This window comes from Mesorhizobium sp. CNPSo 4688, from assembly GCF_057784295.1.
The window spans coordinates 223,102-275,748 of record NZ_JBWLUY010000010.1; the positions used below are offsets into that span (position 1 = coordinate 223,102).

Sequence of the window (52,647 nt, forward strand, 5' to 3'; positions counted from 1 at the left end):
ATGTGGCGCTGCCATTCGGCGTCGTCGGCGCCGTAGGGGTCCATATCGCGGCTGGCCTGCATCAGCTCGCGGAAGCCGCAGCCGATCCCGGCGTGTCGGGGATCGATTTCCCAGAAATCATAGAAGGCGCGGTTGATCACCTCCGTGCGCATGTCCGCATCGAGGACAAGCACGCCGATCGGCATCTGATCGACCATCGTGCGCAGATTGGCGAAGGTCTCGGCAGTCCTGGCGTTGGCGCTTTCGATCGCGGCGTCGCGAAGCATCAGCTCGGTGATGTCGTAATAGGTCAGGAGCCGCTTGCCGCCGGACAGCGCCGTCACCGAGAACATCATGGTGCGGCCATTGGCATGGGTGAACTCGCGTGGCGCAACCGAGCCGGCGCGGATCTCCTCGATACGGGTGGCGAGGTAATGCTGCCACTGCTGTTCGTCGAGATCGCCATAGATGCCGTTGCGGCGGTTGAGCTCCATCAGGAGGCTGAACGGCGCGCCGACAGTGACGGCGCCGTCGGGAATCCTCGAGAGGTCGCGATAGGCCTTGTTGACGATCAGCGTGTCGAGTTTGGCGTCGAGCAGCACGACGCCCATATGCATGGCATCCATCGTCCGCTCGAGATCGGCAAGATGCTGCGTGCTCTCGTCTGCGGCCGGCGGCACCTGCCGAAGGTCGTCCAGCGCACCGGCCAGCGCCGTGACGTTGCGGCCAATGCCGCGATAGCCGGTAAACTCGCCCTCGCTGTCGAAACGGGGCGAGCCGGTGATCGAAACCCAGCGGCAGCCGGGGCGGCCGCCCTTCAATTCATAGACGAAGTCGCGAAATGGCCGATGCGCCTGCAGATCCTCCAGATGTGCGGCGGCGTGTCGATTGCCATGCACCATCTGCTTGAGGAAATCGAAGCGGAAGCGACCAAGAATGGTGGCGGGATCGATGCCAGTGGCGGCCTGGTAATTTTCCGAAAGCCAGGAAAAGCGCAGTTCCGCGTCGGTTTCCCAGACCCAGTCAGCACCGGCCTCGACCAGTTCGCGCAGCGCTTCGGGTGAAGCCCCGGCGGACGCGTTCTCGCCACACAAAGCAATCTCGACCAGCCGGCGCAGCGCTTCGGGCGAATCCTCGCCAGGAGTGTCCTCGCCACGCAAAGCGGCCTCGAACAGCTCGCGCAGCGCTTCGGGCGAAGCCCCGGCGGAATCGTCCTCGCCATGCAAACCGGCCTCGACCGGCTCATGCGGCGCTTCGGGTGAACCCCCGACGGACGTATCCTCGCCGTTCACAGCCCCCTCTCGGGAACCGCGCCCGCCGCGTGTTCCAACAGTCCCGTCAGCCATTCCGTTCCCACCCCGAAAGCCAAGGCCGAACCCCTCAGCGGTTCGCCGGCGAAATGTGCCCGAGAAGCATTAATGATCCGCTAACCATAACGCATCCAAACTCCAACCAGAGCCCACATTGCCCTGCGGTATTCCGCCGGTTGTCGGCGGAACCCCGGCCGGGCTATAAGTTGGCAGGGGTATTGCGGATGACTGGTTGGATCGTGCCTTGTTTCCTGGGCGTGGCGCTGCTTGCCAGCAGCGGCTGCGCGCGCAGCTATGACGGCACGGTTGTGATCCCGAGGCCGCTCGATATCAGGCGGGTCTGGGATCGCGATCCGTCGCTGACCGAGGCCAGCAAGATGCAGGCGGCAGCTGGCGTGTTTCCGACGCCGCCGCCGCAGGAGCCGTACCGGCCGGCGGCGCGCCGACAGACGACATCGGCTCCGCCGAGACGGCACGTCAGGTCCAGCCCGCCCGCGATGACTTCCGAACCGGCCAACCCGCTCACCTGCAAGAATGTCAGCCAACCCGGCAAACGCTACAAGATGGTCTGCGAATAGCCTGATGCATGTCGCCCAAGAGCGGCCCGCGATTTTGGGATCAAGACATGGATAAAACAGGGTATTTCGGCGCCGCGCGGCTCAGTCCGCCGGGAAGAAAGCCGGCCCGACCATCCTGACCGGCCGCGAGCCGGCCAAAGCTTCGACCGACTGCTGCTGGGCAGCGCCCGCGGCCTCCGGGGTAGAGCCGTCGGTCCGGGGGATTTGCGCAACGGTCACGAGATCCGGCTTTGCCGACGGCAGGGGAATGATGGCGTTGCTCATATTGGCCGGGGTCACCGTGCGCGCTCTCAGCTCGGCGACACGCCTGGAGTAGCGCTTGACGTCACAGGCTTTGAAAGTCGTGTCGTCGCGGTATTTGAAGGCCGCCGGCAGGTCCTTGTAGGGTTTGCGCGTATCGAGCGCGACCATCTCTTCGGTTTCAAGGCTTGGGTCGCCCAGCGTGTACAGGTCGACGCCGGCATCGTCGCAGATGTAGCGGCACTGATCGACCATCTCCTTGACATCGTCGCCTTGCACGAACTGCGACTTCGGCGCCGGGAAGAAATAGCCGTCGGACAGGCGAACACAAAACAGCATCGAATTGCTGCCGGTCATGGTGCCCGCCGGCCGCTGTTTCTGTTGCCTGGCGGCCGGCGCGCAGCCGAGCGCGACGAGCCTGGCCTGCAGCCCGCACGTATCCCGGCCCGAAATCGCAGCGCCGGCGATCTGGCGTTGCACCTGGGTGCGGCTTTTGGCGAGGTCGGCGCAAGCGTTGAAGAAGCCGCCCATCGCACTTTGCGCCGTGCAGCGGCGTTGCCTCTCCAGGCCCTGGATCGCCGCAAGCTGGCGGCGCAGCTGCGCAAGCTCGGGGCTGATCCCGCCGCCGCGGCCGGACGACGCCATCTGGCCCCTGAGTGCGGTGCAAGCATCGGCGAGGGCAGCCGAGCTTCCGAGGACCGTCGCCGTCATCACCAGAGCAAAGATCACGACTGGCCACAAACGCATCATCGGCCTCTGGTCCTTGTACCCTGTGGAGCCGATAGCCGCTCCAGCCGATTGAGCCTCAGTATATGAGGCAAGTCTAATTCAGAAGAAACCAGCAACAGCCAGGTATTTACACCAATTGTATTATGCCGCCTCTTGTAAATTCGCTATTACACTTTTGTTTCAAGATTGAGACGAAGCGAGGCGTCGCCGATGGCTGGGCGTCGCCATGATCAATCCCGCTTTATCGGCCCTTGCGGTTGAAACCTTTCTCCGCTGTCTCGCGTTGTATCGGGCAAAGGAGACCGAAGATGTCTATTCACTTCACTGTCTCTGGCCTGACCAGGAACCTGTTCCACTCGCTGGGGCTGGACCATGAGCGGGCGCCGAGAGCGCTCGACCCCGAACAGAGCCTGCTTTTGGAATGCTATCTGGCCGGGCAGATTCCCGAATCCGCCTGGGCCGACTACGTCTTCGAGACACCCGACCTGCAACGGCATGTCGACATAAGGCGCCAGCACAACTGATCAGAGCAATTCCAGGAAAAGTGTGAGAGCGGTTTTTCGTCCGGAATTGCGTCAAAACAACGAGAGAGCGGGTCGCCGTTTCTGTGAAACGGTGAAACGCTCTACCGCTCGCTATTGCTTGGGCGAGGCGAACTGCATGGTGAAGACATTGCCAGCTACGCCTTGTGCAAGCTTGGGCGAAAAGCTCAACGGAAGACATTTCTGTATAGCCGTGGTCGCGGCGTCGACAAACGCTTTCTTGGCATTGGCGTCGCCATCGACCTTGATCGCCGTGGGTCGCGGCGGACCAATCAGTGTGCCGTCGCGCTTGAAGCTGAAGCTCAAGGTGACGCTGGCATTTCCAGCATCGGCCGGCGGCGTCCAGCACGCCTGGATCGCATCGCCGACGTCGCTCATGGTGTCGAGCGGCGCGGCATTGGACGGGTAGCCTCCGGCCAACACAACACCGGCAATCGCAAACAATGTCGCCACGCCCTTCATCGCAAAGCTCCTCGTACCTCGGCCGCCAAGGATGATGGTAGGGTCGACGCCAGCAATGGCAATATGCCTGATGTCAGACTTTATGGCAGAGCGCGGAGGCGCGCCTGATAGTGCATCGGCGAAAAGCAAAAAGGCCGGCATTGCGCCGACCTTTCCTTCCACTTCGGCGCCAGTACATCCGTGGTCGCGGGGTGGATTGCCCTCAATAGACAGGGCTTTGGTTAACGAATCCTCAGCTTTGCGCGCCGGCCTGTGATTTCACATAGGCGATATAGCCTCTGACATCGCCGGCCGGCTCGGCATAGGCTTTGCCGAGTTTCTTCTCGATCGCCGCCATGTACTCCTTCGCCCATTTGGGCAGCGGGTAGTCGATGACGGCCAGGAACTCGAGCGTCGATGCCAGGCGGATATCGGCGATCGACGGGTGCTTGCCGCCGATGAACGGCTTGCCGTCCCTGAAGAAGGAGTGGAACACCTCCAGCGGCTCGGCAATCGCCGCCATCGCAGCCTTCTGCGCTTCGGATTTCTTGTCCGGATGGGCGTCGCTGTGGCCGACTTCGCCGGCATACTGCGGGAAGTTGAGTGCCGGATAGGTGGCGCGCGCCACATAGGGGTAGAGCGTGCCGATGAGGTAGAACATGGCGCTGTCGACCATCGCCCGCTTGGCCGGCGCCTTCGGATAGAATTTCTCCAGCCCGTGCTTGTTGGCGAGATACTGCATGATGGCGCAGCTTTCCCACAGCACGCCTCTGGGGAGACCCTTGTCCTCGATCATCGGTGTCAGATGCGCCGGATTGCGCGCCATATATTCGGGCGAACGCGTGTGGCCCCAGGCGTCGGTCTCGGCGGGGTCGAACCCGGCCGCACGCGCAAACACCCGAACGGTCATGTTATTGACGCTCGGCTTCAGCATGCTGATCTTCAGTGCCGGCTTTTTAGCCTTGGCCGTCTTCGGCGCAGACTTCTTGGCTGCCGGCTTCGCCGCGGCTTTCGCAGCCGGCTTTGCTGATGCCTTCGCCGCAGGCTTGGCAGCCGCTTTTGCTGCCGGCTTGGCGGCGGTTTTCGGCGCGGCCTTGGCCGCAGATTTCCCAGCGCTCTTTGCAGTCTTTGCCATCGTGGTTCTCCCCTTTTTGTTGGCCGTCAGTATGGATTCTTCGGCGTCCGGTCGTCCGACAAGGTCGCGCGTGACCATTCGACCAGCGTCTGGATCGCATCGGCAAGATGCACTTCGGCTATTGCGTAGTCGCCGCGCGCAACGCGCAGCTTGTGCGCCTGCATCAAGACGTCGGCATGGGTGAAGCCCGCCGGCGGCTCGAAGCGGTAGGACGCGAGCTCGATCAACAGGCCGAGCGGATCCTCGAAATAGATCGAGTCCATGAAGCCGCGATCCTTGACGCCGCTGTGCTTGATGGCGCGCTCGTCGAGCCGGGCGACCGCCTGCAGGAAGGTGACGCGCGACACGGCAAAGGCGATGTGGTGGACGCAGCCCGGCTCTGTCGGCGTGCGCCGCTGGACCGGCGTGCGGCTTTCATCGGTGAAGATGGTGATCAGCCTTCCGTCGCCCGGATCGAAATAGAGATGGCTTTCGCTGGCCTTGTCGAGATTGGGCTGCTCGAAGATGAACGGCATGCCGAGCACGCCCTCCCAGAAATCGATCGACGTCTGGCGGCCAGCGCCGACCAGCGTGATGTGATGGACGCCCTGCGACTGCAGTTTCTGCATCGGTCTCCTCCCCGCCTGCCCCTCGCCTTATGGGGCGAGCTTGGATCTAGCCAAATCATACCATCGCCGCACGCCATGCGCGCGGCGGATGTGCATGCCTGGCGGCTTTCCCGATCCGTTCCCCGGCGTTCTGCGCGCCATAACGGCGTCCTACAATGATGCTAGTGCAATTGGCAGCGACGCGCCAGAAGCGACGCCGCTGCGTGGCAGTGAAAAAGAGCCGGGGGTAAGGTTGCAAAACCTTGGCTAAGCGACGGCTCTGAGCTCGGCTTCCGCCAGTGTGCCGAGACCCGCGCATTCGGCGCACGCCATGGTCTGCCCCGGACAGCCGGCTCGATGCGTGCCTTGCGGGCAGCAGTGCCCTTTCGACTCACACCATTTCAAGCAATCGAAAACCTTCCCGCTGCCGTGGCAGTGCGGGCACGTCATTCTCACCGAGGTCATACCTGCTCTACCCGACCCAAATCCGCGTTGCCGCAGATGCTATCCCGCACCGCAAGTAACAGAGATTGCTACGCTTTCAAGCGTCGCGGCCTGACTTAAATTGGGTGCATCGGGGCATACGGACTAGCCGGGTTTCGCTGATGCCGCCGACCCTCGCCGCGGCCTTCGACGAAACGCGGAACCAGAAAAAAATGCGGGCTCTGTTGTGCCCATTACACCCCGCAGCCTTGAGACCGGGCAATCCCCGGAACGGTATCGACCGGCGCTTCGCTGTCATCGGGATGACGACCTGACCAGCAAGCGACGTAGCAGCGCCGAAAAAAGCTGCTGGCGGAGCGCGTAGGGACAATACGCGTCCCCTCTTGCGGGAGGGGAAGGGAAAGTGAGTACGCGGGACTTCGGTCCTCTCCCTCGTCGGAGCGTGAAGGAGGCCAAGGGCCATACCTCAAGGCGGAAAGGGCGCAGCTGTGCAGAAAGGGAAAATGGTGTCGGATTGTAGGGCCTACCGTTCCGCCGCTGTCTGGATTGAGCAATCGCTGGCGTGCTTGGCCGAGGCCGTCGAGCGCATGCCAGAAGAGCGATTTCTTGGCGAGGCACCAGGCCGCATGACGAGCCGCGCTCGCCGGCCGTCGACATGGTGGCATCTGTGCTCGAGCGCGAGTGGTGGCGCAGGTTTCCGGAAGGCCGGGACGAATGAGACGCCGGCCTGGTTCAGCCGGCGCGACGTCCTTGGTTGTTGGGGGGATCGATCTTCTGGTCTGCGGCATCGACCAGACACCGCATTTTGCGGCGGAGCGCGATGTTTTCGGCCAGCATCTCTTCTGTGCGCTGAAGTGCGAGTTCGGCGGAGTGGATCTGCTCCTCGGCATCTGCAATCGTCTCAAAGTTCGGGATCACGGGACAACCTCGCTGCGCTGGTTTGAGCTACAGGCAGGTGAAACATATCCCGGCTGTGTAAGTTCCGTCACGGTTGGCTACAGCCTGTCACACGTCGTCGCGGAGACGGAATCACATGCGGAGCGTTTGTGTGCTTCCGGCGGGTCGAACAACATCTGCGAGCATTTCCGCCGCTGCCTGAACTCTGTCAGCCGCATCGTCGACCTTTTCGAAACGCTTGATCATTCGATCGTGGAGCAACGTCAACCGGGCGGCATGGTAAATCACGCTGCGCTTGTGTCCGTCCGAGTTGAGCGGTTCAAACAAATTGGGCATGGTGACGGCTCCTCAATAGCGCGCTGTCGGGGTAGAGCTTATTCCCGATGCGCTGTCGTGCGCCGCATACTTTCGGTTCGCGGCCCCTTCAAAAGTGGAATGGTCGCTCAGCACTTTTGTTCCAAGGCGCAATGTCGCGCCAGCGTCGTGGGGCGGCTGATGATCTCGCCACCGCTACATTTGCGAGCCGTGTGCCCGATTATCGTTGGATTCCGGTCTGACGGGACCGCGATACCGCCGCGGCGGCGCAGCTCCTACAAGCTCGCGGATTGGTGGCTGCTGCTCGACGGGGCGCACGTCCACGTCGATCGATCTTCGCATCAGCCAGGCCGGCAGCAGTTCCCGAAGTACCGATTTGAGGTAATCCATCACAGAGCGCCGTGCCTAATGTCGCTCGGCCGCAGTCGCATCGAGCAATTCCGCCATCGCCGCCTCGACCTTGTCGGCCGCAGCCTCGGTCATATCCATATGAAAAATCATACGGTGCGTCAGCATCGCCAGCCTAGCTTCGCGAAACAAGCTGCCGGTCCTTGCGGTCACAATGTGGAAGTTCGCGAGCATCGTACCACCTCAATTGGGCGGGCGATTGAGCGTGACCAGGCGTCGCTTTGGATCATCCTTGAGGCGCAGCTGATCGGATCCGATTGGACTACAGAGCGTCGCGAGGCTGAGACAAACGCCGGCATCGTCGTCCAAAGCCTGATTTGCTTGATCAAGCGAACGCTCCGCACGCTTCACGCGCAGCCGGGCCTTCGCCGCTTCAAAGTCATAGATTTCGACCATCGTTCCGAATCCTTCCGGTTCGAGGTCCCTTCGATAAACCAACACCCGTCGACTGCTTTGGTTCCCGCGGGCGAACGCGACGGTGACGGCCAGCTGCTAGTCGGGGATGCTGCATGACCGGGCAGATGGACCCGAAGCTCGAGCAGGTGATGCCGCGCCTCCAGCACCTATTCGCGGGCACGATCGGTGTCAGCATCCTGGAGGGCAGTAAGCCGATGTTCACGGTCGTTCCCGGCGGCAAGCAGCCGGACGACGCCGCATGATGCCGTTCCTCGCCTTCACCATCGCCGCTGGCGTCGTCCTGGCGCTGGCATGGCCGTTTTAGACGCACTGTCTGCGCAGCGGCGCCTACTCCTGCGGAACTTCGACGGTAATCTTGATCGCGGCATAGTAAGCCGCAGCATTGGCGATGTCTTCCTGGCTCAGGTTCTTGGTGACCGCCGACATCATTTGACTCCTGCGCTCTCCGGCCTTGTAAGCCATCAGCGCGTGGACGAGATATTCGTACTTCTGCCCGGCGATATTGGGCGTGTAAGTCATTTTGCCTAGGCCATCCTTGCCGTGGCACGCTTGGCATTGCACCATGACTTTCCGGCCGGCGGTGATGTCGCCTGCTGCCTGCGCAAATGACGAGGTGACCACGAGGGCAGCCAAGCCAAGGATCAAACCACGTATACTATTGATCATCGAAGTCCTCCCATCGGTTGACGAACATGTTCAATCTGAATGGTCTTTTGCCATTTCAGTCGCCGCTCGGGCATCGTTGCTCCCAGTTCGCGGCATCTATAAGGGCTTGTCGAGTAGCGACTCTGTACCCTTCGGCCGTCGGAACTTCCTCACCAGCTCGACCGTACTGGCTTCGACCGTGACACGGCCGAGCACTTGGACAGTGACACGGCCCAGATCCTCGTCGACAAAGACGACATCGCCCTCGAATCTCATCCTGTCGCCTGGCTTCGCCTTTGGATCGACGATCGAATAGGATTGTTGGCCGTAAGGATGTACAGGATCACGCGATCCTCGATGCGTTTGCCTACCGTGGCGAAGATCGCCACCTTGTCACCGATGTTGATATCCCGCGCCATGCATAGATTCTGGTGCGGCCAACTGGTTCGTCAAGAGGTTGCTAATATGCGCGATGCCGAGCTTACCGAGCGTCCCGGCAAAGGCTGGACGCCATGGGCGAAGGGTCCAGGCGACTACGACATTGAAAAGGTCTGGTGGGCGGCGCGCGTTCTGCATTTTCCCAAGCTGAACGTCCTCGACATGGTTCGACGGCTCGGAAGTCGTCGGCATCTGGCATTGGGGATATCGCCAAGAGAAATGGACGATGAAGCTTAAGCCGGCCGACTGGCAACCGTTGCCGGAGGTCTATAGGCTGGCGCGCGAAGCGGAGAAACAAGCCGCTGTCGATCTATTCCGGGCAAGGTCGAATGCGCGCTTCCTGCAGGCCACAGACAGGCGCCAGGACGCGCGGGACGCTTCGCCGGTGTAGGAGAGCGGCCGGCAAGAACGCGCGCTGGGCACCGCGCTCAAACTTGCCTGGGGCGGCCATGACGCCTACTGTGTCGCCAGAAACCGGGTTCATCCGGGGAATGTCGGTCTCCATAAGTTTCTGAACGGGCCTCGCTTTCGGTCGGCGGCCAGTCACCAGCATGACATCCGTGCTAAGTGCCCCCAATTCGGAGGGAAAGATGCGACTATTTTTGGTGTTGATTTTGATGGCGCTGAGCGGCTGCGTATCCAATGCTTCCCCGGATAGTGATGGTATACCACGCCGCGCGTCCTGGGCTGGCTTCCGTTAGCCCGCTTAATTCACGCCGTGTACCTTTAACCCCTGAGCGGCGATCGCCATCCCAATGCCGACGCCTAGGCCGACAGCTAGGCCCATCACCTTGGCCAGGTGCCAATGACCCACCTTGGAAATTGAAGCCGCCGGAACATCTGAGCGTCTCGACCGTTCGTTTGCGTCGGGTCACTCAACCCCCAGGCATCGTCTGGACCCGCCGCTGCCGTGAATGGAGCGGCGGGTCTTTCCGTAAGCTCATCTGGCTGGCGCCGGCGGGCTTTTTTCTTTGAGCCGGGAACCTAGGGCAAGCAGCGATGTTGGCATGGGGCAGTGGAATGAAATGGCTTTCTCCTCCGCTGTAGATCGGACCTGCGTGGACGATCGGAGCCCGCTGCCGTCTACCCCCTCAAGGTTCGGCAGCGGGCTTTCTTTCAATTGACTGGAACGTCTTCCGCAGAGATTGTTTTGTCAAACTCGGCGCTGCTCCCTCGCACGCTCGCGTCGCGGCCTGACTTAAATTGGGTGCATCGGGCATACGGACTAGCCGGGTTTCGCTGATGCCGCCGACCCCCGCGGTCAAACGCGATCCGCAGGACTGCTTGCCTGAAATTGTCGAGGGGAGAAACGGCCGAGCCGTTACTTGGTACGCCCAAGGGGAATCGAACCCCTGTTCCCGCCGTGAGAGGGCGGTGTCCTGACCGCTAGACGATGGGCGCGTTCAAGAACCGGCGATATAGGCTGACGGTTTGGAAAAAGCAACTGGGCTTCGAGCGGCCGGACCGCTTCTGTGGAGTGTAGGTTTGCGGACCTAGCCTTTCGGCTCGATCAGGTCCCACAGATTGCCGTAGAGATCGGCGAAAACCGCCACCGTGCCGTAAGGCTCGAAGCGCGGCGCTTCGCGGAAGCCGACGCCCTTTTCCAGCATCGCTCTGTGGTCGCGGGCAAAATCGTCGGTTTCGAGGAACAGGAAGACGCGACCGCCGGTCTGGTTGCCGATGCTCTTCTCTTGCGCCTCGCCGTCAGCTTCAGCCAGAAGCAGCCTGGCGCCCTGCCCGTTCGCCGGCGCCACCGTCACCCAGCGCTTGCCACCGCCAAGATCGACGTCTTCGGTCAGCAGAAAGCCCAGCCGTTCGACATACCAGGCGATCGCCTCATCGTAACTGCCGACAACGAGCGTGACGGTCGCGACCCGGCGATGCTTGGCAAACCCGGTCATGCCTGCAGGCTCATTTGTTGCGGATTGCAAAGCGGCCGATGATGCGGCGCTCGCCGATGTCGTAGACGAAGATGGTGCGGCTGCCGTCGGCAAGCTCGGCGTCGATCGAGATGCGATTGCCCGACAGCGCCTGGCTGATCACCTTGGCTCCCACCGGCAGAACGATGTCGGCCGCGAGCGGCTCGCCGGGCGGCACTGGAATATCGTTGGCGAGCGGCGGGGTTGTGGACGGCGCTTTGCGCGATTTGTAGACAATGGCCGCGATCACCACCATAAGGGCCAGCAAAAGCAGGCCGAGATTGATGGCCATGAAGCGGATGAGCCTGCCGCGCACCTTTTCGATCTCGGGATCGAGCGGCTTTTCTTCTTCGTCGGCAACGGGCCGGGCCATGGCAGAACTTCCGGAACTTTTTTCGATGAGCGCTCATAGCGAAGAGACCAGACAATTCATAGAGGCGGCGCCAACCGTGCTCGAAGCCGGCGCGGAAGCGGCCGGCCAGCGCCTCGACCAGTGGCTGGCGGCGAGCCTCGGCCCTGATATGTCGCGCAGCCGCGTGCAGATGCTGATTAAACAGGGAGCCGTCACGATCGACGGCAAACCGGTCGACGAGACCAAGCGCAAGATGAGCGCTGGCGAGCGCGTCTCGGTCGTCATGCCCGAACCCGAACCGGCCGAGCCGCAAGGCGAGGCCATCGCGCTCGACGTGCTTTATGAGGACGACGAGCTGATCGTCATCAACAAGCCGGCCGGCCTCGTCGTCCATCCCGGCGCCGGCAACTGGACCGGCACGCTGGTCAACGCCCTGATCCATCATTGCGGCGACAGTCTCTCAGGCATTGGCGGTGTCAGGCGCCCGGGCATCGTCCATCGCCTTGACAAGGAGACCAGCGGCGTCATGGTGGTGGCCAAGACCGACCGCGCCCACAAGGCGCTGTCGGAGGCTTTTGCCGACCATGGCCGCACCGGCGACCTCGAACGCGCTTATCTGGCGTTGGTCTGGGGCATCCCGCCCCGGCCGGCCGGAACGGTCGACGCGCCGCTCGGCCGCGCCGCCGACCGCGTGCGTCGCGCCGTGGTGCCGGAAGGCCGCGACGACGCCCGCCACGCCATCACCCATTTCACCGTGCAGGAGCGTTTCGGCGAGGACCAGCAGGAATTCGCCACCGCCAGCCTGGTCGAATGCCGGCTGGAAACCGGCCGCACCCACCAGATACGCGTCCACATGGCTCATATCGGCCATCCCGTCATTGGCGACCCCGATTACGGCCAGGCCTTCCGCACCAAGGCCAACCGGCTGCCCGAGCCGCTGAAAAGCCAGGTCAAGGCATTTTCCCGGCAGGCTTTGCATGCCTGGCTCCTTGCATTTCGTCACCCGACTACCCATCTATCGATGAGGTTCGAGGCGCCGATACCGGGGGACATGGAGGAACTCGTCGGCGGTTTTCGCAAACTCTGAACCCGCCATCTAAAACCTGAGCGGCATTGTTCACTTTGGCGTGACACACTGTTTCGTGTTGAACAAATGCCTGTCTTTTCTGGTTTTGTTCCTATATAAATCGGTTGTCGCGGGCGAGCCTTTTGGTGCTCGCGTCACATGCCCGCCGCGTTTCGGGGGCATCACTCCAATAGAGAGGGGGCGCTATCATGGCCCAGTCATTACCCAGTATCGTTTCCGGCGAAGGCGGCCTCAGCCGTTACCTGGAAGAAATCCGCCGCTTTCCCATGCTTCAGCCGCAGGAAGAGTACATGCTCGCCAAGCGTTACGCCGAGCATGAAGACACGTCCGCTGCGCACAAGCTCGTCACCAGCCACCTTCGGCTCGTCGCCAAGATCGCCATGGGCTATCGCGGCTACGGCCTGCCGATCGGCGAAGTGATCTCGGAAGGCAATGTCGGCCTGATGCAGGCCGTCAAGAAATTCGAACCCGAGCGTGGCTTCCGCCTCGCGACCTACGCCATGTGGTGGATCAAGGCCTCGATCCAGGAGTACATCCTGCGTTCGTGGAGCCTGGTCAAGATGGGCACGACCGCCAATCAGAAACGCCTGTTCTTCAACCTGCGCAAGGTGAAGGGCAAGATCCAGGCGCTGGACGATGGCGACCTTAAGCCCGAACAGATCACCGAGATCGCCACCAGGCTGAACGTCTCCGAAGCCGAAGTCGTGTCGATGAACCGCCGCCTGTCGGGCGACGCCTCGCTCAACGCGCCGATCCGCGCCAGCGAAGGCGAATCCGGCGAATGGCAGGACTGGCTGGTCGATGACCACGAAAGCCAGGAAGACATGCTGATCGAGCAGGACGAACTGGAAAACCGGCGTGGCATGCTGTCGGGCGCTCTTGCTGTGCTCAACGATCGCGAACGGCGCATCTTCGAGGCGCGTCGCCTCGCCGAAGAGCCGCTGACCTTGGAAGAGCTGTCGGCCGAGTTCGACATCAGCCGCGAGCGCGTGCGCCAGATCGAGGTGCGCGCCTTCGAGAAGGTGCAGGACGCGGTCAAGGCCGCGGCCAAGCGCCAGATGCAGGCCCTGCGCACGATTGAGGCGCAGCCCGCGGCTTAAGACCGGGTCCGGTTACGAAAAACATCAAGGCGGCGTCGGGAAACCGGCGCCGCCTTTTTTGTGTCCGCTGGCGATTGGCGAAACCGGCGCGACAGCCCTTTCTCCCCGTCACTATACGGGGAGAAATGTCCGGCAGGACAATGAGGGGCAGCGCAGAGATTGCGGGTTTGCCGGCGCCGCAACCGGCGGCGTGATCATCACAAAAACGTCGGCGCTGCCCCTCACCCGGCTGCCGCCACCTTCTCCCCGTATAGTTACGGGGAGAAGGGACTAACCGTGCTATCAAAGCCCATCCAGCGGAAATTTCAGATATCGCTTTCCATTGGCTTCCGGCTCCGGCAGCCGTCCGCCGTTCATGTTGATCTGCAGCGCATGCAGGATCAGCCGCGGCATCGGCAATGTCTTGTCGCGCCCCTCGCGCAAGGCGACGAACTCGGCCTCGGTGTGCGCCGCAACCAGGTGGATATTCTTCTCCCTCTGCTCCGCCACCGTGCTTTCCCAACGCGGCTCGCGGCCGCCCTCCTGGTAGTCGTGGCCGACGAACACACGCGTGTCGTCGGGCAGCGCCAAAATACCCTGGATCGAGCGCCACAGCCGCGCCGCGCTGCCACCGGGAAAGTCTGCCCTTGCCGAGCCGCTATCCGGCATGAACAGCGTGTCGTGGATGAAGGCGGCATCGCCGACGACATAGGTGATCGAGGCGAGCGTATGTCCCGGCGAGAGCAGCACCTTGACCGGAAGGCTGCCGATCAGAAACGTTTCGCCTTCCCCAAACAGCCGGTCCCACTGCGACCCGTCGGCGGGAAAATCGGGCCAGTTGTAGATCGCCTTCCACAGTTTCTGGACCTCGACGACCCTGTCGCCGATCGCCGTTGGCGCGCCGGTCCTGTTCCGGAGATGATGTGCCGCCGAGAAATGATCGGCATGCGGATGGGTATCCAGGATCCATTCGAGTTCCAGTCCGTTTGCCCGGATGAAATCCAGCAAGGCATCGGCGCTTTTCGTCGCCGTCGCGCCGGACCTTTCGTCGAAGTCGAGGATCGGATCGATAATGGCGCAGCGCTTCGTCGCCGGATCGGCGACGACATACTGTATGGCTCCGGTTGGCTTGTCGTAGAAGCCGCTGACCAGCGGCTTGGCCAAAGCTGCGTCCAATTTCCGGCCCCCTGCCCCTCGCTCCGGCAGGAATGATTTTCCCTGCCGGAATGAACCAGAAGCATGGTCATCCAGCAAGGCGCACCCGTCAAGCACACCCTGCCAGAAACAAGACAAAAATCGAAACGACCGGGTCGCGAAAACCTAGGCGGACGGCTGTTTGGTCTTCCTGAGATAGGGCAGGATCGTGTCAAAAGCGCCGAAGCGCTTGATCGCATCCTCGTTGGAGACGGCAGCCGTGATGATGACGTCCTCGCCCTGTTTCCAGTTCGCCGGCGTCGCCACCTGGTGCTTGGCGGTCAGCTGCATGGAATCGACGGCGCGCAGGATCTCGTCGAAGTTGCGGCCGGTGGTCATCGGATAGGTCAGCACCAGCTTGATCTTCTTGTCCGGCCCGATGACGTAGACCGAGCGCACCGTGGCGTTGTCGGCCGGCGTGCGGCCTTCCGACGTCTCGCCGGCCCCCGCCGGCAGCATCTCGTAGAGCTTGGCCACCTTGAGGTCCTTGTCGCCGATCAGCGGGTAGTTCACCGTCTGGCCGGTCGCCGTCTTGATGTCGGCCTGCCACTTGTCATGGCTCGCAACAGGGTCGACAGAGATGCCGATGACCTTGACGTTGCGCTTTTTGAACTCGCCCGCCAGACCCGCCATCGTGCCGAGCTCGGTCGTGCACACCGGGGTGAAGTTCTTCGGGTGGCTGAAAAGGATCGCCCAGCCGTCGCCGATCCAGTCATGGAAACTGATCGTCCCTTGTGTGGTTTCGGCGGTGAAGTCGGGCGCGATGTCGTTGATACGAAGGCTCATGGCACATTTCCCCTGCAACAGATTTCGTTAGGAGCGGCACCAAGGCGGCGTCCACGCTCCGGCATTGCCGCATCTTAGCGCATAAATTGCGGCTGCGAGATAATAGGAAACTCTTGTCGGCGGCGGAACGAGCACTTTCGTGCTACGGAACCCAACGTTAGGCCCGACAATCTTTCGTTTCCGCGAGAAAAGCCTGCGCTCAGGCCTTGTTGACCGCCAGCGACGTGGCCAGGTCTTCCATGCGCTGGGCGAGCGCGCCGAGCGCGTTTGTCAGCACGGTGTCGTTCTTGTCGGCCTTGGTCAGCGCTTCGTCGCGCGTCTTGCGCAGCGTTTGCACTTCGGTCTCCATGCCCTTGACGCGCTTCTGCAGCTCAGACAGCTCGTCCATCACCATGATCCCGGCCATCACCGTCAGCCGCTGGTCGCCGATCTCGCCGAACGAATCCTTGAGATGCGAGACATAACGGTCGAAGCGTTCGGCCAGGTCGATCAGATGCTCTTCCTGGCCCTCGTCGCAAGCCATGCGGTACTGCTTGCCGTCGATGGAAACCGTGACCTGTGCCATGGCCTGCAGCTCCTATCTGTCCAGCACCGCGCGGATGGTTTCCATGGCGGTCACCAGGCGGCGCGACACTTCCTTGTTGGCATCTTCCAGCCTTTCGGCGCGGGCTTCGGAATTGTCGAGTTCCTGCGCCAGCCGGGAACGGTCGGCGTTCATGCGCTGCACTTCAGCCTCGGCTTCGGAGTAGTCGCGCTCGTGCTCGAGCTTGGCCGCGACGGCGTTTTCCAGCCCCTCGATGGCCTTGCCCAGCCTGTGGATGACTTCCTTGAGTGTGGTTTCCCCGGTCATGGCCTTCGTCCTGTGCCCTGCCCATCACCGAATCGCTCGCGTTCAGAACGCGTTATCCCGGAAACATTAGGCACCGGGTGAAGGCAACGTCAACAAAGCTCTCGCGACTGTCCCCTGCTAACGCTAACGTGGGCCTGCCGCCGGCATCACAAGACCGGCAAATGTGCTGCCGATTTGTTGACTAAAAGCCCGCGCCTGCTATGTGTCGCGCACCCTTTCCAGGGCTCTGCCAAGCCCGCAAATCCCCACCCCGGAGGTACCATGACGTCGCGTGAACAACATGACCGGATGGCCAATGCGATCCGTTTTCTCGCCATGGACGCTGTCGAAAAGGCCCAGTCCGGCCATCCAGGCTTGCCCATGGGCTGCGCCGACATCGCCACCGTGCTGTTCACGAAGTTCCTGAAATACGATCCGAAGAACCCCCATTGGCCCGACCGCGACCGCTTCATCCTGTCGGCCGGCCACGGTTCGATGCTGCTCTATTCGCTGCTGCACCTGACCGGCTACGAGGACATGACGATCGACCAGATCAAGCATTTCCGCCAGCTCGGCTCGAAGACCGCCGGCCATCCCGAATACGGCCACGCTACCGGCATCGAGACGACGACCGGCCCGCTCGGCCAGGGTCTCGCCAACTCGGTCGGCTTCGCGCTCGGTGAGCGCATCATGAACGCCGCCTTCGGCAACGACCTCGTCGACCACTACACCTATGTGCTGGCTGGTGACGGCTGCCTGATGGAAGGTGTCTCCCAGGAAGCCATCGCGCTTGCCGGCCACCTCAAGCTGAACAAGCTGATCGTCTTCTGGGACAACAACAACATCTCGATCGACGGCCCCGTCTCGCTTGCCGACAACACCGACCAGGTCGCCCGCTTCCAGGCCTCCGGCTGGAACGCCAGCCACATTGACGGCACCGATCCGGAGGCGATCGCCTACGCCATTGAAGCCGCCCGCCATTCCGACAAGCCGACGATGATCGCTTGCAAGACGACCATCGGCTTCGGCGCCCCGACCAAGGCCGGCACCAACAAGGCGCATGGCTCGCCGCTCGGCGCCGACGAAATTGCCGGCGCGCGCAAATTCTTCAACTGGGACTCGCCGCCGTTCGAGATTCCGGCCGACATCCTCGACGCCTGGCGTACCGCAGGCAAAGCCGGCGCCAAGCCGCGCACCGACTGGGAGGGCCGTCTGGCCAAGGCCAAGCCCGAGCTGAAGGCCGAGTTCGAGCGCCGCCTCGCCGGCAAGCTGCCGTCGAACTTCGATGCCGTCATCGCCGACTACAAGAAGAAGCTGTCGGCCGACAAGCCGAAGGTCGCCACCCGCAAATCCTCTGAGATGGCACTGGAAGTCATCAACGGCGCCGTGCCCGAAACCATCGGCGGCTCCGCCGACCTGACCGGCTCCAACAACACCAAGACCAGCCAGACCAAGAACATTACGCCGGACGATTACGGCCAGCGCTATGTCCACTACGGCATCCGCGAACATGGCATGGCCGCCGCGCTCAACGGCCTGACGCTGCATGGCGGCCTCATCGCCTATGGGGGCACCTTCATGTGCTTCTCCGACTACGCCCGCCCGTCGATGCGGCTGGCGTCACTGATGGGCATCCGCTCGATCTTCGTCATGACCCATGATTCCATTGGTCTCGGCGAAGACGGCCCGACCCACCAGCCGGTCGAGCATCTGGCGGCGCTGCGCGCCATCCCGAACCACAATGTCTTCCGTCCGGCCGACGCGGTGGAAACCGCCGAATGCTGGCAGATCGCCATTGAGACGGAAAAGACGCCGTCGACCCTGGCGCTGACCCGCCAGAACCTGCCGACGGTGCGCACCGAATACTCGGCCAAGAACCTGAGCAGCCAGGGCGCCTATGAACTGGCCGCGGCCAGTGGTGACGCCGCGGTGACGATCTTCGCCACCGGCTCCGAGGTCGAGGTCGCTCTCGGCGCCCGCGACCTGCTTGAAAAGCACGGCCATCCGACCCGCGTCGTCTCGGTGCCTTGCTTCGAACTGTTCGACCAGCAGAGCGACGCCTACCGCAAGAAGACCATCGGTAACGCGCCGATCAAGATGGCCATCGAGGCCGGCATCCGCCAGGGCTGGGATCACCTGATCGGCTCCGACGGCATCTTCGTCGGCATGCACGGCTTCGGCGCCTCCGGCACCATCGAGCAGCTCTACCCGCATTTCGGCATCACCGCCGAAGCCGCGGCCAAGGCAGCGGAAGCCCGCCTGCATAGTAAGTAAGATCAAGGTCCGTCTCGCGAACCGCTCAAGGCGGTTTCGCGGGACTGGACCAACCTAATCGATTTAAATTCGGCCTTCTGCGGCTGGATTCTTGTGCCATCCGCAGCTATGAAGCTGCGGACCCATCTGCCGCCTTTCGAGCTCCCAGGGAGAGTAAAATGACCGTCAGAGTTGCCATCAACGGATTTGGCCGCATTGGCCGCAACATCCTGCGCGCCATCCATGAATCCGGCCGCAAGGATATCGACGTCGTCGCCGTCAACGATCTCGGCCCGGTCGAGACCAACGCCCATCTGCTGCGCTATGACAGCGTCCATGGTCGCTTCCCGCACGAAGTGAGCGTCGATGGCGACCAGATCACCGTCGGCAAGGAAAAATTCAAGGTCACCGCAATCAAGGACCCGGCGCAGTTGCCGTGGAAGGAGCTCGGCGTCGACATCGCACTCGAATGCACCGGCATCTTCACCGCCCGCGACAAGGCCGCAGCACACCTGACCGCCGGCGCCAAGCGCGTCGTCGTCTCGGCGCCGGCCGAAGGTGCTGACCTCACCGTGGTCTACGGCATCAATCACGACAAGCTGACCAAGGACCATATCGTCATCTCGAACGCGTCCTGCACCACCAATTGCCTCGCGCCGCTGGCCGCTGTGCTGCACGAGGCCGTCGGCATCGAAAAGGGCATGATGACGACGATCCACTCCTACACCGGCGACCAGCCGACGCTGGACACCATGCACAAGGACCTTTACCGCGCCCGCGCCGCCGCGCTGTCGCAGATCCCGACCTCGACCGGCGCCGCCAAGGCGATCGGCCTCGTGTTGCCCGACCTCAAGGGCAAGCTCGACGGCATCTCGATCCGCGTGCCGACGCCGAACGTCTCGGTCGTCGACTTCAAGTTCATTGCCAAGCGCGCCACCACCGTGCAGGAAATCAACGAAGCGGTGATCGCTGCTTCCAACGGCAAGCTCAAGGGCATTTTGGGCGTCACCCATCACCCGAATGTGTCGATCGACTTCAACCACGATCCGCGCTCCTCGATCATGGCGCTCGACCAGACCAAGGTCATGGACGGCAACTTCGTTTCGGTGCTGTCCTGGTACGACAATGAGTGGGGCTTCTCCAACCGCATGGCCGACACCTCCGTCGCCTTTGGCAAGACCATCGCCTGATCGCAGGCATCGTCTCACGCTTTGAAACGCCCGGCTTTGTCCGGGCGTTTTTCGTCGGGGCGCGTGCCAGGCCAGCCCGACCGGCCAAAATGCACGAAAATCAGCGGCATAGGGCAAAAAACCACCCTCCCGCCTTGCACTGGCCATGCCTTCGCCCCACTCTCCCGTAAATCGGGAGAAAGAGGAATTCGAGGGGCAAGTCACGGATGGAGCATGCGATCTATCTCGTCACGCTGGTCGGCACAGCGCTCGTCGTCGCCGCCGCGTTTTCGAGCCTGATCGCCTTCCGCTTCGGCGCTCCCCTGCTGCTGCTCTTCCTCTGCATCGGTCTCGCCACCGGCACCGACGGTCTTGGCATCGAATTCGACAATGCGCGCGTGGCTTATTTTGCCGGCTCACTGGCGCTGGCGGTCATCCTGTTCGATTCCGGTTTCGGCACGCCGCTCAATGCGCTGCGCCAGGCGGCCGGGCCGGCGCTGTCGCTGGCGACCTTCGGCGTGCTTTTGACCACGGGCCTGTTCGGCGCCGCCGCCTATTACCTGCTCGACCTCAGCTGGCTGGAATCCTTCCTGCTCGGGGCTGCCGTCGCCTCGACCGACGCGGCCGCTGTGTTCTTCCTGCTGCGCGCCGGCGAGATCAACCTGCGCGAGCGCGTGCGCGCCACGCTCGAAGTCGAATCCGGCACCAACGACCCGATCGCCATCTTCCTGACCATCACGCTGGTCGAGGTCATCGCCGCCCACGCCAATCCCGAGACCCATGTGCTGGTCACCAATCTGGTCCTTGGCTTCGTGCTCAATATGGGCCTCGGCGCCATTGTCGGCGTGCTTGGCGGCCTTGCCATCGTACGCCTCGTCGATCGGCTCAATCTCGACCACGGCCTGCTGCCGATCTTCGTGCTGACCTTGTCGCTGATGGTGTTCGCCGCCGCCGGCGCCATTGGCGGCTCGGGCTTTCTGGCCGTCTATATCGCCGGTCTGATTGCCGGCAATTCCGACATCCGCGCCGTCACCATCCTGAAGCGCTTCCAGGACGGCATGTCGTGGCTGGCGCAGATCATCATGTTCCTGATCCTCGGCCTGTTCGCGACGCCCTCCCAATTCCCGGCCATCATGCTGCCGGCGATCGCGCTTGGCCTGTTCCTGATGTTTGTCGCGCGCCCGGTCGCCGTCTGGCTCTGCCTGATCCCGTTCCGCCTGCCGCGTCCCGAGGTCGCCTTCGTATCCTGGGTCGGCCTGCGCGGCGCCGTCTCCATCCTGCTTGCCATCACCCCGCTGCTCGGCGGGCTGGAGAACGGCCGCGTCATCTTCAACACCGCCTTCATCATCGTGCTGGTCTCGCTGGTGGTGCAGGGCTGGACGGTCGGGCCACTGGCGCGCCGCCTCGGCCTGATCGTGCCGGCGAGGCTCGGGCCTCTCGACAAGGTCGAACTCGAACTGCCGGGCTCGGCCCATCACGAGCTTCTCGCCTATCGCGTCGCGCCCGGCAGCCCGGTGGCGCGCGGCGAGCGCATCCCGCGCTGGGCCAGGCCCTCGCTGGTGCTTCGCGACGGCCGCTCGATGCGCTTCCAGGACATGGGCCGGCTCGCTGCCGGCGACCAGGTCTATATCTTCGTGCCTGACCGCTATCCGCGCCTGCTCGACAAGCTGTTCGCCAGCCGCGCCGTGGTCGACCCCGAGGATGCCGATTTCTTCGGCGCCTTCGCTGTCGATCCGGCACGCTCCGCCGCCGAGTTGGAAGCCGCCTACACGCCGGGCCTGACCGAAGCCGAGCAGAAGCTCACCGTCGGCGCGCTGGTGACGGCAAGGCTCGGCGGCCACGCCGAATATGCCGACCGGGTGCTGATCGGGCCGATCGAGCTGATCGTCCGCGACGTCGACGACAAGGGCAAGATCACAGGCCTCGGCCTGTCCTTCGAGCCGACCGCGCCGGTGGCGCGGGTCCCGGTGTTCCTCAGCGCCGGCGAGATCGGTGACCGTGTCTCCGCCTTCGTCCGCAACTGGCGCAAGCCGACGGAAACGCAGCTGGCCGAGGTACGAGCCGATGAGAAGCCCGCCGCCCCGGAGCCGACGGTGGAAAAGGCAACGACCGAGAGCTGACAAGGCGATCGTCTACGCTCCCTTCGATCCAGCCCTCAAATTTTCGCTTCCATCCCGGCTCAAGCCTTGCATCGTCATTGATGCGAGGTATGGTCCCGGCGATTTTCACGGAAAGGAACCAGCATGGCCGCCTTCAAGACACTCGACGATATCGGCAATATCAGCGGCAAGCGCGTGCTGGTGCGGGTCGACCTCAACGTGCCCGTCGCCGACGGCAAGGTCACCGACGCCACCCGCATCGAACGCATCGCGCCGACCATCGCCGAACTGTCCGGCAAGGGCGCCAAGGTCATCCTGCTCGCCCATTTCGGCCGGCCGAAGGACGGTCCCTCGCCCGAATTCTCGCTGGAGCCGATCGCCAAGGCCACAGCCGAGGTGCTCGGCCGTCCCGTTGGCTTTGCCTCGGATTGCGTTGGCGACACGGCGGGAAGTGCAGTCGCCGCCATGAACAAGGGCGACGTGCTGCTCTTGGAAAACACTCGCTTCTACAAGACCGAGGAAAAGAACGACCCGGCCTTCACCGAAAGGCTTGCCGCCAATGGCGACATTTTCGTCAACGACGCCTTTTCGGCCGCGCATCGGGCGCACTCCTCGACCGAAGGCCTGGCGCGGCTGTTGCCTGCCTATGCCGGCCGCACCATGCAGGCCGAACTCGAGGCACTGGAGAAAGGTCTGGGCAATCCGGTCCGCCCTGTCGTTGCCATTGTCGGCGGCGCCAAGGTGTCGACCAAGATCGACCTGTTGATGAACCTGGTGAAGAAAGTCGACGCGCTGGTGATCGGCGGCGGCATGGCCAACACCTTCCTTGCCGCGCGCGGCACCGCTGTCGGGAAGTCGCTGTGCGAGCACGACCTTGCCCCGACCGCCAAGCAGATCATGATCGAGGCCGCCGAAGCCGGCTGCGCCATCATCCTGCCGGTCGACGGCGTCGTCGCCAAGGAATTCAAGGCGGGCGCGGCCTGCGAGACCGTCGCCATCTCGGACGTGCCGGCCGACGGCATGATCCTCGATGTCGGCGAAAAGACCGTGAAGGCGATCGGCGAATGGATCGATCGCGCCGCGACGCTGGTCTGGAACGGCCCGCTCGGCGCCTTCGAGATCGAGCCTTTCGACCATGCCACGGTGGCAGCGGCCAGGCACGCGGCAGCCCGCACCAACGCCGGCAAGCTGGTCTCGGTCGCCGGTGGCGGCGATACGGTGGCCGCACTCAACCATGCCGGCGTCGCCGACGACTTCACCTATGTCTCGACCGCCGGCGGCGCTTTCCTGGAATGGATGGAAGGCAAGCCGCTGCCCGGCGTCGACGTGCTGAAAAAGCAAGCCTGACCGGAACGACGGCGCCAAATGACGCGCCGGAAACTTTCAATCGATTCGAGCTTTCCGATGCCATTCCTTTGGCGGTAGACTTCCGTTAAGCGCGGAAGAAACCCTTCAGGAGAAGCAAAAATGAGCGAACGTCTCGAAGATATTGCCGCCGCGATCGTGGCCGGCGGCAAGGGCCTGCTGGCCGCCGATGAAAGCTCCGGCACCATCAAGAAGCGCTTCGACGTCATCGGCGTCGAATCGACCGCCGACAGCCGCCGCGACTACCGCGAGATGATGTTCCGCGCCAAGGACGCGATGACCAAATACATCTCCGGCGTCATTCTCTATGACGAGACCATTCGCCAGAAGGCCGCCGACGGCACGCCGCTGGTCGACATCATCAAGGCAGCGGGCGCCATTCCCGGCATCAAGGTCGATGCCGGCGCCAAGCCGCTGGCGGGCTTTCCCGGCGATACCATCACCGAAGGCCTCGACGGCCTGCGCGAACGCCTTGCCGATTATTACAAGCTCGGCGCTCGCTTCGCCAAATGGCGCGCGGTGATCGACATCGACACCGGCAAGGGCGTGCCCTCGGCCAACTCCATCGCCTCCAATGCCCATGCGCTGGCCCGCTATGCCGCGCTGTGCCAGGAAGCCGGCATCGTGCCGATCGTCGAACCGGAAGTGCTGATGGACGGCGCCCACGACATCGACACCTGCTACGCGGTCTCGAAGGCCACGCTGATCAAGCTCTATGACGAGCTTCATGCGGCGCGCGTGGTGCTGGAAGGCTCGATCCTGAAGCCCAACATGGTCATTGCCGGCAAGAAATCCGGCAAGACGAACAGCCCCGAGGAGATCGCAGAGAAGACGATCAAGCTTTTCCGCGAGACGGTGCCGTCAGCAGTGCCGGGCATCGCCTTCCTCTCGGGCGGACAGTCCGACGAGGAGGCGACGGCCAATCTCAACGCCATCAACGCCATCGGCCCGCATCCTTGGAAGCTGACCTTCTCCTACGGCCGTGCCCTGCAGGCCGCCCCGCAAAAGGCCTGGAGCGGCAAGGCATCGAACGTAGCCGCCGGCCAGGCCGCCTTCACCCATCGCGCCCACATGAACCATCTGGCGGCGCTGGGAAAATGGCAGGCGAGCCTCGAACAGGCTGCCTGAGCGCAGTCCTCCCGTTGTCATACAAACCCGGGCCGATGCGCCCGGGTTTTTGTTTGTGGCGTGCGGGCTTGGGATGGAGCTTGTCCATCCTTATCTCCCCTTCGGCAAAAGCTGACGGCGATGTCGGTTCCTGCCCATCCCGAACGTCCTTGGGATGACAGACAGGGAGAAGTTCATGCCTAGCAACAAGGTGGTTTCGCGCGAAGACTGGTTCGAGGCGCACAAGGCGCATCTGGCGCGCGAGAAGGAACTGACGCGGTTTCGCGAGCGCATCGCAGCCGAGCGGCGTGAATTGCCCTGGCTGAGGATCCGGAAAGATTACGTCTTCGAGACCGAGCAAGGTCCGAAGAACCTGGCCGGGCTGTTCGCCGACCGCAGCCAGCTCATCGTCTATCACTTCATGATGACGCCAGGGTCGGATCATCGCTGCGAAGGCTGCTCCTTCCTTGCCGACCATATAGACGGCGCCAACCAGCATTTGAGGCATCACGACGTGTCTCTGGTCGTGGTTGCGCGCGCGCCACTGGCGGAGCTGTTGCCTTACAAGCAGCGCATGGGTTGGAAATTCGACTGGGTGTCGTCCTACGCCTCGGATTTCAACTTCGACATGCAGGTCTCGTTCACCGACAAGCAGATCGCCGCCGGCGACACCACCTACAATTTCGAGACCCGTCCACGGACATCGAAGGATCTTCCCGGCACCAGTGTTTTCTGCAAGGACGAGAACGGCGACATCTTCCTCACCTTTACGTCGCGCGCCCGTGGCGGCGAGGCTCAGATCGGCACTTACGATTATCTCGACATGACGCCGAAGGGCCGCGACGAAAATGGCCCCTATCAAAACCTGATGGACTGGGTGCGGCTGCATGACGAATATCAGGACAGGCACGCGGACAAGCCGAACTGCTGCGACGATTGAAGGCGTTCACCTCGGCCCGAACATGCGCTAAGCCTGCCGCCAATCTATAACGGTATCGCCATGCGCTTCCCGGCCCTTCTCACCTGGCTCGCCTACCCCGTCTATGTCTGGCAGGGGCTCGGCGTGCGCCGCCGCACCACCCGCATGTTGCCGGCACAAGGGCCGGTGATGCATGAGATATCGGGCAAGGCACCGGCAATCTCGCTGCTGGTGCTGGGCGATTCCTCGGCCGCCTCGGTCGGCATCGGCAATTCCGAGGACGGGCTTGCCGCGCAGCTTGCGGTGATGATCGCGCAACGCACCGGCAACGCCGTGCGCTGGCGCGCCGCCGGCTTCAACTCGGCAACCTCGGGCCAGATCCGCGACCATGTGCTGCCCAATCTGTCGGCCGATCCGTGGACGCATATCGTGCTCGCCATCGGCACCAACGACACCAAGAATTTCCACTCGGTGCCGCGCTTCAAGAAAGAGTTCGGCGGCCTGCTCTACGCACTTCGGGCCAAATGGCCGGAGGCGCGTGTCGTCTGGTCGCCGGTGCTGGAGTTTACCCGTGCGCCGGCGATGCCGCCGCTGCTTGGCAAAATCCTTGAGATCCGCGCCACCGCAATGAACCGCATGGGCGAGCGCCTTTGTTTCGAGCGCGGCGCCGTACCCGCGCCGCGCCTGCCGATCACCAATCCCGAAGAGGGTTTTGCCTCCGACGGTTTTCATGCCTCGGAAGCAGGCTACCGGGCCTGGGCCGAACACCTGGTCGGGCAGGTCCTCCGCGATTGACCAGATCGGGCACGGGTTCGGGCTAGCCGGTTCGGAGATCCGGATCGATTATTTTCGAAATACTGTTGATTTCGGCATCCCTCCAATGAATTGGAGGAAGAATATTCCAAGTCAAAACAACATGAATGCGCCAGCCTGGCGTTACTTCCGCAATGCCACCTTGCGGATTCACGACCGCTGGGTCATTCTGCCGTTGGGCGAGGGGTTGGGGTGGCATGTCGAACATTGCCGGCAAAGCTTATGCCATGAACGTGCTGACGCCGATGCGGCCTTGGCGGACATGGATTCAGACCCTGATTTTCATGGTGGCGCGCGCCGGGCCTGCGCAGCTGTCGGGTTTGCTTGGACTGAAGCTCATTCATTTCGCGCGTTGGGTGATCATCCGGCGCGACCAATGGCCTGATCTCGGCCAGGGCAAGCAAGCCATTCAAAACGACTACATGCTGTTCCTGTCCAATTTCAACGGCACCTGGGACCAGTATATCGACGCCTTCGCCGACGGCATCCCGAGCGGCCTGGACATGTTCTGGTACGCCAGCACCAAATATCCCCACTCGATCCCGATCTCGAGTTTCAAGGACTATATCGGCGCCAACCAGATTCATACCAACTACTATTACAACGCCACGCCGGGCGCCGCGCAGCGCGACATCAAGGCGGCGCTGCGGGTGCGCAACGAAGTGCTGACGCTTGCCAGGCTTCATGCCAGCGGCGACCCGAACGCCTTCGCGCAGGCTTACAGGCAGGCGCTTGTGAAGGTGGCCAATTCGCTGGCCTCGCCAGGCTTCGCCCCGATCGCTTCGGTGGCGACACGCAAGGCCGACAAGGCGCGGCACGAATTCATCGACATGCTGAACCAGAAGCATGGGGCGGCCAATGCCAAACCTTGACGGCGGCCACTATTTCCTGACGGTCCTGGCTCCCATCCGGGTCGACGTGATGATCGACCCGGAAATCGGCCGTTCGCGCTCGCACCGGCAGATGCTGGCGCAGAAGCTGGCGCTGATGGCCACGGGAAAGCAGACGGCGGTATCGCCGCCGGATGCATGGCCGTCGCCCTTCTCGCGCAACACGCTGAACCATCTCGCGCGCTTCGTCATCATCAACGGGCCGGCCTTCAACGGACGCATTTCGGGCGATGCGCTGGTCGGCGCCATACGCAGCGTCAATCCCCTGGCGCCACAGCCTGTCGACCAGCTGGGCACGCCCTTTCTGCTGTTTGCGGCCGATATCGACGCACAGGCCGACGGCGATGCGCTGCGCGCCTACACCGATCAATTGTGGGCGACCATGCAAAGCGATCTGATGGTCATCTTCGGCCATTGCGTCGGCTTTGACGGGGTCAAGACGGCCGAGGATTTTCACGCCTATATCAAGCGCTGCCAGATCGAGACGACGATGCCGTTCAACGACTACTGGCCGGACGGGCTCGATGTGAAAGACAAGACCCTGGCGCTCGGCGCGCTCAAGCCGGTCGGCATCGCCGCGGCAGGCGCGATCGCAATCTGGCTCGCGGTCCTGCTTCTGCACGGCATCTTCGCTGTTTTCGGCGTTCACAATGCTTTTGCGCAATGGATCGCGACGGCAGCCACATGGGGCGTCGCCGTGGTTTCGCTGCTGGTCATCCTGACGTTGCTCATGGCCTGGAGCCTGTATCGCAGGGTCTTCCACCAGGGCATGACGCCCTTTCCAACCGCACCCGGCGCAGACCTGCCTTCGGTCCTGAAGTCGCTGTTCATCCAGCAGCATTTCACCCGTTTCGCCATCGAGACGCAGGGCCTTGACGACGCAGCGCTTCACGCCCGCTTCGGTGCCTTTCTCGGCGCCATAAAACCGGACGATCCGGCGGGGCCTACGCAGCAGGCCGGTGAAATCCGGGCGCCGGCGGCGGAGTGGGCGCGATGATCGAACTCGACCTTCCCGACATCCAGGGCAACATCCATCGCCCCTATGGCCGTTTTGGCTTTCCGCACAGCCGGCATCTGTTTTTCACCATCGCTGACGCTGCTGCCGGCCGGCTGTTCGTGCAAGGCATCCGGCCGCGCATCACTACCGCCGAGCCATGGGGAAAGTCGGAGGCTGGCGGCGCCGGACCCACGCTGCTGCGCAAGCCGCCGATCACGCTCAACATCGGCTTCACCTATCTCGGCCTGCGCGCGCTCGATCTGCCGACCCGCACGCTGCGTCTTTTGCCCGACGAGTTCATCGACGGCATGGGTTGCCGCGCCGACATCCTCGGCGATGTCGAAGGCAGCGCGCCGCAGCGGTGGGACCCTGTGTGGCGTTCGCATCTCGACGGCGCCGTTCGGCCGGTTCATGTCTGGGTGTCGCTCAATGTCGGCGCCAATTCCGACGGCACGCCGCTGCCCGAACTCGGGCAATGGACAGCATGGCTGCAGGAGCTTGCGGCAAAGTCCAATGGCGGCGTGGCTCTCCTTGCAGGACACGGATCTGACGGACAAGGCCTTTGGCAGGATTCCGCCGCGCTGATGTGCCCCGGTCCCGACGGCACGATGGTCCCGCAGCCGAAGGAGCCCTTCGGCTTCACCGACGGCATCAGCGACCCGGTCTTTCGCGGCCAGTTCCAGGCCGACGCAGAGGCGCGCGCCGTCATCGGCGCCGGCAAGATCGCCGAAGGCCCCTACGATCCCAAGACCAGTTGGAAAGCGCTCGAGACCGGCGAGTTCATCCTCGGTCAGGTCGACGAGGGCCAGGAGTTTCCGGTCGCCACGCAGCCGCCCGGTTTTGCCCGCAACGGCACCTTCATGGTCTGGCGCAAGCTGCGCCAGGACGTGCCAAGATTCGAGGCCGAGATGCGGCGGCAGGCGGCCCTGTGGAAGCAGGTTACCGGCATTGCCGACGACGTGGAGGCCTATGAGACCGTCTCGGCCAAGCTGGTCGGCCGCTGGCGGTCCGGCATTCCGCTGCTGGCCGCGCCGAACTGGGACGATTGCAAGCGCTTGATGGCCGAATGGGCGGATTGCATCGACCCCGCGCTGCGCAAGCCGCGCGACGACGTCAAGCACCAGGAGCGGCTCGCCGCCTTTGCCCGGCTACTCACCGGATTTCGTTACGGCGATGATCTCGACGGCGCCAAATGCCCGTTCGGCGCCCATATACGCCGCGCCAATCCGCGCGACATGCTCGATCCGCTGCTGAGCGAGACGCATGGGGCAAGCACGCTCACCAACCGCCGCCGCATCCTGCGCCGCGGGCTGCCCTATGCCGATCCCGACGGCGAACAGGGCGTCATCATGATGGCGATCTGTTCAAGCATTTTCCGGCAGTTCGAATTCATCCAGCAGCAATGGATGAGCTACGGCCTGGATTTCGAAGCCGGCAACGACACCTGCCCGCTGACCGGCAACCGGGCCGAATCCAGCAAGCACGTCATTCCGGCCGGGCCGGCCAATGCCACGCCCTTCATCGCAGCGAACCTGCCTGAATTCGTGACGACGCGCGGTGGCGATTACTTCTTCGTCCCCAGCCTCACCGCAATTCGCATGATCGCCATGGGAACGGTCGATCCGACCTGACACAAGCCTGCCTGCTCCGGCAAGGGCGGTGCTATGTCCAGTGTCCCAGCGCGCCGGCCAGCGCGATGGCCGCCATGGCCAGCAGCGCCAGCTTCCAGAAATCGCCGCGCCGCTTTAGACCTGGCCAGCCGAGCGGCTTGATCAGCTGAATGGCCATCATGCCGATGATGACAAGGGCGAGCAGTTTCGACATGCTGCCTTTGACCAGCATCGCGGACGGCTGTCAAAGCGCTTCTTCCATGGTCTTTGCCAATCCGGCCATTCCTGACAAAACGCTCGTTTCCGAGCCGCCCGAAACGCACCTCGCAGCTTTCTTCAGCGACCTGACAGGCTCCTGACAGACTGCTGTCAGGAGGGGTGTGCGATAGTGTCTCCATCAAAGAAGAGGAGACGGTCATGAACAGCTTTGGTATTTTGAACAGCGTACAGCACTATGTCGGCAAGATCCGCACGATGCGCAATGAAGTCCGTACCCAGCGCTTCTTGAACTCCCTGCCGGCGGACATCCGCAAGGACATTGGCTGGCCCGATATGTATGAAGGTCGCAGCCGCATTCGCGAGGTCTGAGGCGTTTTTTCCATGACAATGCTTGGATGCGGCCCCCGCAACGCCCAGATCATTGACATGAGACTCGGCCAGCAATTCCCCCGGGCTGGCGCAAGATCTTTTTGCGCTCGCTTACCGACGATGCTGAAGGCTCCTGACAGAATGCTGTCAGGAGCACCGTGCCATAACCGTGTCAGGAGACATGAATGGTGAAAAGCTGGAACGACAGGCGGAACACGCCCGGTATCAATGGCGTCAAGCCGACGCCGCGCACGATAGGTGACGTCGTCGAGGGCCAGCCGATGCTGGTGCCGACGGCCCGCCAGGTCGATGATTTCATCCGCTCCATACCCAAAGGCGTCGAGATGGACGTCCGCGCCTTGCGCACCGCTCTCGCCATCGAGCACGGGGCGCAAGTGACATGTCCGGTCACCATCGGCTATCATCTGCGCACTGTTGCAGAAGCCGCCAATGAGGATCTCGAGCGCGGCATGGAATTGTCAGCGATTGCGCCGTTCTGGCGCGTGCTCGACACCAACGCGCCGACGACGAAGAAACTGTCCTTCGGCGCGGAATTCGTCGCCGCGCAGCGCAAGCGCGAAGGATTGAAACCATAATGGATGTCGCCCGGAACCGGTTTGGGGACTACGACATTCATAGAAACACAGCCGAGGGACCATACGATGCGCCGTGCCGACAGGCTCTTCCAGATCGTGCAGCATCTGCGCGGTGGCCGGCTGGTCACCGCCCAGAAGCTCGGTACCTGGCTCGAGGTTTCCGAGCGAACCATCTACCGCGACATTGCCGACCTGCAGTCGACCGGGGTGCCGATCGACGGCGAGGCGGGCGTTGGCTACATGATGAGGGAGGGTTTCGACCTTCCGCCGCTGATGTTTACGCGTGACGAGATCGTCGCGCTGGTCGCCGGCGCGCGCATGGTGCGCGCCTTTGGTGGTGCCGCCATGGCGCGTGCCGCCGACGAGGCGCTGGTCAAGATCGGCGCCGTGCTGCCCGACGCCGAAAAGGACCGCATCGCCCGCACGGAGATCCACACGCCAATGTGGGTGGTGAGCGACGCCGCCCGCGAGGCGATCGACCTGATCGAACGCGCCGTCGAGAAGCGCCAAGTGCTGACCATCGACTATCGCGACGAGGCCGGCCGCGGCACCGGGCGCGATATCCGCCCGCTCGGCCTGTGGTTCTGGGGCAAGGTATGGACGCTGGTCGCCTGGTGCGAGATGCGCGACGATTTCCGCGCCTTCCGCATCGACCGCATTGCCTCCGTGGTCATCGCCGGCCGTATCTTCAAGCCGGAACGCGGCAAGCAGCTCGCCGATTTCTACCGCGCCGTCGAGCGCTCGGAGGATTACGGCATGACGCCGGACCGGGCTGCTCGAAGCTAGGTATAAAAAAGCCCGCGCGAAGCGGGCTTTTTTGTTGGTCTGTCGCAGACCTTACTCTTCGTCCGCGTCTTCGTTCTTGGACTTGAGCGCCGAGAGCTTGGCGAACACGGCGTTGGCGTCGAGCTCGGCGTCCTCATCCTTCGGCTTCTCCGGCGCCGGCACCAGGCGCTCGGTCAGGGCCGCCGGCAGCAGCGTATCACCGACCGGCTGCGCCTGTTCGCGGCCGCGCGAGGCGCGGTTGACTTCCATGTCGAGGTCGATCTGCGAGGCGAGACCCAGCGTCACCGGATCCATCGGCTGCAGATTGGCCGAATTCCAGTGCTTGCGCTCGCGGATCTGTTCGATCGTCGACTTGGTCGTACCTACCAGGCGCGAAATCTGCGCGTCCTTCAATTCCGGGTGGTTGCGCACCAGCCACAGGATGGCATTGGGCCGGTCCTGGCGCTTGGACAGCGGCGTGTAGCGCGGGCCCTTGCGCTTGGATTCCGGCACCCGCACCTTGGGGTCGGATAGTTTCAGGCGCTGGTTCGGATCCTTCTCGGCGCGCGCGATCTCGTCGCGGGTCAGCTGTCCGGTCATGATCGGGTCCATGCCCTTGATGCCTTGCGCCGATTCGCCATCGGCGATCGCCTTGACCTCGAGCGGATGCAGCCCGCAGAACTGCGCGATCTGCTCGAAGGAGAGCGCGGTGTTGTCGACCAGCCAGACGGCGGTCGCCTTGGGCATCAGCAGCGTATTGGCCATTTCAAAAATCCTTCTCGTTCGCCCGCGTTCCCGCGCGGGCGGTGGTTTAGAGCCACCAAAATGGGAAATTCGCGGCCTGTATAACCGCTCCGCCGCCGTTTCGCAATGTTTTTGGCGCAGGGTGCCCCGCCGGACGCAGACTGCGTGGAGGCCGGAAAAGCCTCGGCCTCGGCGATCGTTGATCCCGAGTCATAAAAAGAGGGTCCAAAACGACAAAACCCGCCGGACAGGGTCCAGCGGGCTCGGAACCGGCGACGGTAAACGTCTGCTGCGGCTCTTGCTTCCAGCACATGGCCAGGCCTTACGGCCGGCCATGCCTCGAATTAGATAGCCTTGCGGGCAATCCGCTCGATGTCGCCGCGGCTGATGCCGAGGTCGCTGAGCTGACGGGCGTTGAGCTTGTTCAGCTCGCGCACGGTTTCGTTGTACATACGCCAGTTACGGAAAGCGCGGATCGGGTTCATGGTATTCCTCCAGTTGTTGGATCAAATCGTTTCGATGACGCTTAGATAGGCAGTGCTGCCCACGAATTGAACAGACGTCTTTGCATAGCCGCAATGCAAATGCTGCATTGCACCATTAAGGTTCTGTTCAGCTTATTGGCGGGGCGCGCGCACTTAGGACGTGCGGAGATTCAGGTCAGGCCGAGCCGAAAACGGTGACTGCCGAGAACCGGAGCGGAGCGTACTTAGGTACGTGAGCACCGGAAGCGCAGGCAGCCGCCGTTTGCAGGCCGGCCTCACCTGAATACCGGTACGTCCGTCCTAGCCGACGTCGAGCACGATCTTGCCTATATGCTCGCCCTCTTCCATGCGCTCATGCGCCCGCCAGGCGTCGGCCAGCGGGAAGATCATGTCCATCACCGGCGACACTTTGCGTGTGCCGAGCAGCGGCCACACCTGCGCTTCGAGCGCCGCAGCGATTGCTGCCTTGAACTCGACCGTGCGGGGCCGCAGCGTCGAGCCGGTATGGGTCAGCCGCTTGACCATGATTTTTGAAAAATCGGCGCTCGCCACCGCGCCGGCCTGGACAGCGATCTGAACGATCCGGCCCTCGACCGCCGCCGCCTCGTAGTTGCGCTGGACATAGTCGCCGCCGACCATGTCGAGAATGACGTCGGCGCCTTTGCCGCCGGTGGCATCCTTGACCGCGGCGACGAAATCCTCCTCGCGGTAGTTGATCGCCCGGTCGGCGCCGAGCTTCAGACAGGCGTCGCATTTCTCCTTGGAGCCGGCGGTGGTGACGACATAGGCGCCGAAGGCCGACGCCAGCTGGATCGCCGTGGTGCCGATGCCCGACGAGCCGCCATGGACGAGCAGCGTCTCGCCCTTCTTCAGGCCGCCGCGCTCGAACACATTGTGCCAGACGGTGAAATAGTTCTCCGGCACGGCAGCCGCTTCGGTGTGGGTGAAGCCGGCAGGCAGCGGCAGCACGCTGCCGGCATGAACCTTGACATATTCGGCATAACCGCCGCCGGGCGTCAGCGCGCAGACCCGGTCGCCGAGGCGCCAGCGCGATATCTCGTCGCCAAGGGCTGCCACTTCGCCCGATGCCTCGAGACCGGGCAGGTCCGAGGCGCCGGGCGGCGGCGGATAGGCGCCCTTGCGCTGCTGCACGTCGGGCCGATTGACGCCGGCGGCGCGCACCCGGATCAGGATTTCACCGGGGCCGGGCACCGGCACGTCGCGCGTTTCCGGTTTCAGCACCCGTGGGCCGCCCGGATGCGAAATTGCAATGGCCGTCATCCTGGTCGGAATTTTATGTCCGCTCGCCATGAAGTTTCCGTCCCGATCCTGCCGGTCTGTCGCCGGCTGTTTGCATCAGCACCCCTGCCCTATGTATGCTGATTGCCGGATCAGGCAAATGCTGAATCAGGCCAATGTTGGATCGGCCAAATGCTGAATCAGGGAGGAGCGACGATGGCGATCTTCGACGACGAACCCAAAAAGAAATCCAGACCGCATGAAATCGGACAGGATCTGTCGCTGCTTTCGGTCGGTGACCTGACCGAGCGGATCGGCATATTGCGCGACGAGATCGCCCGGCTGGAAGCCGAATTGCAGACCAAGGGCAGCACCAAATCGGCGGCCGAAGCCCTGTTTCGCCGCGGCTAGTTTTCGCGTTGGTTTCGGCGTCGGAGCATCCGCCGCCGAAAAGCCCGAATGCGCCTGTCTTCAGAGCTGCTCCCGTCTTCAGAACTGACATGCCCCTCCAGCCGGATCAAACAATGTTTGCAAGTTACAGACCGATCCTCTCGCTGCTTCGCGGCACCGCCTTCCTGCTCGCGGCTTCGGGACTGCATGGGCTGCTGTTGCCGCTGCGTGGCCAGCTCGAAGGGTTTTCGACGGCATCGCTCGGCCTGATGGGCACGGCCTGGGCCGGTGGCTTCGTCACCGGCTGCTTCTTCGCACCGCGCCTCGTGCGCCGCGCCGGCCATGTCAGGGCGTTCGGCGCCTTTGCCGCGTCGGGCGCTATCGTCGCCCTGCTCACCGGCCTGATCATCGACGAATATGTCTGGATCCTGCTGCGCGCCTTCACCGGCTTCACCATGGCCGGCGCCTTCATGGTCATCGAAAGCTGGCTGAACGAGAAGGCCACCAACGAGAACCGCGGCACCGTCTTCGGTCTCTATATGATGGTCACCTATGCCTCGATCATGGGCGGCCAGATGATCGTTGCCGGCGGCGACGTCAAATCGGCATCGCTGTTCATGATCACCGGCATATTGTTCTGCCTGTCGCTGATCCCGACTGCGGTGTCATCGGCCTCGTCTCCCAAGCCGTTGCAGGACGTCAAGCTCGACGTCAAAGGGCTTTATGCCAACTCACCGGTGTCGGCGGTCGCCTGCCTGTTGGTCGGCATCGCCAACGGCGCCTGGGGCACGCTGGGCGCCGTCTATGGCGCCCGCATCGGCATTTCCACGGCCGAGATTGCGCTGATGATGAGCCTTGTGGTTGTTGCCGGTGCCGCCATGCAGCTTCCGGCCGGACGCCTCTCCGACAAGACCGACCGCCGTTTCGTGCTGGCTGGCGCCGCTTTCGGCGCCGCACTCTTCGCCATCCTGATCTTCCTGTTCGAACCGCACTCCTCGGTTCTCGTCATTGTGCTAACCGCCGCCTATGGCGCCTTTGCCTACACGCTCTATTCGATCGCCGTGGCGCATGCCAACGACCACGCGCGCGCCGAGGATTTCGTCAAGGTCTCGGGCGGCCTGCTGCTTCTGTACGGGTTCGGCACCATGATCGGGCCTTTGCTGGCCGCCGCCCTGATGGGCTGGTTCCGGCCTGAGGGCCTTTTCCTGGCCACCGCGCTGGCGCATCTCAGCCTCGCCGCCTACACGCTGCTGCGCATCAGCCGCCGCGCGCCGGTGCCGATCGAAGACCGCGACGCCTTCAAGACCCAGCCGGCCGATCGCTCGGTCACCCCTGAAGCATTGCGGCTCAGAAAAGCGGAAGCTGACGGTTGAGATTTGAAAAGCTTTGCCCCACAAGTATAGGCATGATCTTTTCTGACGCCTTCATGGCGATTGCCGATCCCAACCGGCGCTATCTCCTGGAAGAGCTCCGGCGCGGCCCAAAAACCGTCAACGAACTGGCTTCGGGCCTGCCAGTCTCTCGCCCGGCCGTGTCCCAGCATTTGAAAGTGCTGCTGGACGCCGGTCTGGTTCAGGCCAAGGCCGAAGGCACGAGGCGGGTCTATACGGTCAGCAGTGCCGGGTTCCTCAAGCTCAATATTTGGCTAGACCAGTTCTGGGAAGCATAGGCCGGGCGCGACGCGGAAAATACAGCCGGTCCTTGCCCCCTTGCCTTACGACAGGAGGACCACCGATGCGACGCGAAACGCTTCTTGGTGCCGTGACTGCGGTTAATCTGGTTTTGTTCGCGGCCACCGGTTTGATGCAGATTCTCCCGGCCAAAGCGCAGGACGGCGCAGGCATCCTGCGCGGCAGCGGGCTTGAGATCGTGGACAGCGAAGGCCGGCTGCGCTCCAGCATTTCGATCCTGCCGGCGACGGCAGGCGAGGCCGAGACCGTGCTGTTCCGGCTGATCCCCGAAAACGGTCAGCCCTCGGTCAAGATCGCCGCCTCGACCGCCAGCTCCGGGCTGAGCTTCGTTGGCGGCGACGATGTAAGCTATGTCATCCTCGAAGCCGACGGACCCGAAACCCGGCTCAAGATGGTGGAGCCGAAAGGACGCGAGAAGCTGATCGCACCCTAGGCGAGATCGTGCGGATCAGCCGTTATTGTAGGGGAAGAACTTGAAATAGGGCTGCGCTTCCTCGATCACCCTGGCGAAAGAGGGCCGCTTGAGCAGGCGGTCGTGGTAGCGTTTCACGGCCGGATATTTGTCGCCGAACGGCTCGACCTTGTTGGCGTAGAAGAGCGCCGGCGAGGCCGCACAGTCGGCCATGGTGAAGCTATGGCCGGCCGCCCAGATTTTCGAGCGCATTTCCTCCTCGACGATCGCGTAGGCGTTGCGCAGTTGCGCGCGCGCCTCCTCGACCCCGAACGGATCGGTCTTGTCCTGCGGCCGCAGCCTGTCGCCGACGATCTTTTGCATCGGCGCCTGGACGTAGAAATCATAGAAACGGTCGGCCTGGCGGACGGCCAGCGCCCGATCGATGTCTGTGGGGATGAGCTCGACCGGACCTGGATAGTGCGCGGCGAGATATTCGATGACGATGGTCGATTCCAGCACCGTGCGCTTGCGCGCTTCGTCACGCAGCGCCGGCATTTTGCCGGTCGGCGACACCTTCAGGAACGCCGCGCGCGACTGCTCGTTGCCGAGATCGACGATGACCGGCGTGAAGGGCGTGTCGTTCTCATAGAACGCGATCAGCGGTTTCCAGCAGAACGATGCCAGCGGATGGAAATGAAACGTCAGGGACATGCTTTGCTCGCTTGTTTTCGAATTCGTTGACACTGCCTGACAACACCGAAATGTCACCTGGCTATTTCCGCAGGGGAGCCTGTCAAGCCTCTGTCAGGGCTTGGTATGGGCAATGACAGCTGCGGCAATCGTGTCCCAATCCTGGGGATGCAGTTCGTGGGCACCGCCTTCGATGCGGACAAGCCGTGCGCCGGCGATGGCATCGGCAAGGGCCGCGCCATGCTCAACTGGAAAGATCGGATCTGACGTCCCGTGGATGACGAGCAGCGGGGCCTTGATCTCGTGCAGGCGCCCTTTCAGATCCTCGCCGCCTTTCAGCATGAAATGGTTGGTCGCGCTCAAAAAGCCGCCGGATCGGTCATAGTCCCGTTCAATGAACGCCCTCATCGCCTTCTCGTCGAACGAATGCGCGGTGCTTGCAATGGCGCGCGCGTCCTTGATGACGAAGTCGATCACCTGGTCGCGGTCCGACCAGTCGACCTTGGCGCCGTCGGCCGAGTGCTCCATATAGGCCTCGGCCGTCCCCGGCAGATGCGATGTGTCGATGCCCACCGGCGAACTGCTGATCACCGTCAGCGAGATGACACGCGAGGGATGTTTCAACACCAGTCGTTGCGCGATCATGCCGCCCATCGACATCCCGACCACATGCGCCTTCCCTATGCCATGGCTGTCGAGGACGCCGACGGCATCGTCCGCCATGTCGTCGAACGTGTAGGGCGGCTCGCCAGGCGCATATTTGGTCGACAGGCCGGTGTCGCGGTTGTCATAGCGGATCACGAAACGGCCTTCGCCGGCAAGTTTTTTGCAAAGCGCCTCCGGCCACCACAGCATCGAGGCCATGGCGCCCATGATCAGCAGCACGGCTGGGTCCCGGGGATCGCCAAACGTCTGGGAGACGATTTCGGGTGCTGCGGCCTTTGTCATGGGAGTCTCCTCGCTTAAGCTTCAAACTAATTGCATTTTGCAATCGGTTGCACGATAATAAAACTGATACGATAATGCAACCAGTTTTTTGGGGAGAGTCGGATGAAAACCGAACACCGCTCGGGATGCCCGATCAATCTGTCGCTGGAAGTATTCGGCGACCGCTGGAGCCTGATCATCCTGCGCGACATGATTTTTGGCGGCAAACGCCACTTTCGCGAGTTGCTCAACGGCTCGATCGAGGGCATCGCTTCCAACATCCTGGCCGACCGGCTGAAGCGGCTGATGGAACTCGGCATGCTGACCAAGGCTGACGATCCCTCGCACAAGCAGAAGGCGATCTACAGCCTGACCGAGATGGCCATCACGCTGGTGCCGATCATGGCGCATCTCGGTGCCTGGGGCCGCGTCTGGCTGCCGGTCAGCGAGGAGCTGTCGATCCGCGCCGAACTGCTGGAGAAGGGCGGTCCGCCAATGTGGGAGCAGTTCATGGACGAGTTGCGCCACGACCATCTGGGTACGCCAGTTGCAGCGCCGGGGCGGCCTTCCGTCCGCGCCACATTGCAGGCTGGATATGAGGCGGTGGTGGCTCGCAAGGCGTCGAGCGCCGGCCAAGCCGCCGCTTCCTGACCAACTTATTTTCCCATTTATGGGGCGGCTCTGCTATCAAGGAGCTGAAAAACATAATTTATGGGATTGGATAACGCTCTTGGTTGAGAACTCTAAGGATACTGCCCGCGCCCGGGCAGATATGCGTTTCAAGAAGCAGGAAGAGGCAGCCACGGTGCGGCAAAAGGCGATGGCGGAGTATGTCGCCGAGGCCGACGCCCGCCAGGCCAAGACCAACAAGCTCCGGGCATTGCGCCTTGCCAAGGAAGCCGAAGACCTCGCCAATGCCCCCGCCGCCCCGGTCAAGAAGCCAGCGCGGGCCAAGAAAAAAATCGCCTGACGATCCCCATGGTCGATGGCAGACTGGAAGCGGCTGAGCATATCGGCCACGCCCCTGTAACCGCCTGCCATTCCGCTTTCCCACGCGAAGCAATTTCAACCGCAACCGGGATTTCGCATCTCGCGTGTCAGGCCGATGATTGACGCGTTTTGAACAGGAGACAGCCATGACCGCACTGACCCTCGAAAAGGCCAAGCACATCATCGACGCCGCTTTCGCCAAGGGCGCCGAGTTGAAGCTCAAGCCGCTCGGCGTCTCCGTGCTCGATGCCGGGGCTCATCTCGTCGCCTTCCAGCGTCAGGACGGCGCCTCGTTTCTGCGCCCGCAAATGTCGGCCGGCAAGGCCTATGGCGCGCTCGCCATCGGCATGGGCTCGCGCCGCGTCGAGGCTTTCGCCAAGGAGCGGCCGCATCTCGTTGCCGGCATTTCCGACGTCTCGGGCGGGCGCGTCCTGCCGGTCGTCGGCGGCGTGCTGATCCGCGACAAGTCTGGCACGGTCATCGGCGCAGTCGGCATTTCGGGCGATACGTCGGATAATGACGAGGCTGCCGCCATCGCCGGCATCGAAGCCGCCGGCTTCACCGCCGATCCGGGCTGAGGGGAATTTCGTCATCCCAGGGCGAAGCAGGAGCGAAGCTCCGTCGCGGAGACCCTGGGATCCATGCCGCGACCTTTGCCGTAAAGTGTAAGCGGAGCAAAATTCTGAACCGTTGCAACGCCTTAGCTTCACGGAATGGATCCTAGGGTCTGCGCTGCGTCGCTGCGCTCCTTGCTTCGCCCTAGGATGACGGACCGAAAGAGCTGCCACGCTAATCGCGAACGGATGCGACCCTCCAAGGAAGGCGGCTAGTTCAAATTTATGTCTCTACTCGCCGACCGCATCGAGACCGAGAAACCGGCCAGCACGTCGAACAGGGCGATCACCATCAGCGTGAAGAAGACGGAGTGCGCCGCGCCCTTCACCAGCAGGAACTCGACCAGGAACGCCACGAAGACCAGCGTCGACAACAGATGGTCCATGATCGAGGCGTTTGTCGTGCGCACCGATTTCACCATTTCGAGGAACAGGAAGATCAGCCCGATCACCACCATCAGGTCGCCGAGCGTCATCGAAAACACCCCGCCCGACATCATGCGGAATGAGAAGATTTCGGTGGCCCACGGATCGTCGCCGCTGCCGAATATTCCGAGGAGTCCGAGATTGTAGGCCACGAAGGGCACGATCAGCAGCGGGATGGCACCGAACATCAGGCGTCTCCTCTAGCAATTCCAGGAAAGTGTGAGCGGTCCAGAATTGCGTAAACAATGGGGGCACCTTCTGTAGAATGCTCCGCAGGCACGCCGTCAAGATTTTTCGCTAACAGCCTTGAACACGGTCGAAGACCGGGTGCAACAACCGTGTCACCCGGCTCAGCGCCTAAACTGCCCGGTGCGCACGGCAGCGCCGATGGCATTGAGGATGATGATGCCGGCGGTCATCGATGTGATCTCGTTGACGTCGCGCGCCGGCGCGATCTCGACAATGTCCATGCCGACCACGCGCCCCTAGGCGAACAGCCCCTTGATCAGCTCGATCGTCTGCCGGTAGCTGATGCCGCCAGGCGCCGGCCCTTCGACCGCCGGCATCACAGAGGGATCGAGACCGTCGGCGTCGATGGTGAGGTAGTAGCGGCCGCCATCCGATATCCTGCCATTCATCGGCGGTGATGATGTTGGAGCCGTAGGCGCGGGCCGCCTCGACCTCCTCAAGCCTAGCGCTGCCCTGGCCACGGATGCCGAGCTGGAAAATCTCGGCGATATGCGCCATCTCCGAAGCGCGGCGGATCGGGCTGGAATAGCCTTCCCTGACGCCGTTGACGTTGTCGCGCCAGTCGAGATGGGCATCGATCTGCACCAGGGTAATCGGCCCTTCGCCATCAAACGCCCGGAAGATCGGGATCGGAATGCCGTGATCGCCGCCGATGGTGATCGGCAAGGCGCCGGCGGCGCGGATCTTTCGGATCGCCGTTTCGGCCCGCCCGTAGTGGCCGCCGGCGGCATCGCCGGGGACATCGCCGACATCGACCACCTTGACGTCCTGTCCGTCGAACAGGGTCCCGCCAATGTCGAAATCATAGCGGTCGAGCCCGAGGCTGATGCGTTGCGAGGCACGCCGCACCGCGGTCGGCGCGTTGGTCTGGTCGTTGATCAGCTCGTCGACCGTGTAGGGACTGCCGTAAGGCATGCCGATGATGGCGACATCGGCCTTCAGCGCATCGATATCCTCGACCAGCGGGAAATTCATGAAGGTCTGAAACACATCGCGCGGCGCTGTGGTGAGCTTGGTCATGCGGTTTCCTCTGTCGCCCCACCAACGGTGCAGGCACGTGCTTCAGCCGCAATCGCGGCGACGCAACGCAATACAGCACCGCGACGGCTGCGTGTATCGCCAGCGACGGTCCGGCCTTGGGCATAGAGAACGGCGCGAAGCAGCCAGGCAGCCACCAAACGCAAAAAGACCGGCCAATGGCCGGTCTTTTGGGTATTCAACCTTCGAAAAGCTGGTCTCAGCTTTCCTTGGGCGTCAAAACCTGGCGGCCGCGATACATGCCGGTCTTCAGGTCGATGTGGTGCGGGCGGCGCATTTCGCCGGAATTCTTGTCCTCGACATAGGTCGGGGCCTTGAGAGCGTCGGCCGAGCGGCGCATGCCGCGCTTGGACGGAGAGGTTTTTCGTTTCGGAACGGCCATGGATATGCTCCACTACATGGTCAAAATGCCCCGATAGCCCTCGTGAAAGAGCCGCGTCAGGGCCATAATCTGAGAAAGTCGGGTGCCTATACACGCCCTACGCCGTTTTGGCCAGCACTGCGGCGAATTTTTTTACCGCACCACAAGGTGTGCCGGGATTTGAGGTCAGGCCGGCCTCGTCTGAATATCGGTGCAGCTTAGTCCAAACACCCGACATAGGCGCCGGAGCGGCCGGCGCGGCGCTCGATCAGCGAGGCCAGCCGCCTCAAGCCGGGACCCGGCTTGGCCGGATTGCGGGCAATCGGATTGGGCAGCGAGACGGCGAGCAGGGCCGCCTGCCGCCGCGACAGCTGTTTGGCCGAAACGCCGAAATGATGCTGCGCCGCCGCCTCGATGCCATAAATGCCCGGGCCCCACTCGGCGATGTTGAGGTAGATCTCCATGATCCGCCGTTTCGACATCACCGCGTCGAAATAAACGGCCAGCGGCAGTTCGACCACCTTGCGCACCGAGCCCAGCGGCCGCGACCACAGGAAAAGGTTCTTCACCGTCTGCATGGTGATGGTCGAGGCGCCGCGCGTGGCCTCGCCGGCCAGCGCATCGTCGACGACGCCGCGCAATTCGCCGAGGTCGACGCCGCGATGAAAGCAGAACTGCCCGTCCTCCGACATGATCACCGAATTGGCCAGCACCGGCGACACATCGTCGATCGACACCCAGCGCCGGTCGTAGCCGGAAAATGTCGCGAGGTCTTTCACCATCAAGGTCGATATCGGATGCACGAAGGACGGCAAATAAAGGAAGGTCAGCACAATGGGTATCGCCACCAGCACGGCGGCGACAACCAGGCAGCGCCGAGCCAGGCGCTTCAGACCGGCGGGGTTCACGCGCCTCGGTCGCGCCATGTCCAGCCCTTCGGTTTCATGATCGACGATCGGTTCCGTCAAGCCGCCCCACCCGCGCCACTCTCCCGCCTCCGGCATAATGGCGCGAGGCTTCTTGCGCAACGTCTGAGTGTCGGCTACCGCTCCCGGCCATGACGAAAGACGAGCAAATGGCCTTTGAAGCCGCACTTTTGGTGCGGGCGGCGGCGATCGAGACCGAACTCAGGCTGTTGCTCGACGGCCGCACACTTGCCGGCGAAATCGCCCGGCCGGAGCGCCTGATGGCTGCCATGCGCCATGGCGTGCTGAACGGCGGCAAGCGGTTGCGCCCCTTCCTGGTCATGGAAAGTGCTGCCCTTTTCGACGCCGATGGCGGGGCCGCATCGCGCGTGGCGGCCGCACTCGAATGCGTGCATTGCTATTCGCTGATCCATGACGACCTGCCGTCCATGGACGACGACGATCTGCGCCGCGGCCAGCCGACCGTGCACAAGGCCTTCGACGAGGCCACCGCCATCCTGGCCGGCGACGCGCTGTTGACGCTTGCTTTCGACGTCCTCGCCGACGAGGCGACGGCCTTGCCGGCGGAGCGACGCGCAGCCCTGGTGCTGGCGCTGGCGCGCGCGGCCGGCGCCGGCGGCATGGTCGGCGGCCAGACGCTCGACCTTGAAGCCGAGCGCAGCCGGCCGGACGAGGCCGGCATCATCCGGCTGCAGGCGATGAAGACCGGCGCGCTGATCCGCTTCGCCTGCGAAGCCGGCGCTATCATTGCCGGCGCAGCCCCGCAGGATCGCGACCGGCTGGCCGAATTCGGCTCGGCTGTCGGGCTTGCCTTCCAGCTTGCCGACGATCTGCTCGACCTGACCGCCGATTCCAGCCAGATGGGCAAGGCGACCGGCAAGGACGCCGCCGCCGGCAAGGCGACACTGGTGGCGCTGCACGGCGCCGCCTGGGCCCGCAAGCAGCTGCACGGCCTCGTCGACCAGGCGCATGCGCTGCTCGAACCCTATGGCGACCAGGCGACCCTGCTGAAGGCCGCGGCAAGCTTCGTGGCAATCCGCAACAACTGACGTCTTGGCCAATTGGATAGCTGACACCGTTCTCGAAATTTGTCCGCTTTGCGGCGCTTTGCCCAGGGTCACTTGATTGCCCCGAAGCGAGTGGGTGCGCTATCTCACCTTGACCACGACCTTGCCCTTGGCACGTCCTGTTTCGACGTAAGCCAGCGCCTCATTGGTCGCTTCAAAGGGAAAGACCCTGTCGACAAGCGGGCGGATCGCCCCATCTTCGATGAGGGACGTGATTTTGCTCAGCTGCTCACCCTGCGCCCACATGAACAGGAACGAAAATCTCACGCCTCGGCGCTTGGCTTTGGTCCGAATACCGCGGCTCAGCAGGCGCAGCAGGAGCCTTAGCACCACGTTCAGTCCCTGCTTCCTGGCAAATTCGGGATCCGGCGGACCGGAAATGGAGATGAGCTTGCCGCCCGGCTTCAGCACATTCAGGGATTTTTCAAGCGTCTTGGCGTCCTGGCTGTTCAGGACGACGTCGTAACCCGACAGGACGTTCTCGAAGTCGTCTTTCTTGTAGTCGACGACGACATCGGCGCCGAGCCCCTTGACCAGGTCGGCACTCGCCGCGCTCGCCGTTGTCGCAACGGTCGCGCCGAGGTGCTTTGCCAGTTGGATGGCGAATGTCCCCACGCCGCCGGAGCCAGCCTGGATGAAGATCTTCTGGCCCTTCTTCAGGCCTGCCCTCTCGATGAGAGCCTGCCAGGCGGTCAGACCCACCAGAGGGATTGAAGCCGCTTCTTCCATGCTGAGGTTTGCGGGCTTCAGGGCTACATCGGCTTCGTCGATTGCGATGAATTCGGCAAATGTCCCGATCCGACCGTCGCGCGGCCGCGCATAGACAGCGTCGCCGGGTTTGAATTTGCGGACTTTCGAGCCCACCCTGACAACCCTCCCAGCCACGTCGTGGCCAAGGATGAAGGGCCGGCGATAGGGCAGGATGAGCTTGAATTCGCCCGTCCTGACCTTGGAATCCAGCAGGTTCACTCCTGCGGCATGGACCTCGACCAGGACATCATTGTCCAGCAGCTCCGGCTCCGGCATCTCGGCCAGCCGCAGAATGCCTTTCTTGTTATATTTATCGACAACGAATGCCTTCATGGCAGTGACTTTCTGAAAATGTCTGTTGGTGTACCGTTTGTGCGTGAAACTCTCCGTCTCACCGTTGTTCAGACCGGCAGGCGGAACTGCTTGCGCAAGGTCTTGTCGAACATCTCTGCGGGAGCGAAGCGGCGCAGCAGGCTGACCTGGCGCGCTGCCTTGCCGACGGTATAGCGCCGTCGCGGACGGGCATCGGTCGCCGCCTTGACGACCACATCCGCCACCATCTCCGGCCGATCGGCTTTGGGCATGACATCGCGAAGTAGCGCTTCGACCCCGGCTCGGGCCTGATCGTATTCTTTCAACACCGAATCGGGCTCAATGCCGTTCTGGTCGAAGACGGTGCGCACGAATGCAGGCTCGATGACCGAGACGCGAATATTGAAGGCACGAACCTCATGATCGAGCGATTCCGAATAGCCCTCAAGCGCGTGCTTGACCGCCGAGTAATGCGCTGAGTATGGCGCGGGTACCAATCCCAGAATCGAGCCGATGTTGATGATGCGCCCTTCGCCGCGCCGCCGCATCGACGGCAGCACCGCATTGGTCATGCGGATGACGCCGAACAGATTGACGTCGAACAGGGCTTTCACCTGTGCGACCGAGGATTCCTCGGCGCCGCCAAGCAGGCCGACACCGGCATTGTTGACCAAGAGGTCGATCCGGCCGGTCTGCGCAAGGACGGTTGAAACGAGGGCGCTGACGGAGTCGCCATCGGTCACGTCGCATGTCAGCATGGATACCTGCGCCGGGCCGTTGCTTATCGCCCTGCGGCTTGTCCCGAAGACGGTATATCCTGCCCGCGCCAGGGCCTCGGCGCTGGCGCGGCCGATGCCCGAGGAGGCTCCGGTCACAATCGCGGTTCTTCCTGAAAGGGTACTCATTTGATACTCCGGAGACATGAGGGCTAGCTTTTTGCCATTGTTTGAATTACGATCATAATATCAAATTACGAACATAATGCAATAGCAAAGAGGAATAGCAGCCATGCGCTACGAGAAGGGCCGAAAGGACGCGTCACGCGATCGGATCGTGGAGGTCGCCGCCCAGCGTTTTAGGAGGGACGGCATAGCCGCGTCTGGACTGGCAACCATCATGGGCGACGCCGGGCTTACCAACGGAGCCTTCTACCCGCACTTTCAATCAAAGGCGGAGCTCATCCGCGAAAGCGTGGCGGCGGCCCTGGATGCCCAGTCGCAGCAAATTCAGGAGTTGTTGGCTTCGGGCGGTCCGGAAATGGCCATTCAGGCGTATCTGTCGGCCGAGCACCGGGACAATCCGGACAAAGGCTGCGCGTCCGCCGCACTGCTGCCGGAGATCGCGCGCCAGCCGCCTGAAATGCGCGAAGCCTATACCGAACGCTTGCTGGTGTTGGTGCGCCAGTTGTCTGCAGCGCTTCCGCAGACCAGGGATCCGGAAGGCGCCGCCCTGGGTGTCTTTGCGACCCTCATCGGCGCACTTGAGCTGGCCCGCGCGGTGGCAGGGACGGACTTGTCGGATCGCATCCTCGCGGCAGGAGCAGATGCGGCGCGCAGGCTGATCCAGCCAGGTGAGGGTGGACAGGCATCCTAGAAGTCGGCGGCGGCAGCGGCAATGAAGCCGACGCGAACCTGCGTCGAGCCGTTCTCGCACAGCCACGCCGCGATCGCTCGTACTGCTTCATGGCGTCGAAGCTTTCGAACCACCCACCAAGCCCAGCCGCAGCAGGCTCTCGGCCGTCGCGACGATCGCTTCCTCGACCGGACGCGGGTTCCAGCCGAGCAGACGTGTCGCCTTTTCGCTGGTGGCGTCCATCATCACGCCTACATGCCTAGCCAGCATCTTTGTCGTCGGATCACCGCGCAGCGCCAGCAGGCGGACCACCCAGTTGGGAATTTCGCGCGTCGGCACCTTGCTGGCAGCGGCTCCCATGCGTTGGCGCAGCACTTTCGCGACCTCGGCCGTCCACAGGCTATGGCCCGAAATGCCGATGAACCGCTCGCCCTTTGCAGCAGGGTTGGTCATCGCCAGCAGGTGCAGGTCGGCCAGGTCGCGCACATCGACATAACCGGAATTGACTTTCGGGCAGCCCGGCATGCCATCCATCAGCCGCTTGATCAGCCCGATCGAATGCGAGAAGTCGGCGGCCAGAACCGGACCGAGTACAGCCACCGGATTGACGACGGAGAGTTCGAGGCCGCGCCCTTCCCGGGCGATGAAGTCCCAGGCGGCGCGCTCCGAAAGCGTCTTCGATTTCTGGTATGGCGCGATATCGCCGCTGAGGTCTGACCAGTCCGTCTCGTTGAATGGTCTCGTCTGTGGCTTGTGGCCCATGGCGACAGCGCCGATGGCCGAGGTCAACACCACGCGTTTGACGCCGACATCGAGCGCGGCCTTGAGCACCCGTAGCACGCCGTCGACTGCCGGCCTCACCCAATCCTCCTCGCGCGTCTGGCTGCCGGAGGGTGTCGGCGAAGCGCCGTGCATTACATAGGCACAACCGGCCACAGCCTCAGCCCAGCCCGCATCCGCATTCAGGTCCGCTGCGACGAAGGACAGCCGGTCGCCGGGTTCAGCGCCGCCTTCCCTCAGCATTGCGCGCACCTCGGCTTCGCGCTTGAGCGAACGCACGGTCGTGCGCACGCGATAGCCGGCGTCGAGCAGCTTCAAGATGCAATGCGATGCAATGAAGCCGGAGCCGCCGGTAACCAGCACCAATTCTTCGTTCATGTCCGTCTCCTGATGTCTCCGCCGAGAGCGGCGTCGTTTGTTGCCATCAGCTATGCGCGCTCGGCCGGATTGTGAATGCTTGAAAATCCACATAAATTGCGCGAAAGTACAAAGATGAGCGACGACCCTTTCTCGGACATCCTCAGATTCACCAGCGCTCAAACCATGGTGACAGGCGGCTTCACCGCCGGCGGGCCATGGGCGCTGCGATTTCCGGCACCTGAAAAAGTCAAGTTCTTCGCCGTTGTGAAAGGCAATTGCTGGATTCGCCTGGAGGGCGAGGACGAGCCGGTGCATGCGCAAACCGGCGACGTGCTGCTGCTTGCTGCGCGGCGCTCCTTCATCCTTGCCAGCGACTTGTCCGTACCGCCGCTCGATGCGATGGCGGTGTTCTCCGGCTGCAAAATCGCGCAGCTCGGTGACGGCAACGACTTCGCGCATATTGGCGGCCATGTGTTGCTCGACCAGGCGAGCGGACGGCTGCTCGCCGATGTCTTGCCGCCGTGGATCCACATCCACGCCGCCTCGCCACAGGCAGCGATCCTGCGCTGGATTCTTGACCAGTTGGTGCGCGAACAGGCCGATGGCCAACCGGGCGCCAGCCTTGCCTCGGCGCAGCTCGCGCAGCTTCTGTTCATCCAGGTGCTGAGGGCGCATTTGCAAACATCGGAGCTGATGCCCGCCGGCTGGCTGCGCGCGCTCGCCGACCAGCGCCTGGCGCCGGCGCTGCGGCTGATGCATGGCGACCCCGGCCGTGACTGGCATCTTGAGGAACTCGCCAGCGCGACCGCCATGTCGCGCACCAGCTTTGCCTTCCATTTCAGGCGGACCGCAGGCGTCGCGCCGCTGACCTACCTGACGGAATGGCGCATGCATCTCGCCGAGCGCGCGCTGCGCGAGGAGGACACGCCGGTGGCGGTCCTTGCCCGCTCGCTCGGCTATACCTCGGAAAGCGCCTTCAGCAATGCCTTCAAGCGTGTCACCGGCAGCGCGCCCAAGCGCTACCGAATCGCGACGCAAGCCAAGCGCCCGGAGGACACCGCACCCCAGCCCTTAAGCCTGGTGTCCTGAAAGCCTGCCGATGCCCGAAGACCTAATGCAGATGCCTGAGCTTGTCGGGATTGCGCATGACATAGATGGCCGCGATCTTGCCGTCCTCTATGTCGAGGGCGGTGGTCTGCAGTTCGCCATCGGCTTCCAGCGTGATGAACCCCGGCAATCCATTGATGAAACCGACGCGAACCAGCGTCGAGCGGTTGTCACGCAGCCAGGCCGCCACCTGCGCGTACTGCTTCATGACGGCGTCGAAACCCAGCACCGGCGCCAAGGCTGCCGGACGCTTGCCGCCGCCATCGGCATGCGAACTGACATCGGCCGTCAACAGCGCGCCGAGCGCCTGCATATTGCCGCTGCGCGACGCCGCGAAAAAGGCCTCGGCGATTTCGAGGCCGCGCTGCTTCTCCACCTTGAAGCGGGGCCGGGCCTGGCGGACATGGGCGCGGGCACGCGCGGCAAGTTGGCGGCAAGCTGCGGAGTCGCGCTCGATAGCGGTCGCGACCTCCTCGAATTCCAGCCCGAACACATCGTGCAGCAGAAAGGCCGCCCGCTCCAGCGGCGAAAGCCGCTCCAGCACCAGCATCAGCGGCAGCGTGACGTCTTCCAGGTCGTCCTCTTCGACGATCGGCTCGGGCAGCCACGGACCGATATAGGTTTCGCGCTGGCGCCGCGCGGATTTGAGCTGGTCGAGGCAAAGCCGCGTCACCGTACGGCGCAGGAACGCTTCTGGCTCGCGCACCTGCGACCGGTCGATCCCCATCCAGCGGATGAAGGCCTCCTGTACGACATCCTCGGCGTCGCTCACCGAGCCCAGCATACGGTAGGCAACCCGCATCAGCGTCGGACGCAGCGGGCCGAAGCCCGCTGCCGCATCCCCGGTTTCAGCCTCCGTCATCATGCGGCCGCCGCCTTGGCGCTGGATCGGATCGCTGCCGCGTCGGTGTAAAGCCCGAAGCCGACGGCGATGCGGTTCCAGCTATTTATGATGTTGATCAACACGGTGAGCTTGACCTGCTCCTCGTCAGTGAAATGCGCCTTCAAATCATCATAGGCGCGTTCGCGGTCCTGTCCTTCCGAGAGGCGCGTGAGCGCATCGGTCCAGCCGAGCGCGGCACGTTCGCGGTCGCTGTAGCAGGGCGCCTCGCGCCAAGCCGGCAGCAGGTAGATGCGCTGCTCGGTCTCGCCATTCTCGCGGGCTTCGGTCGCATGCAGGTTGATGCAGTTGGCGCAGCCATTGATCTGCGACGCCCGAAGCTTGACCAGCTCGTTGAGGCTGTGCTCGAGCCCGGCGGCGACAGAGAGCTCGGTCGATGCGCGCTGCCATTGCTTGATCAGCGCAGGGGCGGCGGCGAAAAGGTCAATTTTGGCGGTCATGATTGCAGTCCTTGTTGTTGGGTACGCTCTCATGACGAGGCAGGATCGGCTGGTGTGACATCGGGCCAGATTTTTTTGTGCCGAGATTGACGCAGATATGAGGCCGATCCTCACAGCCTTGCCTCGGCGAAGATGCGAGACGCCCATTCCAGAAAAGCGCGTAGCCTTGGAGCAAGTTGCCGGTTCTGCGGATAGAGCGCCGACAATGGCGTCGGCGTCGGCGGAAAATCCTGCAGCACCTCGACCAGTGTCCCATCCGCCAGATCTTTTTCGAGCCGATAGCGTGGTGCCTGGAGAAGCCCCAAGCCCAGGCGCGCCAGCGCGGCCGCGGTGTCCGAATTGTTGACCTTCACCCGGCCCGGCAGCGTGACCCGATGCACCCTCGTGCCGATCGTGAACTCCAGCGGCAGGACTTCGCCCGTGCGCGAGGAGACGAAGCCGACGGCCTGGTGGCCTTCCAGGGCGTCAGGCGATGCGGGCGTCCCCTGGCGCTTCAGATAGATCGGGCTGGCGCAGGTGATTTCGCCGATCGTCGCCAGCCGTCGCATGATCATGCCGCTGTCTTGTGGTTCGCCCGCACGGATGACGCAATCCACCCCTTCGCGCACCAGATCGACCAGCCGGTCGCCCTGGCCGATATGAAGATCGATCTGGGGATAGCGTTCGAGGAACGCAGGCAACTCCGGCAACAGGAATCTCTGCGTGAGCAGTGGATGCGCGTCGATGCGCAACAGGCCGCGCGGTTCGGCGCTGCGGAATCCCGCCTCGGCATCCTCCACTTCACCCAGGATCGAGAGGCAGCGCTCGTAATAGGCCTGTCCATCAAGCGTCGTGGCGACGTGGCGCGTGGTCCTGTCCAGCAGCCTCGTGCCGAGATGGTCCTCCAATTGTTTGATGGCTTCGGTCGCGGTTGAACGCGGCAAGCTGAGATCGGCCGCCGCCGCTGCGAAATTGCGCCGTTCCACCACGCGAACGAACAGCCGCATCCTGTCGAGACGATCCATGGCTTATTGTTCGCCCTACCCGAATACTGCTGTCAAGAGGAGGCCGATTATTCGGATGGATTGGCAGTCTATATCCACGGCTGCAGCATTGAACCTGAAGGAACCTGAAAATGCCGTTTGCCAACTTCAAGACACCGCAGGCCGCTCTGACGAAGACACAGAAGGAAGAACTCGTTCACAGGACCACGCAAATGTTCGTCGAGTATTTCGGTGAAGGCGTTCGCCCCTACACAATGGTGCTGATCGAGGAAGTCGCCGACGGAGGCTACGGCCGCGCCGACGAAGTCTTCGTCATTCCGGATGCCTACCGGGCCAAGGACGCCTGAGTTCGGGATATCGCATCCAGTCCGTGCTTGGCACATATGAGTGCAACAGATCCGGCGCGAACGAAATTTTAATGTAAATCAAGCGTAATCCCGACCATTAAAATGATGCGTATGTGTTGGGGTTGCGCATGCCGGAATACTCTTCCTTCATCCGTTCGATCCGGATCCGCTATATCTCGGGATTGCTGATCTTCGCGCTGGCCTCCGCCGCCGTGATGTTTGCGCTCAATCGCGTCAATTCCTTTCGTCACGACGTCGACGCGCTGAGCAGCAATCTCGTCGTCTTCACCCGCGATCTGCGCAATGCCTCCAGTTTTGCCGAAACCGCCAGCACCACATGGCGCACGGAAACTCGTGACGGCCTTGCCGCCGCCGCGCGCGGCCATTCGCAACGCCTGACCGGTGAGATCGAAACGCTCTCGGCCCAGCTTGCCGCGATCAAGCCGAGCCTGTCGGCCAAGACCCTCAACGAACTCTCCTCCGCTTCCGTCAACGGCGACCTGTTCTGGTCGTCGCGCGATATGGTGCGCAACTTCAACCTGATGTCGGCGGCGCAAAAGACCGACGAATGGAGTTCGCGCGAAATCCTCAACCAGAACGATCTGTTCGTCCAGCCGATGCTGGTGCGGGTGCGCACCGCCATGGACAGTGAACGCCATCTGGCCGACGCCTCCAGCGACCGGCTGCTTTTGTGGGCAAGCGGCCTTTTGTTCGCGGTTCTTGCCATTGCCGCCTTGTGGATCTTCCGGCCGATGGAAAAGGCGATCCGCCGCGCTTTCACCGAATCCGCCGCATCCTTGTTCAAGGCCGAAGCCGCCGACCGCGCCAAATCGGAATTCCTGGCCAATATGAGCCACGAGATCCGCACGCCGATGAACGGCGTGCTGGGCATGGCCGAGCTACTTGCCAAAACCGACCTCACCGCACGCCAGAAAACCTTCACCGACGTCATCGTCAAATCCGGCAATGCGCTGCTTACCATCATCAACGACATCCTCGATTTCTCCAAGATCAATGCCGGCCAGCTGACGCTCGATCCGGCGCCCTTCCGGCTTGCGGAAGCGGTCGAGGACGTGGCGACGCTGGTGTCGGCGCGTGTCGCCGAAAAGAATCTCGAGCTGATCGTGCGTGTCGACCCGCGCCTGCCGGCCCATGTCGTCGGCGATGCCGGCCGCTTCCGCCAGATCGTCACCAATCTGCTCGGCAATGCGGTGAAATTCACCGAAAAGGGCCATGTGCTGATCGATGTCGGCGGCGAGGTGGTCGACGGTCTGGTCCAGCTCAAGGTCCGCGTCGAGGACACCGGCATCGGCATTCCGGCCGAGAAGCTGGAGAACGTGTT

64 protein-coding genes, 1 tRNA gene and 1 pseudogene (2 of these 66 cut by a window edge) are annotated in these 52,647 nt (G+C 63.0%); 33 read left to right on the forward strand and 33 right to left on the reverse strand.

The genetic code is table 11. The annotated features are described in order from the left end of the window. Positions 1–1,097 carry the start of a PAS domain-containing protein gene (locus AC04SH_RS20815; RefSeq protein WP_488576535.1) on the reverse strand. The gene continues 3,427 nt to the left of window position 1, outside the view, so 1,097 of the gene's 4,524 nt are visible here — the first part of the coding sequence; it begins with the start codon at positions 1,095–1,097; its stop codon lies off the left edge, out of view. Positions 1,098–1,513: 416 nt separating this feature from the next. Between AC04SH_RS20815 and AC04SH_RS20820 the strand changes: the two genes are divergently transcribed. After that, positions 1,514–1,867 (forward strand): hypothetical protein, encoded by a 354-nt coding sequence (locus AC04SH_RS20820; RefSeq protein WP_436261681.1) that lies wholly within the window; start codon positions 1,514–1,516, stop codon positions 1,865–1,867. 81 nt (positions 1,868–1,948) lie between these two features. Here AC04SH_RS20820 and AC04SH_RS20825 read toward each other — a convergent pair whose 3' ends face one another. Then, on the reverse strand, positions 1,949–2,854 hold the full coding sequence (locus AC04SH_RS20825) for a DUF2865 domain-containing protein (RefSeq protein WP_488576455.1): 906 nt from the start codon (positions 2,852–2,854) through the stop codon (positions 1,949–1,951). 290 nt (positions 2,855–3,144) lie between these two features. On the opposite strand from AC04SH_RS20825, the gene AC04SH_RS20830 reads away from it, so the two are divergent. Beyond that, entirely contained in the window at positions 3,145–3,360 is a 216-nt protein-coding gene (locus AC04SH_RS20830; protein WP_488576456.1) for a hypothetical protein, read from the forward strand. A gap of 111 nt (positions 3,361–3,471) precedes the next feature. Here AC04SH_RS20830 and AC04SH_RS20835 read toward each other — a convergent pair whose 3' ends face one another. The 7 genes from AC04SH_RS20835 to AC04SH_RS20865 all read right to left on the reverse strand — a co-directional run bounded on the left by AC04SH_RS20835 (position 3,472) and on the right by AC04SH_RS20865 (position 8,001). After that, on the reverse strand, positions 3,472–3,840 hold the full coding sequence (locus AC04SH_RS20835) for a hypothetical protein (RefSeq protein ID WP_488576457.1): 369 nt from the start codon (positions 3,838–3,840) through the stop codon (positions 3,472–3,474). 232 nt (positions 3,841–4,072) lie between these two features. Beyond that, positions 4,073–4,954 (reverse strand): glutathione S-transferase family protein, encoded by an 882-nt coding sequence (locus AC04SH_RS20840; protein ID WP_488576458.1) that lies wholly within the window; start codon positions 4,952–4,954, stop codon positions 4,073–4,075. A 26-nt stretch (positions 4,955–4,980) separates the two neighbouring features. Then, positions 4,981–5,562 (reverse strand): VOC family protein, encoded by a 582-nt coding sequence (locus tag AC04SH_RS20845; protein ID WP_477235801.1) that lies wholly within the window; start codon positions 5,560–5,562, stop codon positions 4,981–4,983. A 1,155-nt stretch (positions 5,563–6,717) separates the two neighbouring features. Further along, positions 6,718–6,903: a hypothetical protein gene (locus tag AC04SH_RS20850; RefSeq protein WP_477235799.1), complete on the reverse strand. Its 186-nt coding sequence runs from the start codon at positions 6,901–6,903 to the stop codon at positions 6,718–6,720. Between the two features lie 111 nt (positions 6,904–7,014). Beyond that, positions 7,015–7,218: a hypothetical protein gene (locus AC04SH_RS20855; protein ID WP_477235798.1), complete on the reverse strand. Its 204-nt coding sequence runs from the start codon at positions 7,216–7,218 to the stop codon at positions 7,015–7,017. A gap of 384 nt (positions 7,219–7,602) precedes the next feature. Beyond that, positions 7,603–7,737, reverse strand: a complete 135-nt coding sequence (locus AC04SH_RS20860; RefSeq protein WP_488576459.1) for a hypothetical protein — start codon at positions 7,735–7,737, stop codon at positions 7,603–7,605. 51 nt (positions 7,738–7,788) lie between these two features. After that, entirely contained in the window at positions 7,789–8,001 is a 213-nt protein-coding gene (locus AC04SH_RS20865) for a hypothetical protein (protein ID WP_477235796.1), read from the reverse strand. A 113-nt stretch (positions 8,002–8,114) separates the two neighbouring features. Between AC04SH_RS20865 and AC04SH_RS20870 the strand changes: the two genes are divergently transcribed. Next, positions 8,115–8,264, forward strand: a complete 150-nt coding sequence (locus tag AC04SH_RS20870) for a hypothetical protein (protein ID WP_477235795.1) — start codon at positions 8,115–8,117, stop codon at positions 8,262–8,264. Between the two features lie 85 nt (positions 8,265–8,349). On the opposite strand, the gene AC04SH_RS20875 is transcribed toward AC04SH_RS20870, so the two are convergent. Beyond that, positions 8,350–8,688, reverse strand: coding sequence for a c-type cytochrome (locus tag AC04SH_RS20875; RefSeq protein ID WP_477235794.1), 339 nt, complete (start codon positions 8,686–8,688; stop codon positions 8,350–8,352). Positions 8,689–8,883: 195 nt separating this feature from the next. On the opposite strand from AC04SH_RS20875, the gene AC04SH_RS20880 reads away from it, so the two are divergent. Together AC04SH_RS20880 and AC04SH_RS20885 are read left to right on the forward strand one after the other, a co-directional pair. Then, positions 8,884–9,342 (forward strand): hypothetical protein, encoded by a 459-nt coding sequence (locus AC04SH_RS20880; protein WP_488576460.1) that lies wholly within the window; start codon positions 8,884–8,886, stop codon positions 9,340–9,342. After that, positions 9,332–9,496, forward strand: coding sequence for a hypothetical protein (locus AC04SH_RS20885; RefSeq protein WP_488576461.1), 165 nt, complete (start codon positions 9,332–9,334; stop codon positions 9,494–9,496). The genes AC04SH_RS20880 and AC04SH_RS20885 overlap by 11 nt, the downstream gene beginning before the upstream one ends. A gap of 935 nt (positions 9,497–10,431) precedes the next feature. Here AC04SH_RS20885 and AC04SH_RS20890 read toward each other — a convergent pair. The 3 genes from AC04SH_RS20890 to AC04SH_RS20900 form a co-directional block, all read right to left on the reverse strand. Further along, a tRNA-Glu gene (locus AC04SH_RS20890) sits at positions 10,432–10,506 on the reverse strand. 92 nt (positions 10,507–10,598) lie between these two features. Further along, entirely contained in the window at positions 10,599–11,006 is a 408-nt protein-coding gene (locus AC04SH_RS20895) for a VOC family protein (protein ID WP_477235792.1), read from the reverse strand. 10 nt (positions 11,007–11,016) lie between these two features. Then, the gene (locus AC04SH_RS20900; RefSeq protein ID WP_477235791.1) at positions 11,017–11,397 is read right to left on the reverse strand and encodes a fimbrial protein; all 381 of its coding nucleotides are present in this window, start codon (positions 11,395–11,397) and stop codon (positions 11,017–11,019) included. A gap of 25 nt (positions 11,398–11,422) precedes the next feature. On the opposite strand from AC04SH_RS20900, the gene AC04SH_RS20905 reads away from it, so the two are divergent. Together AC04SH_RS20905 and rpoH are read left to right on the forward strand one after the other, a co-directional pair. Further along, positions 11,423–12,463, forward strand: coding sequence for an RluA family pseudouridine synthase (locus AC04SH_RS20905; RefSeq protein ID WP_488576462.1), 1,041 nt, complete (start codon positions 11,423–11,425; stop codon positions 12,461–12,463). Between the two features lie 188 nt (positions 12,464–12,651). Continuing rightward, entirely contained in the window at positions 12,652–13,563 is a 912-nt protein-coding gene (gene rpoH / locus AC04SH_RS20910; protein WP_477235789.1) for an RNA polymerase sigma factor RpoH, read from the forward strand. A gap of 282 nt (positions 13,564–13,845) precedes the next feature. On the opposite strand, the gene AC04SH_RS20915 is transcribed toward rpoH, so the two are convergent. From AC04SH_RS20915 to AC04SH_RS20930, 4 genes are all read right to left on the reverse strand, one after another. Continuing rightward, a complete protein-coding gene (locus AC04SH_RS20915; RefSeq protein ID WP_488576463.1) occupies positions 13,846–14,718 on the reverse strand; it encodes an MBL fold metallo-hydrolase in 873 nt (290 codons plus the stop codon). Positions 14,719–14,862: 144 nt separating this feature from the next. Continuing rightward, positions 14,863–15,522, reverse strand: a complete 660-nt coding sequence (locus tag AC04SH_RS20920) for a peroxiredoxin (RefSeq protein WP_142869966.1) — start codon at positions 15,520–15,522, stop codon at positions 14,863–14,865. A 199-nt stretch (positions 15,523–15,721) separates the two neighbouring features. Continuing rightward, positions 15,722–16,087, reverse strand: a complete 366-nt coding sequence (locus AC04SH_RS20925) for a cell division protein ZapA (RefSeq protein WP_477235787.1) — start codon at positions 16,085–16,087, stop codon at positions 15,722–15,724. 12 nt (positions 16,088–16,099) lie between these two features. Next, entirely contained in the window at positions 16,100–16,372 is a 273-nt protein-coding gene (locus AC04SH_RS20930) for a DUF4164 domain-containing protein (RefSeq protein WP_023670128.1), read from the reverse strand. A gap of 261 nt (positions 16,373–16,633) precedes the next feature. On the opposite strand from AC04SH_RS20930, the gene tkt reads away from it, so the two are divergent. The 10 genes from tkt to AC04SH_RS20980 all read left to right on the forward strand — a co-directional run bounded on the left by tkt (position 16,634) and on the right by AC04SH_RS20980 (position 29,594). Next, positions 16,634–18,625, forward strand: a complete 1,992-nt coding sequence (gene tkt / locus AC04SH_RS20935; RefSeq protein WP_488576464.1) for a transketolase — start codon at positions 16,634–16,636, stop codon at positions 18,623–18,625. Between the two features lie 158 nt (positions 18,626–18,783). Beyond that, the gene (gene gap, locus AC04SH_RS20940) at positions 18,784–19,794 is read left to right on the forward strand and encodes a type I glyceraldehyde-3-phosphate dehydrogenase (RefSeq protein ID WP_488576465.1); all 1,011 of its coding nucleotides are present in this window, start codon (positions 18,784–18,786) and stop codon (positions 19,792–19,794) included. Positions 19,795–20,000: 206 nt separating this feature from the next. Then, on the forward strand, positions 20,001–21,893 hold the full coding sequence (locus tag AC04SH_RS20945; protein ID WP_488576466.1) for a potassium/proton antiporter: 1,893 nt from the start codon (positions 20,001–20,003) through the stop codon (positions 21,891–21,893). Positions 21,894–22,016: 123 nt separating this feature from the next. Beyond that, complete coding sequence (locus tag AC04SH_RS20950) at positions 22,017–23,219, forward strand: phosphoglycerate kinase (RefSeq protein WP_477235780.1); 1,203 nt, start codon at positions 22,017–22,019, stop codon at positions 23,217–23,219. Between the two features lie 120 nt (positions 23,220–23,339). Further along, complete coding sequence (locus AC04SH_RS20955) at positions 23,340–24,365, forward strand: class I fructose-bisphosphate aldolase (protein WP_488576467.1); 1,026 nt, start codon at positions 23,340–23,342, stop codon at positions 24,363–24,365. A 175-nt stretch (positions 24,366–24,540) separates the two neighbouring features. Then, entirely contained in the window at positions 24,541–25,284 is a 744-nt protein-coding gene (locus AC04SH_RS20960) for a DUF899 domain-containing protein (RefSeq protein WP_488576468.1), read from the forward strand. Positions 25,285–25,344: 60 nt separating this feature from the next. Further along, on the forward strand, positions 25,345–26,058 hold the full coding sequence (locus AC04SH_RS20965) for an SGNH/GDSL hydrolase family protein (RefSeq protein ID WP_488576469.1): 714 nt from the start codon (positions 25,345–25,347) through the stop codon (positions 26,056–26,058). Positions 26,059–26,273: 215 nt separating this feature from the next. Next, on the forward strand, positions 26,274–26,948 hold the full coding sequence (locus tag AC04SH_RS20970; protein ID WP_488576470.1) for a hypothetical protein: 675 nt from the start codon (positions 26,274–26,276) through the stop codon (positions 26,946–26,948). Beyond that, on the forward strand, positions 26,935–27,963 hold the full coding sequence (locus tag AC04SH_RS20975) for a hypothetical protein (protein ID WP_488576471.1): 1,029 nt from the start codon (positions 26,935–26,937) through the stop codon (positions 27,961–27,963). Before AC04SH_RS20970 ends, AC04SH_RS20975 begins: the two co-directional genes overlap by 14 nt. Continuing rightward, the gene (locus AC04SH_RS20980) at positions 27,960–29,594 is read left to right on the forward strand and encodes a Dyp-type peroxidase (protein ID WP_488576472.1); all 1,635 of its coding nucleotides are present in this window, start codon (positions 27,960–27,962) and stop codon (positions 29,592–29,594) included. The genes AC04SH_RS20975 and AC04SH_RS20980 overlap by 4 nt, the downstream gene beginning before the upstream one ends. A gap of 31 nt (positions 29,595–29,625) precedes the next feature. Here AC04SH_RS20980 and AC04SH_RS20985 read toward each other — a convergent pair whose 3' ends face one another. Beyond that, positions 29,626–29,787, reverse strand: a complete 162-nt coding sequence (locus AC04SH_RS20985; RefSeq protein WP_023737386.1) for a hypothetical protein — start codon at positions 29,785–29,787, stop codon at positions 29,626–29,628. On the opposite strand from AC04SH_RS20985, the gene AC04SH_RS20990 reads away from it, so the two are divergent. The 4 genes from AC04SH_RS20990 to AC04SH_RS21005 all read left to right on the forward strand — a co-directional run bounded on the left by AC04SH_RS20990 (position 29,786) and on the right by AC04SH_RS21005 (position 31,543). Next, positions 29,786–29,932: a hypothetical protein gene (locus tag AC04SH_RS20990; protein ID WP_488576473.1), complete on the forward strand. Its 147-nt coding sequence runs from the start codon at positions 29,786–29,788 to the stop codon at positions 29,930–29,932. The two genes, AC04SH_RS20985 and AC04SH_RS20990, sit on opposite strands and share 2 nt — an antisense overlap. A 58-nt stretch (positions 29,933–29,990) precedes the next feature. Next, on the forward strand, positions 29,991–30,161 hold the full coding sequence (locus AC04SH_RS20995) for a hypothetical protein (RefSeq protein WP_112559800.1): 171 nt from the start codon (positions 29,991–29,993) through the stop codon (positions 30,159–30,161). Between the two features lie 185 nt (positions 30,162–30,346). Continuing rightward, complete coding sequence (locus tag AC04SH_RS21000; RefSeq protein WP_488576474.1) at positions 30,347–30,757, forward strand: hypothetical protein; 411 nt, start codon at positions 30,347–30,349, stop codon at positions 30,755–30,757. A gap of 66 nt (positions 30,758–30,823) precedes the next feature. Beyond that, positions 30,824–31,543: a helix-turn-helix transcriptional regulator gene (locus tag AC04SH_RS21005; protein ID WP_454573499.1), complete on the forward strand. Its 720-nt coding sequence runs from the start codon at positions 30,824–30,826 to the stop codon at positions 31,541–31,543. 51 nt (positions 31,544–31,594) lie between these two features. On the opposite strand, the gene AC04SH_RS21010 is transcribed toward AC04SH_RS21005, so the two are convergent. The 3 genes from AC04SH_RS21010 to AC04SH_RS21020 all read right to left on the reverse strand — a co-directional run bounded on the left by AC04SH_RS21010 (position 31,595) and on the right by AC04SH_RS21020 (position 34,062). After that, the gene (locus AC04SH_RS21010) at positions 31,595–32,287 is read right to left on the reverse strand and encodes a DUF1013 domain-containing protein (RefSeq protein ID WP_142869980.1); all 693 of its coding nucleotides are present in this window, start codon (positions 32,285–32,287) and stop codon (positions 31,595–31,597) included. A 323-nt stretch (positions 32,288–32,610) separates the two neighbouring features. Beyond that, positions 32,611–32,751 (reverse strand): DUF1127 domain-containing protein, encoded by a 141-nt coding sequence (locus AC04SH_RS21015; RefSeq protein ID WP_023670143.1) that lies wholly within the window; start codon positions 32,749–32,751, stop codon positions 32,611–32,613. 300 nt (positions 32,752–33,051) lie between these two features. Beyond that, positions 33,052–34,062 carry an NAD(P)H-quinone oxidoreductase gene (locus AC04SH_RS21020; RefSeq protein ID WP_488576475.1) on the reverse strand — a complete coding sequence of 337 codons (1,011 nt, stop codon included), beginning with the start codon at positions 34,060–34,062 and terminating at the stop codon, positions 33,052–33,054. 144 nt (positions 34,063–34,206) lie between these two features. Between AC04SH_RS21020 and AC04SH_RS21025 the strand changes: the two genes are divergently transcribed. The 4 genes from AC04SH_RS21025 (at position 34,207) to AC04SH_RS21040 (ending at position 36,504) form a co-directional block, all read left to right on the forward strand. Beyond that, the gene (locus tag AC04SH_RS21025; RefSeq protein WP_112559543.1) at positions 34,207–34,401 is read left to right on the forward strand and encodes a DUF1192 domain-containing protein; all 195 of its coding nucleotides are present in this window, start codon (positions 34,207–34,209) and stop codon (positions 34,399–34,401) included. Between the two features lie 8 nt (positions 34,402–34,409). Continuing rightward, positions 34,410–35,753 carry an MFS transporter gene (locus tag AC04SH_RS21030; RefSeq protein ID WP_477235757.1) on the forward strand — a complete coding sequence of 448 codons (1,344 nt, stop codon included), beginning with the start codon at positions 34,410–34,412 and terminating at the stop codon, positions 35,751–35,753. Between the two features lie 32 nt (positions 35,754–35,785). After that, the gene (locus tag AC04SH_RS21035; RefSeq protein WP_023706277.1) at positions 35,786–36,049 is read left to right on the forward strand and encodes an ArsR/SmtB family transcription factor; all 264 of its coding nucleotides are present in this window, start codon (positions 35,786–35,788) and stop codon (positions 36,047–36,049) included. 65 nt (positions 36,050–36,114) lie between these two features. Beyond that, positions 36,115–36,504 carry a hypothetical protein gene (locus tag AC04SH_RS21040; protein WP_488576476.1) on the forward strand — a complete coding sequence of 130 codons (390 nt, stop codon included), beginning with the start codon at positions 36,115–36,117 and terminating at the stop codon, positions 36,502–36,504. 15 nt (positions 36,505–36,519) lie between these two features. Here the strand turns inward: AC04SH_RS21040 and AC04SH_RS21045 are convergent, their stop codons facing one another. Together AC04SH_RS21045 and AC04SH_RS21050 are read right to left on the reverse strand one after the other, a co-directional pair. Further along, complete coding sequence (locus AC04SH_RS21045) at positions 36,520–37,176, reverse strand: glutathione S-transferase family protein (protein WP_477235752.1); 657 nt, start codon at positions 37,174–37,176, stop codon at positions 36,520–36,522. Positions 37,177–37,269: 93 nt separating this feature from the next. After that, entirely contained in the window at positions 37,270–38,103 is an 834-nt protein-coding gene (locus AC04SH_RS21050) for an alpha/beta fold hydrolase (protein ID WP_488576477.1), read from the reverse strand. A gap of 102 nt (positions 38,104–38,205) precedes the next feature. Between AC04SH_RS21050 and AC04SH_RS21055 the strand changes: the two genes are divergently transcribed. The 3 genes from AC04SH_RS21055 (at position 38,206) to AC04SH_RS21065 (ending at position 39,650) form a co-directional block, all read left to right on the forward strand. After that, on the forward strand, positions 38,206–38,733 hold the full coding sequence (locus tag AC04SH_RS21055) for a winged helix-turn-helix transcriptional regulator (RefSeq protein ID WP_477235749.1): 528 nt from the start codon (positions 38,206–38,208) through the stop codon (positions 38,731–38,733). A 79-nt stretch (positions 38,734–38,812) separates the two neighbouring features. After that, positions 38,813–39,052: a hypothetical protein gene (locus AC04SH_RS21060; protein WP_142869345.1), complete on the forward strand. Its 240-nt coding sequence runs from the start codon at positions 38,813–38,815 to the stop codon at positions 39,050–39,052. 166 nt (positions 39,053–39,218) lie between these two features. Continuing rightward, positions 39,219–39,650, forward strand: coding sequence for a GlcG/HbpS family heme-binding protein (locus tag AC04SH_RS21065; RefSeq protein ID WP_488576478.1), 432 nt, complete (start codon positions 39,219–39,221; stop codon positions 39,648–39,650). A 248-nt stretch (positions 39,651–39,898) separates the two neighbouring features. On the opposite strand, the gene AC04SH_RS21070 is transcribed toward AC04SH_RS21065, so the two are convergent. The 4 genes and pseudogenes from AC04SH_RS21070 to AC04SH_RS21085 form a co-directional block, all read right to left on the reverse strand. Continuing rightward, positions 39,899–40,300: a hypothetical protein gene (locus AC04SH_RS21070; protein WP_142869343.1), complete on the reverse strand. Its 402-nt coding sequence runs from the start codon at positions 40,298–40,300 to the stop codon at positions 39,899–39,901. Between the two features lie 162 nt (positions 40,301–40,462). Further along, positions 40,463–41,381 (reverse strand): annotated as a pseudogene (locus AC04SH_RS21075) (arginase family protein). Between the two features lie 217 nt (positions 41,382–41,598). Further along, positions 41,599–41,781 (reverse strand): 50S ribosomal protein L32, encoded by a 183-nt coding sequence (rpmF, locus tag AC04SH_RS21080; protein ID WP_008834724.1) that lies wholly within the window; start codon positions 41,779–41,781, stop codon positions 41,599–41,601. A 197-nt stretch (positions 41,782–41,978) separates the two neighbouring features. Beyond that, a complete protein-coding gene (locus AC04SH_RS21085) occupies positions 41,979–42,686 on the reverse strand; it encodes a biosynthetic peptidoglycan transglycosylase (RefSeq protein ID WP_477236135.1) in 708 nt (235 codons plus the stop codon). A gap of 131 nt (positions 42,687–42,817) precedes the next feature. Here AC04SH_RS21085 and AC04SH_RS21090 point away from each other — a divergent pair, with 131 nt between their 5' ends. Continuing rightward, the gene (locus tag AC04SH_RS21090) at positions 42,818–43,735 is read left to right on the forward strand and encodes a polyprenyl synthetase family protein (protein WP_488576479.1); all 918 of its coding nucleotides are present in this window, start codon (positions 42,818–42,820) and stop codon (positions 43,733–43,735) included. A 99-nt stretch (positions 43,736–43,834) separates the two neighbouring features. Here AC04SH_RS21090 and AC04SH_RS21095 read toward each other — a convergent pair whose 3' ends face one another. Next, positions 43,835–44,836, reverse strand: coding sequence for an NADP-dependent oxidoreductase (locus AC04SH_RS21095; RefSeq protein ID WP_488576480.1), 1,002 nt, complete (start codon positions 44,834–44,836; stop codon positions 43,835–43,837). A 68-nt stretch (positions 44,837–44,904) separates the two neighbouring features. After that, complete coding sequence (locus AC04SH_RS21100; RefSeq protein WP_488576481.1) at positions 44,905–45,720, reverse strand: oxidoreductase; 816 nt, start codon at positions 45,718–45,720, stop codon at positions 44,905–44,907. A gap of 103 nt (positions 45,721–45,823) precedes the next feature. On the opposite strand from AC04SH_RS21100, the gene AC04SH_RS21105 reads away from it, so the two are divergent. Further along, a complete protein-coding gene (locus AC04SH_RS21105; RefSeq protein ID WP_488576482.1) occupies positions 45,824–46,408 on the forward strand; it encodes a TetR/AcrR family transcriptional regulator in 585 nt (194 codons plus the stop codon). A gap of 87 nt (positions 46,409–46,495) precedes the next feature. Here the strand turns inward: AC04SH_RS21105 and AC04SH_RS21110 are convergent, their stop codons facing one another. Then, the gene (locus AC04SH_RS21110; protein WP_488576483.1) at positions 46,496–47,545 is read right to left on the reverse strand and encodes an SDR family oxidoreductase; all 1,050 of its coding nucleotides are present in this window, start codon (positions 47,543–47,545) and stop codon (positions 46,496–46,498) included. Between the two features lie 114 nt (positions 47,546–47,659). Between AC04SH_RS21110 and AC04SH_RS21115 the strand changes: the two genes are divergently transcribed. Continuing rightward, a complete protein-coding gene (locus tag AC04SH_RS21115; protein WP_488576484.1) occupies positions 47,660–48,616 on the forward strand; it encodes an AraC family transcriptional regulator in 957 nt (318 codons plus the stop codon). A gap of 22 nt (positions 48,617–48,638) precedes the next feature. Here the strand turns inward: AC04SH_RS21115 and AC04SH_RS21120 are convergent, their stop codons facing one another. The 3 genes from AC04SH_RS21120 to AC04SH_RS21130 form a co-directional block, all read right to left on the reverse strand. Continuing rightward, positions 48,639–49,496 (reverse strand): sigma-70 family RNA polymerase sigma factor, encoded by an 858-nt coding sequence (locus tag AC04SH_RS21120; RefSeq protein ID WP_488576485.1) that lies wholly within the window; start codon positions 49,494–49,496, stop codon positions 48,639–48,641. After that, complete coding sequence (locus tag AC04SH_RS21125; protein ID WP_488576486.1) at positions 49,496–49,975, reverse strand: carboxymuconolactone decarboxylase family protein; 480 nt, start codon at positions 49,973–49,975, stop codon at positions 49,496–49,498. The genes AC04SH_RS21120 and AC04SH_RS21125 overlap by 1 nt, the downstream gene beginning before the upstream one ends. A gap of 110 nt (positions 49,976–50,085) precedes the next feature. Beyond that, positions 50,086–50,979 carry a LysR family transcriptional regulator gene (locus AC04SH_RS21130; protein ID WP_488576487.1) on the reverse strand — a complete coding sequence of 298 codons (894 nt, stop codon included), beginning with the start codon at positions 50,977–50,979 and terminating at the stop codon, positions 50,086–50,088. Between the two features lie 110 nt (positions 50,980–51,089). On the opposite strand from AC04SH_RS21130, the gene AC04SH_RS21135 reads away from it, so the two are divergent. Next, positions 51,090–51,305 carry a tautomerase family protein gene (locus AC04SH_RS21135; protein WP_112559562.1) on the forward strand — a complete coding sequence of 72 codons (216 nt, stop codon included), beginning with the start codon at positions 51,090–51,092 and terminating at the stop codon, positions 51,303–51,305. 128 nt (positions 51,306–51,433) lie between these two features. Beyond that, positions 51,434–52,647: the 5' portion of a response regulator gene (locus AC04SH_RS21140; RefSeq protein ID WP_488576488.1), read on the forward strand. It continues 1,129 nt past the right edge of the window; 1,214 of the gene's 2,343 nt are visible here — the first part of the coding sequence; its start codon is at positions 51,434–51,436; the stop codon falls past the right edge of the window.

What these genes read in the sequence shown, in the direction of transcription:
- AC04SH_RS20820 (WP_436261681.1), top strand. Translation starts at nt 1,514, where the DNA reads ATGACTGGTTGGATCGTGCCTTGTTTCCTGGGCGTGGCGCTGCTTGCC.
- AC04SH_RS20825 (WP_488576455.1), bottom strand. Translation starts at nt 2,854, where the DNA reads ATGCGTTTGTGGCCAGTCGTGATCTTTGCTCTGGTGATGACGGCGACG.
- AC04SH_RS20830 (WP_488576456.1), top strand. Translation starts at nt 3,145, where the DNA reads ATGTCTATTCACTTCACTGTCTCTGGCCTGACCAGGAACCTGTTCCAC.
- AC04SH_RS20835 (WP_488576457.1), bottom strand. Translation starts at nt 3,840, where the DNA reads ATGAAGGGCGTGGCGACATTGTTTGCGATTGCCGGTGTTGTGTTGGCC.
- AC04SH_RS20840 (WP_488576458.1), bottom strand. Translation starts at nt 4,954, where the DNA reads ATGGCAAAGACTGCAAAGAGCGCTGGGAAATCTGCGGCCAAGGCCGCG.
- AC04SH_RS20845 (WP_477235801.1), bottom strand. Translation starts at nt 5,562, where the DNA reads ATGCAGAAACTGCAGTCGCAGGGCGTCCATCACATCACGCTGGTCGGC.
- AC04SH_RS20855 (WP_477235798.1), bottom strand. Translation starts at nt 7,218, where the DNA reads ATGCCCAATTTGTTTGAACCGCTCAACTCGGACGGACACAAGCGCAGC.
- AC04SH_RS20865 (WP_477235796.1), bottom strand. Translation starts at nt 8,001, where the DNA reads ATGGTCGAAATCTATGACTTTGAAGCGGCGAAGGCCCGGCTGCGCGTG.
- AC04SH_RS20870 (WP_477235795.1), top strand. Translation starts at nt 8,115, where the DNA reads ATGACCGGGCAGATGGACCCGAAGCTCGAGCAGGTGATGCCGCGCCTC.
- AC04SH_RS20875 (WP_477235794.1), bottom strand. Translation starts at nt 8,688, where the DNA reads ATGATCAATAGTATACGTGGTTTGATCCTTGGCTTGGCTGCCCTCGTG.
- AC04SH_RS20885 (WP_488576461.1), top strand. Translation starts at nt 9,332, where the DNA reads ATGAAGCTTAAGCCGGCCGACTGGCAACCGTTGCCGGAGGTCTATAGG.
- AC04SH_RS20895 (WP_477235792.1), bottom strand. Translation starts at nt 11,006, where the DNA reads ATGACCGGGTTTGCCAAGCATCGCCGGGTCGCGACCGTCACGCTCGTT.
- AC04SH_RS20900 (WP_477235791.1), bottom strand. Translation starts at nt 11,397, where the DNA reads ATGGCCCGGCCCGTTGCCGACGAAGAAGAAAAGCCGCTCGATCCCGAG.
- AC04SH_RS20905 (WP_488576462.1), top strand. Translation starts at nt 11,423, where the DNA reads ATGAGCGCTCATAGCGAAGAGACCAGACAATTCATAGAGGCGGCGCCA.
- rpoH (WP_477235789.1), top strand. Translation starts at nt 12,652, where the DNA reads ATGGCCCAGTCATTACCCAGTATCGTTTCCGGCGAAGGCGGCCTCAGC.
- AC04SH_RS20920 (WP_142869966.1), bottom strand. Translation starts at nt 15,522, where the DNA reads ATGAGCCTTCGTATCAACGACATCGCGCCCGACTTCACCGCCGAAACC.
- AC04SH_RS20925 (WP_477235787.1), bottom strand. Translation starts at nt 16,087, where the DNA reads ATGGCACAGGTCACGGTTTCCATCGACGGCAAGCAGTACCGCATGGCT.
- AC04SH_RS20930 (WP_023670128.1), bottom strand. Translation starts at nt 16,372, where the DNA reads ATGACCGGGGAAACCACACTCAAGGAAGTCATCCACAGGCTGGGCAAG.
- tkt (WP_488576464.1), top strand. Translation starts at nt 16,634, where the DNA reads ATGACGTCGCGTGAACAACATGACCGGATGGCCAATGCGATCCGTTTT.
- gap (WP_488576465.1), top strand. Translation starts at nt 18,784, where the DNA reads ATGACCGTCAGAGTTGCCATCAACGGATTTGGCCGCATTGGCCGCAAC.
- AC04SH_RS20945 (WP_488576466.1), top strand. Translation starts at nt 20,001, where the DNA reads ATGGAGCATGCGATCTATCTCGTCACGCTGGTCGGCACAGCGCTCGTC.
- AC04SH_RS20950 (WP_477235780.1), top strand. Translation starts at nt 22,017, where the DNA reads ATGGCCGCCTTCAAGACACTCGACGATATCGGCAATATCAGCGGCAAG.
- AC04SH_RS20955 (WP_488576467.1), top strand. Translation starts at nt 23,340, where the DNA reads ATGAGCGAACGTCTCGAAGATATTGCCGCCGCGATCGTGGCCGGCGGC.
- AC04SH_RS20960 (WP_488576468.1), top strand. Translation starts at nt 24,541, where the DNA reads ATGCCTAGCAACAAGGTGGTTTCGCGCGAAGACTGGTTCGAGGCGCAC.
- AC04SH_RS20965 (WP_488576469.1), top strand. Translation starts at nt 25,345, where the DNA reads ATGCGCTTCCCGGCCCTTCTCACCTGGCTCGCCTACCCCGTCTATGTC.
- AC04SH_RS20970 (WP_488576470.1), top strand. Translation starts at nt 26,274, where the DNA reads ATGTCGAACATTGCCGGCAAAGCTTATGCCATGAACGTGCTGACGCCG.
- AC04SH_RS20975 (WP_488576471.1), top strand. Translation starts at nt 26,935, where the DNA reads ATGCCAAACCTTGACGGCGGCCACTATTTCCTGACGGTCCTGGCTCCC.
- AC04SH_RS20980 (WP_488576472.1), top strand. Translation starts at nt 27,960, where the DNA reads ATGATCGAACTCGACCTTCCCGACATCCAGGGCAACATCCATCGCCCC.
- AC04SH_RS20990 (WP_488576473.1), top strand. Translation starts at nt 29,786, where the DNA reads ATGCTGCCTTTGACCAGCATCGCGGACGGCTGTCAAAGCGCTTCTTCC.
- AC04SH_RS20985 (WP_023737386.1), bottom strand. Translation starts at nt 29,787, where the DNA reads ATGTCGAAACTGCTCGCCCTTGTCATCATCGGCATGATGGCCATTCAG.
- AC04SH_RS20995 (WP_112559800.1), top strand. Translation starts at nt 29,991, where the DNA reads ATGAACAGCTTTGGTATTTTGAACAGCGTACAGCACTATGTCGGCAAG.
- AC04SH_RS21000 (WP_488576474.1), top strand. Translation starts at nt 30,347, where the DNA reads ATGGTGAAAAGCTGGAACGACAGGCGGAACACGCCCGGTATCAATGGC.
- AC04SH_RS21005 (WP_454573499.1), top strand. Translation starts at nt 30,824, where the DNA reads ATGCGCCGTGCCGACAGGCTCTTCCAGATCGTGCAGCATCTGCGCGGT.
- AC04SH_RS21010 (WP_142869980.1), bottom strand. Translation starts at nt 32,287, where the DNA reads ATGGCCAATACGCTGCTGATGCCCAAGGCGACCGCCGTCTGGCTGGTC.
- AC04SH_RS21015 (WP_023670143.1), bottom strand. Translation starts at nt 32,751, where the DNA reads ATGAACCCGATCCGCGCTTTCCGTAACTGGCGTATGTACAACGAAACC.
- AC04SH_RS21020 (WP_488576475.1), bottom strand. Translation starts at nt 34,062, where the DNA reads ATGGCGAGCGGACATAAAATTCCGACCAGGATGACGGCCATTGCAATT.
- AC04SH_RS21025 (WP_112559543.1), top strand. Translation starts at nt 34,207, where the DNA reads ATGGCGATCTTCGACGACGAACCCAAAAAGAAATCCAGACCGCATGAA.
- AC04SH_RS21035 (WP_023706277.1), top strand. Translation starts at nt 35,786, where the DNA reads ATGATCTTTTCTGACGCCTTCATGGCGATTGCCGATCCCAACCGGCGC.
- AC04SH_RS21040 (WP_488576476.1), top strand. Translation starts at nt 36,115, where the DNA reads ATGCGACGCGAAACGCTTCTTGGTGCCGTGACTGCGGTTAATCTGGTT.
- AC04SH_RS21045 (WP_477235752.1), bottom strand. Translation starts at nt 37,176, where the DNA reads ATGTCCCTGACGTTTCATTTCCATCCGCTGGCATCGTTCTGCTGGAAA.
- AC04SH_RS21050 (WP_488576477.1), bottom strand. Translation starts at nt 38,103, where the DNA reads ATGACAAAGGCCGCAGCACCCGAAATCGTCTCCCAGACGTTTGGCGAT.
- AC04SH_RS21055 (WP_477235749.1), top strand. Translation starts at nt 38,206, where the DNA reads ATGAAAACCGAACACCGCTCGGGATGCCCGATCAATCTGTCGCTGGAA.
- AC04SH_RS21065 (WP_488576478.1), top strand. Translation starts at nt 39,219, where the DNA reads ATGACCGCACTGACCCTCGAAAAGGCCAAGCACATCATCGACGCCGCT.
- AC04SH_RS21070 (WP_142869343.1), bottom strand. Translation starts at nt 40,300, where the DNA reads ATGTTCGGTGCCATCCCGCTGCTGATCGTGCCCTTCGTGGCCTACAAT.
- rpmF (WP_008834724.1), bottom strand. Translation starts at nt 41,781, where the DNA reads ATGGCCGTTCCGAAACGAAAAACCTCTCCGTCCAAGCGCGGCATGCGC.
- AC04SH_RS21085 (WP_477236135.1), bottom strand. Translation starts at nt 42,686, where the DNA reads ATGGCGCGACCGAGGCGCGTGAACCCCGCCGGTCTGAAGCGCCTGGCT.
- AC04SH_RS21090 (WP_488576479.1), top strand. Translation starts at nt 42,818, where the DNA reads ATGACGAAAGACGAGCAAATGGCCTTTGAAGCCGCACTTTTGGTGCGG.
- AC04SH_RS21095 (WP_488576480.1), bottom strand. Translation starts at nt 44,836, where the DNA reads ATGAAGGCATTCGTTGTCGATAAATATAACAAGAAAGGCATTCTGCGG.
- AC04SH_RS21100 (WP_488576481.1), bottom strand. Translation starts at nt 45,720, where the DNA reads ATGAGTACCCTTTCAGGAAGAACCGCGATTGTGACCGGAGCCTCCTCG.
- AC04SH_RS21105 (WP_488576482.1), top strand. Translation starts at nt 45,824, where the DNA reads ATGCGCTACGAGAAGGGCCGAAAGGACGCGTCACGCGATCGGATCGTG.
- AC04SH_RS21110 (WP_488576483.1), bottom strand. Translation starts at nt 47,545, where the DNA reads ATGAACGAAGAATTGGTGCTGGTTACCGGCGGCTCCGGCTTCATTGCA.
- AC04SH_RS21115 (WP_488576484.1), top strand. Translation starts at nt 47,660, where the DNA reads ATGAGCGACGACCCTTTCTCGGACATCCTCAGATTCACCAGCGCTCAA.
- AC04SH_RS21120 (WP_488576485.1), bottom strand. Translation starts at nt 49,496, where the DNA reads ATGACGGAGGCTGAAACCGGGGATGCGGCAGCGGGCTTCGGCCCGCTG.
- AC04SH_RS21125 (WP_488576486.1), bottom strand. Translation starts at nt 49,975, where the DNA reads ATGACCGCCAAAATTGACCTTTTCGCCGCCGCCCCTGCGCTGATCAAG.
- AC04SH_RS21130 (WP_488576487.1), bottom strand. Translation starts at nt 50,979, where the DNA reads ATGGATCGTCTCGACAGGATGCGGCTGTTCGTTCGCGTGGTGGAACGG.
- AC04SH_RS21135 (WP_112559562.1), top strand. Translation starts at nt 51,090, where the DNA reads ATGCCGTTTGCCAACTTCAAGACACCGCAGGCCGCTCTGACGAAGACA.